The organism is Alterinioella sp. (assembly GCF_058343375.1).
The window spans coordinates 1-44,835 of the sequence record NZ_JBTUJH010000056.1; the positions used below are offsets into that span (position 1 = coordinate 1).

34 protein-coding genes and 1 pseudogene are annotated in these 44,835 nt (G+C 62.7%); 16 read left to right on the forward strand and 19 right to left on the reverse strand.

Going from position 1 to position 44,835, the window contains the following annotated elements:
* A pseudogene (locus ACW8PS_RS08630) lies at positions 1 to 261 on the forward strand (carboxypeptidase M32); the annotation flags it as partial.
* Between the two features lie 136 nt (positions 262 to 397).
* On the opposite strand, the gene ACW8PS_RS08635 reads toward ACW8PS_RS08630, so the two are convergent.
* On the reverse strand, positions 398 to 1,192 hold the full coding sequence (locus ACW8PS_RS08635; RefSeq protein ID WP_491526959.1) for an enoyl-CoA hydratase: 795 nt from the start codon (positions 1,190 to 1,192) through the stop codon (positions 398 to 400).
* A 98-nt stretch (positions 1,193 to 1,290) separates the two neighbouring features.
* On the opposite strand from ACW8PS_RS08635, the gene ACW8PS_RS08640 reads away from it, so the two are divergent.
* The 4 genes from ACW8PS_RS08640 to ACW8PS_RS08655 all read left to right on the forward strand — a co-directional run bounded on the left by ACW8PS_RS08640 (position 1,291) and on the right by ACW8PS_RS08655 (position 6,638).
* The gene (locus tag ACW8PS_RS08640) at positions 1,291 to 1,713 is read left to right on the forward strand and encodes a PaaI family thioesterase (protein ID WP_491526960.1); all 423 of its coding nucleotides are present in this window, start codon (positions 1,291 to 1,293) and stop codon (positions 1,711 to 1,713) included.
* 192 nt (positions 1,714 to 1,905) lie between these two features.
* The gene (locus ACW8PS_RS08645) at positions 1,906 to 4,497 is read left to right on the forward strand and encodes a penicillin-binding protein 1A (protein ID WP_491526961.1); all 2,592 of its coding nucleotides are present in this window, start codon (positions 1,906 to 1,908) and stop codon (positions 4,495 to 4,497) included.
* 69 nt (positions 4,498 to 4,566) lie between these two features.
* Positions 4,567 to 5,694 carry a peptide chain release factor 2 gene (gene prfB / locus ACW8PS_RS08650; RefSeq protein WP_491526962.1) on the forward strand — a complete coding sequence of 376 codons (1,128 nt, stop codon included), beginning with the start codon at positions 4,567 to 4,569 and terminating at the stop codon, positions 5,692 to 5,694.
* Positions 5,695 to 5,852: 158 nt separating this feature from the next.
* On the forward strand, positions 5,853 to 6,638 hold the full coding sequence (locus ACW8PS_RS08655; protein ID WP_491526963.1) for a DUF2189 domain-containing protein: 786 nt from the start codon (positions 5,853 to 5,855) through the stop codon (positions 6,636 to 6,638).
* A 60-nt stretch (positions 6,639 to 6,698) separates the two neighbouring features.
* Here the strand turns inward: ACW8PS_RS08655 and ACW8PS_RS08660 are convergent, their stop codons facing one another.
* The 4 genes from ACW8PS_RS08660 to ACW8PS_RS08675 all read right to left on the reverse strand — a co-directional run bounded on the left by ACW8PS_RS08660 (position 6,699) and on the right by ACW8PS_RS08675 (position 10,048).
* Positions 6,699 to 7,265: a bactofilin family protein gene (locus ACW8PS_RS08660; RefSeq protein ID WP_491526964.1), complete on the reverse strand. Its 567-nt coding sequence runs from the start codon at positions 7,263 to 7,265 to the stop codon at positions 6,699 to 6,701.
* On the reverse strand, positions 7,255 to 8,577 hold the full coding sequence (locus ACW8PS_RS08665; RefSeq protein ID WP_491526965.1) for a DUF5930 domain-containing protein: 1,323 nt from the start codon (positions 8,575 to 8,577) through the stop codon (positions 7,255 to 7,257). The genes ACW8PS_RS08660 and ACW8PS_RS08665 overlap by 11 nt, the downstream gene beginning before the upstream one ends.
* A 182-nt stretch (positions 8,578 to 8,759) precedes the next feature.
* Positions 8,760 to 9,572 (reverse strand): ferritin-like domain-containing protein, encoded by an 813-nt coding sequence (locus ACW8PS_RS08670; RefSeq protein ID WP_491526993.1) that lies wholly within the window; start codon positions 9,570 to 9,572, stop codon positions 8,760 to 8,762.
* A gap of 14 nt (positions 9,573 to 9,586) precedes the next feature.
* A complete protein-coding gene (locus tag ACW8PS_RS08675) occupies positions 9,587 to 10,048 on the reverse strand; it encodes a peroxiredoxin (protein WP_491526966.1) in 462 nt (153 codons plus the stop codon).
* A 126-nt stretch (positions 10,049 to 10,174) separates the two neighbouring features.
* Between ACW8PS_RS08675 and ACW8PS_RS08680 the strand changes: the two genes are divergently transcribed.
* The 5 genes from ACW8PS_RS08680 (at position 10,175) to lpdA (ending at position 18,015) form a co-directional block, all read left to right on the forward strand.
* A complete protein-coding gene (locus ACW8PS_RS08680) occupies positions 10,175 to 13,432 on the forward strand; it encodes a hypothetical protein (protein ID WP_491526968.1) in 3,258 nt (1,085 codons plus the stop codon).
* Entirely contained in the window at positions 13,432 to 14,496 is a 1,065-nt protein-coding gene (queA, locus tag ACW8PS_RS08685; RefSeq protein WP_491526969.1) for a tRNA preQ1(34) S-adenosylmethionine ribosyltransferase-isomerase QueA, read from the forward strand. The genes ACW8PS_RS08680 and queA overlap by 1 nt, the downstream gene beginning before the upstream one ends.
* Before the next feature lie 87 nt (positions 14,497 to 14,583).
* Positions 14,584 to 15,885: an MFS transporter gene (locus tag ACW8PS_RS08690; RefSeq protein WP_491526970.1), complete on the forward strand. Its 1,302-nt coding sequence runs from the start codon at positions 14,584 to 14,586 to the stop codon at positions 15,883 to 15,885.
* A 43-nt stretch (positions 15,886 to 15,928) separates the two neighbouring features.
* Positions 15,929 to 16,510, forward strand: coding sequence for a DUF924 family protein (locus tag ACW8PS_RS08695; protein WP_491526971.1), 582 nt, complete (start codon positions 15,929 to 15,931; stop codon positions 16,508 to 16,510).
* A 110-nt stretch (positions 16,511 to 16,620) separates the two neighbouring features.
* The gene (lpdA, locus tag ACW8PS_RS08700) at positions 16,621 to 18,015 is read left to right on the forward strand and encodes a dihydrolipoyl dehydrogenase (protein ID WP_491526972.1); all 1,395 of its coding nucleotides are present in this window, start codon (positions 16,621 to 16,623) and stop codon (positions 18,013 to 18,015) included.
* 74 nt (positions 18,016 to 18,089) lie between these two features.
* Here lpdA and ACW8PS_RS08705 read toward each other — a convergent pair whose 3' ends face one another.
* Positions 18,090 to 21,104, reverse strand: a complete 3,015-nt coding sequence (locus ACW8PS_RS08705) for a vWA domain-containing protein (protein ID WP_491526973.1) — start codon at positions 21,102 to 21,104, stop codon at positions 18,090 to 18,092.
* A 223-nt stretch (positions 21,105 to 21,327) separates the two neighbouring features.
* On the opposite strand from ACW8PS_RS08705, the gene uvrA reads away from it, so the two are divergent.
* On the forward strand, positions 21,328 to 24,207 hold the full coding sequence (gene uvrA / locus ACW8PS_RS08710) for an excinuclease ABC subunit UvrA (RefSeq protein ID WP_491526974.1): 2,880 nt from the start codon (positions 21,328 to 21,330) through the stop codon (positions 24,205 to 24,207).
* Positions 24,208 to 24,362: 155 nt separating this feature from the next.
* Here uvrA and ACW8PS_RS08715 read toward each other — a convergent pair whose 3' ends face one another.
* Positions 24,363 to 25,526: a cytochrome P450 gene (locus ACW8PS_RS08715; protein WP_491526975.1), complete on the reverse strand. Its 1,164-nt coding sequence runs from the start codon at positions 25,524 to 25,526 to the stop codon at positions 24,363 to 24,365.
* A gap of 156 nt (positions 25,527 to 25,682) precedes the next feature.
* On the opposite strand from ACW8PS_RS08715, the gene ACW8PS_RS08720 reads away from it, so the two are divergent.
* A complete protein-coding gene (locus ACW8PS_RS08720) occupies positions 25,683 to 26,903 on the forward strand; it encodes a DVUA0089 family protein (RefSeq protein ID WP_491526976.1) in 1,221 nt (406 codons plus the stop codon).
* 60 nt (positions 26,904 to 26,963) lie between these two features.
* Here ACW8PS_RS08720 and ACW8PS_RS08725 read toward each other — a convergent pair whose 3' ends face one another.
* The 5 genes from ACW8PS_RS08725 to ACW8PS_RS08745 all read right to left on the reverse strand — a co-directional run bounded on the left by ACW8PS_RS08725 (position 26,964) and on the right by ACW8PS_RS08745 (position 32,642).
* Positions 26,964 to 29,432, reverse strand: coding sequence for a penicillin acylase family protein (locus tag ACW8PS_RS08725; RefSeq protein WP_491526977.1), 2,469 nt, complete (start codon positions 29,430 to 29,432; stop codon positions 26,964 to 26,966).
* Between the two features lie 124 nt (positions 29,433 to 29,556).
* Positions 29,557 to 30,114: a lipid-binding SYLF domain-containing protein gene (locus tag ACW8PS_RS08730; protein WP_491526978.1), complete on the reverse strand. Its 558-nt coding sequence runs from the start codon at positions 30,112 to 30,114 to the stop codon at positions 29,557 to 29,559.
* Between the two features lie 125 nt (positions 30,115 to 30,239).
* Entirely contained in the window at positions 30,240 to 31,178 is a 939-nt protein-coding gene (locus ACW8PS_RS08735; protein WP_491526979.1) for a lysophospholipid acyltransferase family protein, read from the reverse strand.
* Between the two features lie 66 nt (positions 31,179 to 31,244).
* Complete coding sequence (locus ACW8PS_RS08740; RefSeq protein WP_491526980.1) at positions 31,245 to 31,676, reverse strand: protein tyrosine phosphatase family protein; 432 nt, start codon at positions 31,674 to 31,676, stop codon at positions 31,245 to 31,247.
* A 102-nt stretch (positions 31,677 to 31,778) separates the two neighbouring features.
* Positions 31,779 to 32,642, reverse strand: a complete 864-nt coding sequence (locus tag ACW8PS_RS08745; RefSeq protein WP_491526981.1) for an MBL fold metallo-hydrolase — start codon at positions 32,640 to 32,642, stop codon at positions 31,779 to 31,781.
* A gap of 135 nt (positions 32,643 to 32,777) precedes the next feature.
* Between ACW8PS_RS08745 and ACW8PS_RS08750 the strand changes: the two genes are divergently transcribed.
* The gene (locus ACW8PS_RS08750) at positions 32,778 to 33,095 is read left to right on the forward strand and encodes a TraR/DksA family transcriptional regulator (RefSeq protein WP_491526982.1); all 318 of its coding nucleotides are present in this window, start codon (positions 32,778 to 32,780) and stop codon (positions 33,093 to 33,095) included.
* A 140-nt stretch (positions 33,096 to 33,235) separates the two neighbouring features.
* Positions 33,236 to 33,388 (forward strand): hypothetical protein, encoded by a 153-nt coding sequence (locus tag ACW8PS_RS08755; RefSeq protein ID WP_491526983.1) that lies wholly within the window; start codon positions 33,236 to 33,238, stop codon positions 33,386 to 33,388.
* Between the two features lie 3 nt (positions 33,389 to 33,391).
* On the opposite strand, the gene hemB is transcribed toward ACW8PS_RS08755, so the two are convergent.
* Entirely contained in the window at positions 33,392 to 34,390 is a 999-nt protein-coding gene (gene hemB, locus ACW8PS_RS08760; protein WP_491526984.1) for a porphobilinogen synthase, read from the reverse strand.
* 134 nt (positions 34,391 to 34,524) lie between these two features.
* Between hemB and ACW8PS_RS08765 the strand changes: the two genes are divergently transcribed.
* Both ACW8PS_RS08765 and mfd read left to right on the forward strand, forming a co-directional pair.
* On the forward strand, positions 34,525 to 35,046 hold the full coding sequence (locus ACW8PS_RS08765) for a component of SufBCD complex (RefSeq protein WP_491526985.1): 522 nt from the start codon (positions 34,525 to 34,527) through the stop codon (positions 35,044 to 35,046).
* Between the two features lie 20 nt (positions 35,047 to 35,066).
* Positions 35,067 to 38,507, forward strand: coding sequence for a transcription-repair coupling factor (gene mfd, locus ACW8PS_RS08770; RefSeq protein WP_491526986.1), 3,441 nt, complete (start codon positions 35,067 to 35,069; stop codon positions 38,505 to 38,507).
* Positions 38,508 to 38,609: 102 nt separating this feature from the next.
* Here the strand turns inward: mfd and ACW8PS_RS08775 are convergent, their stop codons facing one another.
* From ACW8PS_RS08775 to ACW8PS_RS08800, 6 genes are all read right to left on the reverse strand, one after another.
* Positions 38,610 to 39,830 carry a multidrug effflux MFS transporter gene (locus tag ACW8PS_RS08775; RefSeq protein ID WP_491526987.1) on the reverse strand — a complete coding sequence of 407 codons (1,221 nt, stop codon included), beginning with the start codon at positions 39,828 to 39,830 and terminating at the stop codon, positions 38,610 to 38,612.
* A complete protein-coding gene (locus ACW8PS_RS08780; protein ID WP_491526988.1) occupies positions 39,827 to 40,471 on the reverse strand; it encodes a DsbA family oxidoreductase in 645 nt (214 codons plus the stop codon). The genes ACW8PS_RS08775 and ACW8PS_RS08780 overlap by 4 nt, the downstream gene beginning before the upstream one ends.
* Positions 40,468 to 41,937 carry a class I adenylate-forming enzyme family protein gene (locus ACW8PS_RS08785; protein WP_491526989.1) on the reverse strand — a complete coding sequence of 490 codons (1,470 nt, stop codon included), beginning with the start codon at positions 41,935 to 41,937 and terminating at the stop codon, positions 40,468 to 40,470. The genes ACW8PS_RS08780 and ACW8PS_RS08785 overlap by 4 nt, the downstream gene beginning before the upstream one ends.
* 121 nt (positions 41,938 to 42,058) lie before the next feature.
* Positions 42,059 to 42,559: an arsenate reductase ArsC gene (locus tag ACW8PS_RS08790; RefSeq protein WP_491526990.1), complete on the reverse strand. Its 501-nt coding sequence runs from the start codon at positions 42,557 to 42,559 to the stop codon at positions 42,059 to 42,061.
* A gap of 73 nt (positions 42,560 to 42,632) precedes the next feature.
* Positions 42,633 to 43,664 carry a patatin-like phospholipase family protein gene (locus ACW8PS_RS08795; protein WP_491526991.1) on the reverse strand — a complete coding sequence of 344 codons (1,032 nt, stop codon included), beginning with the start codon at positions 43,662 to 43,664 and terminating at the stop codon, positions 42,633 to 42,635.
* A gap of 203 nt (positions 43,665 to 43,867) precedes the next feature.
* Entirely contained in the window at positions 43,868 to 44,653 is a 786-nt protein-coding gene (locus ACW8PS_RS08800) for a 3-hydroxybutyrate dehydrogenase (RefSeq protein ID WP_491526992.1), read from the reverse strand.
* Positions 44,654 to 44,835: the final 182 nt, after the last annotated feature.

Consider the following 44,835-nt stretch of genomic DNA (forward strand, 5'->3'; position numbering starts at 1 on the left):
TATTTCCCGACCTATACGCTTGGCAATGTCTATGCCGGGTGCCTGTTTCAGACCCTGCGTCAGGATATCCCCGATCTGGACGCGCATCTGGCAGTGGGCGATCCCTCGCCTGCGACGGGTTGGATGGCGGCGAAGCTGCAAACCCATGGCGGGCTCCGCGCGCCCCGCGATACTGTCGAACACGCGGCCCGGATGGCGGTCAGCGAGGCCCCGCTGCTGGATTATCTCGACGCCAAATTCGGCACCATCTACGGGGTCTGAGCCATGGCCACGCAGGCCAAATCGGTGGCGCAATTGCGCGCGCGCCGTAGCGGCCCGCGCGGGCATGTCCGGGGGGGCGGTCGCTGTCGCCTTGCTGTCGCTTTGGTGCTGACGCGCGTGACGCCCGGCCTTGCATTCAGTCTTGCGACCAGTTCGGCGGGCGTTTTTCAAGGAAGGCGACAATGCCCTCGGCGGTGTCATCAATCAGCATGTTTTCGACCATCACCGCGCCGGTATAGTGATAGGCCTGATCCAGGGTCATGTGCAGCTGCTCATAAAAGGCGCGTTTGCCGATACGCACCGCCGCCCCCAGTTTTTCCGCAATGGATTGCGCCAGCTCCATGGTCTCTACCTCCAGCCGGTCGGTATGCACCGCGCGGTTGATCAAGCCCAGTTCCACGGCCCGGGCCGCCAGAACAAAGCGCCCCGTGGTCAGCATCTCAAAGGCCTGCTTGGGCCCGATATTGCGGCTCAGCGCCACCATCGGCGTTGAACAGAACAGCCCGATATTGACGCCATTGACGCCAAAGCGCGTCTCATCGGCGGCAACGGCCAGATCGCAGGAGGCGACCAGCTGGCACCCCGCCGCCGTGGCAATGCCATGGACCTGCGCAATGACCGGCTGCGGCAGGCGGCGGATCATCTGCATGACCTCGGAGCAGCGGCCAAAGAGATCACGCAGCGCCACCGTGCCCCTGTCATCGGACTGGCGCATTCGGGCGATTTCCTTCAGGTCGTGGCCGGCACAGAACGCCTTGCCCGCGCCGCGCAGGATTATCACCCGTTGGCCGGTATCCTCCATCAAGGCGCCAAATTCGGCCCGCAGCCGCGCCAGCATCGCATCCGACAGCGCATTCAGGCTGGCGGGGGCATTCAGGGTCAGCCGCGTGATGGCGCCCAGATCCTCGCGGATCAGAATATCCTCAGTCATGGCCCATTCCTTCTCTTGTCACCTGCCTCTTGTCACCGGCCTCTTGTCATTGGCACGGGTTTCGCGCAAAGCCTATGGTGAATGACGGGGGCAGGGCAATGGCAGTTGTAATGGATAAACCGGCGCTTGAGGCGTTTCTGGCCCGCGAATTTCCGCAGGTTGGCGGCGATTTCATCATCGAGGACGTGTCCGAGATGGCGATCAGGGTGCGCCTTGTCGTGCGCGAAATACATCTGCGCCCCGGCGGCACGGTGTCTGGCCCCGCGATATTCGCGCTGGCCGATATCGGGGTCTATCTGTCGGTCTTGGCGATGATCGGGCCGGTCGCATTGGCGGTGACCACGAATATCTCGTTGGATTTCATGCACAGACCGGCGGCGGGGGCCGATCTGATCTGTAATACGCGGCTGTTGAAACTGGGGCGGCGGCTGGCGGTGGGCGATTGCCTGATCTATTCGCAAGGCAGGCCCGACCCGGTGGCGCGGGCCTCGATGACCTACGCAATTCCGCCCGACAGGTAGCCGCGACAGGTGCCGCCTCGGGCTGCCCGGATCTGCCCATGGGCGGCGCTGGCGCGACCCAGTCTGACCCCGCCGCAACCGGTTTGGCGGATTTATCCCGCGAAAAGCCGCCACCCGTGCATTCAGGCTTTTGACCCCCCCGATCGGGGCCCCTATAAGGGCTGTCATCAACCCCCCGGGAGTCGCGCGCGCATGATCCGTTTCATCCTCTCCGTTTTCGGAGCGATTTTCAGTCTCATCACCAATGGTCTGGTGATGGGTGCGCTGATCGTTGGCGGTGTCATCTTCACCTATGCCCGCGATCTGCCCGATTATGATATGCTGGCGCAATACGCGCCCGCCACCATCAGCCGGATTTATTCGGGTGAAGGCCAGATCATGGATGAATTTGCCGCAGAGCGTCGGATCTACGCATCCTATGACGAGATTCCGCCGCTGGTCGTCAATGCCTTTGTCAGCGCCGAGGACCGGAATTTCTTTATTCATCCGGGCTATGATCCGCGCGCCATTGCGGCGGCGCTGATCGATGCCATCCGATCGCGCGGCACTGAAATGCGCGGGGCCTCGACCATCACGCAGCAAGTGGTCAAGAACTTCCTTCTGGATGGGTCACGCCGGGTTGAACGCAAGATCCGCGAGATCATTCTGGCCGCGCGCATCGAACAGACGCTCAGCAAAGAGCGGATCATGGAGCTTTACCTCAACGAGATTGAACTGGGCCAGCGCAGTTTTGGCGTCGCCGCCGCGGCGCAGACCTATTTCAACGCCGATCTGAGCGAATTGCGCCCCGAACAGGCCGCCTATCTGGCCGCCTTGCCGCAATCGGGCGGCACCGCGCTGCATCCGGTGCGCAACTATGAGGGCGCGGTCAGCCGGCGCAATTACGTGCTGCGCGAGATGTTTCAAAACGGCTATCTGACCCGTGACGAGATGGAGACCGCCCAGGCCGCCCCGTTGGAGACCGTGCAGGGCGGGCATATCGAACCTTTCCGCGCGCAATTGCCCTCGCGCAGCTATTTCACCGATGAAATCCGCCGCCAGCTGAGCCGCAATTTCGGTCAGGACGAATTTTTCACCGGTGGCTATGCGGTGCGCGCCACCATGGATGAAAGCCTGCAACGGGCCGCTGAGGTCGCCCTGCGCCGGGCGCTGGAAACCTATGACCGCAATCAGGGCCAGTGGCGCGAACCGCTGGTCACGATCGACCCGGGCGATCTGGAAGGCGGCGAAGCGGTCTGGCGCGACGCGCTGGCCGATGTGGAGTTTCCGCGCGATGTTGATGGCTGGTATGCCGCCGTCGTGCTGGAGATTGGCGACACCCGGGCCCGGATCGGCATCGAAGGGGTTGAGGATGACGAAGATGGCCAATGGATTCTGTCCGAGGACGTGACCTGGGCGCGGCCGATTGATGGCGATGGCAATGTCGGCAACCGCGCCAGAACCCCCGGCGATCTGCTGGAGGTGGGCGACGTCATCCATGTGCGCGCCATGACATCGGACAGCGATGGCAGCTTTATCCGCTGGAGCCTGCGCCAGATCCCCGAAGTGCAGGGCGGATTCATGGCGATGGATGTGAATTCGGGCCGCGTGCTGGCGATGCAGGGCGGCTTTTCCTACCAGTATTCCGGGTTCAACCGGGCCACGCAGGCCACCCGCCAGCCGGGATCGAGCTTCAAGCCCTTCGTCTATGCCTCGGCCCTGGATTCGGGCTACAGCCCGAACACCATCGTGATCGACGCGCCGATCGAGGTCGATACCGGCGAAGGCATCTGGCGGCCCACCAACGCCTCGAACCAGTTCTACGGCCCGGCTCCGCTGCGCACCGGCATCGTTCGGTCGCGCAATCTGATGACGGTCCGGCTGGCGCAGGATGTGGGTATGGAAACGGTGGCCAGATATGCCGAACGGTTCGGCGTCTATGATGACATGGACCCCTATCTGGCCAATGCGCTCGGATCACAGGAAACCACATTGTTTCGCATGGTCGCAGCCTATTCGATGTTCGCCAATGGCGGCGAGCGGGTGGAACCGACGCTGGTCGACCGGGTTCAGGACCGGTTCGGCAGGACCGTCTATCGCCATGACCAGCGAATTTGCCGCGATTGCCTGCGGGACTCGCTCGAACCCGGCCGGGCACCGGTCATCGTGTCGAACCGCGAACGGGTGATCGATGCCATCACCGCCTATCAGCTGACCTCGATGATGCGCGGCGTCGTCGAACGTGGCACCGCGGCGGGCCGGATCAATCTGGGCGTGCCGACGGCGGGCAAGACCGGCACCACCAATGATTCGCGCGACGTCTGGTTCGTTGGTTTCACCTCGACCATCGCGGCCGGTTGCTACATCGGCTATGACAACCCACGCAGCCTGCGCGGCGCGTCGGGCGGCGGCACCTGCGGACCTGTTTTCAACGAATTCATGCAGCAGGCCGTCGCCGAATATGGCGGCGGGCCGTTCCGGGTGCCACCGGGTGGGCAATTCTACAATATCGACCGCTTTTCGGGTCAGCGTCTGCCCGACAGTGCCAGCGGCCCCGATGTGGTGGCGGAATATTTCCGCATCGGTGAGGAGCCGTTCTTTGGCATGCTGTCGATCGTCGATGGCGGGTTTGGCATGGGAACCAACCTGCCGATCATCGCCCGCGGCGCATCCGATAACGCAGCGCTGGTCGAGGGTGGCCCGGTCGATCAGAGCGGGGCCACCGTGACCACGTCAACCGGCGAAACCGCGCGGGTGCCAACCGGAACAGGGTTTGGCGAACTGACGTCAGGCGGGCTATACTAGGGGTATCTTGCAGCCACCCCGAGGCTCGTCTACATCCCTTGAAACTCCGATCCCAGTCAGGTGAGCATCATGCGGGCCGAAACCCAAAGCCATATCGAAAAGATCCGGAAATCGCTGGAGCTTCTGGGCCAGCGCATGGATATCGAGACAGCGCAGCACCGGCTGGAGGAATTCGACGCAAGGGTCGAGGATCCCGATCTGTGGAACGATCCCGCCCGGGCGCAGAAACTGATGCGCGACCGACAGGCGCTGGTCGATAAACTGGGCTCTCACAAGGCCATCTCAAGCGGTCTGAACGACAATATCGAGCTGATCGAACTGGGTGAGATGGAGGGTGACACGGAGATCGTCGCGGAGGCCGAAGCCGCGCTGGCCGCGCTGGCAAAAAGCGCCGCCGCGAAAGAGCTTGAGGCGCTTCTGGATGGCGAGGCCGATGGCAATGACACCTTCCTCGAGATCAATTCAGGTGCCGGCGGCACCGAAAGCTGCGATTGGGCCGCGATGCTGGCGCGGATGTATGTCAGGTGGGCCGAGAAAAAGGGCTATGAGGTGGAATTGCAGGCCGAAAGCGCCGGCGAGGAGACCGGGATAAAATCGGCCACCTACAAGATATCGGGGCCAAATGCCTATGGCTGGATGAAATCGGAATCGGGTGTGCACCGGCTGGTCCGGATCTCGCCATTTGACAGCGCCGCCAAGCGGCATACCTCATTCACCTCGGTCAAGGTCTATCCGGTGGTCGATGACAATATCGAAATCGAGATCAACCCATCCGATATCCGCATCGACACCTACCGGTCATCGGGGGCCGGCGGGCAGCATGTCAACACTACCGATTCCGCCGTGCGCATCACCCATGCGCCGACCGGGATCGTGGTGACAAGTTCCGAGAAATCGCAGCACCAGAACCGTGATATTGCCATGAAAGCATTGAAATCGCGGCTCTATCAGATGGAATTGGACAAGCGCAGCGCGCTGGTCAACGAGGCCCATGAAAGCGCCGGCGATGCCGGGTGGGGCAATCAGATCCGGTCTTATGTGTTGCAGCCTTATCAGATGGTGAAAGACCTGCGCACGGGCTTTGAAACCTCCGATACATCCGGCGTTCTGGATGGCGATCTGGATGGGTTGATGGCCGCGACTCTGGCCATGAATGTGGCGGGCAAAAGCCGCGCCGAGGCGCAATCGGACGACTGACGCGCCACGAAATTTCTTTCGAAAGAAATTTGAAAACTTTTGCAGGAAAAGTTTTCCCCCCGCCCGGTGGCGATGTTTCCGTGTTCCGGCGGCTGGTTTTATCTTGGCAAGGATAAGCCTCTTCCCGTAGCATTTTGCCGACAGGGGAGTTGAGCGAGATGAGCGATACAGGCACCATGCCGGCGGCCTCGAAAGTGCCGCAGATCCAGACCATGCAGATGGGCGACCTCACATTCGCCCTTGCCGCGGGATGGCGTGATTTTCGGCGGGCACCGATGATGGGGCTGTTCTTTTCGGGGCTCTGTGTGCTTGGCGGATGGGCGATCTATTACTTCCTTTTCGTCACCGAACAGATCTGGTGGGCCATTCCGATGACCGTTGGCTTTCCGCTATTGGCCCCTTTTCTGGCGGTCGGGTTTTATGAGGTTTCGCACCGGTTGGAGCAGGGCAAGGATTGCAGCCTCAGCGATATATTGAGCGTGGTGTGGCACCAGCGCCTGCGCCAACTGCCCCTGATGTCCTGGGTGATCATCGTTTATTTCCTGTTCTGGTCGTTTTTTGCCCATATGCTGTTTGCGCTGTTTCTGGGGCCATCGGCGTTGATGAATGTCTCATCCTCCTACGCCTATCTGTTTCAGCCCGAGGGCTTGTTGATGCTGCTGGTCGGAACGGTGTTCGGTGCCGGATTCGCGCTGGTGCTGTTTTGTCTGACGGTGATTTCGCTGCCGCTCCTGCTGGACAAGGAACTGGATTTCGTCACCGCGATGCTGACCAGCCTCGGCACTGTGCGCCGCAATGCCAAGGTGATGCTGGCCTGGGGGCTGGTGATTGCGGTGCTGACCTTTGCCGCCATGCTGCCCGCGCTGTTGGGGCTGCTTGTGGCGCTGCCGGTTCTTGGCCATGCCAGTTGGCATATCTATCGCCGGGCGCTGCGCGACGCATGAAAAAGCCCCCCGCATGCGACATGCGGAGGGCTGTTTGACGTGTCAGCGGAAAACCCTGTTTCAGGCCTCGGCATCGGCAGGTTTGGGTTTGCGCGGCGGCACTGCAGGCTTGGCTGCGCCTGCTCCGGCACCAGCGCCAAGACGGGCAGGGGCGGCACCGCTGCCCGAGGCAAGCGGATCTTCCTGACGCTGCACCGAGCCCTCGAAATGGGCCCCGCTTTCGATCGCAATGGTCTTGTGAACGATGTCGCCTTCGACCTTCGCGGTGGCCGTCAGGCGCACTTTCAAGCCGCGCACACGACCGATCACCCGGCCTGTGACCACAATGTCATCGGCCACGATCTCGCCTTCGATGGTGGCCCCTTCGCCAACCGTCAGAAGATGGGCCCGAATATCGCCCTGAACGTGACCTTCAACCATGATGTCGCCGGTCGTGCGCAGATTGCCGACAATGGTCAGATCCGTGCTGAGCGTCGATGCGGGGGGTTTTGGCTTGTTGCTGGTCAAGGGCATAGACGTCCGTTCGCTCGAGGATTTGTCGGAAGATGCAGACGCCGCTTGCGACTGATCGGAGGAAGATCCGGCTTGTTTGGGTCCGGGCTCATTGATCTTGGATTTAGAAAACATCTCTACCTGCTGTAATGTAGCTCATGGGGTTGAGCGGTGTGCCATTGCGCCGGATCTCATAATGAACATGAGACCCTGTTGACCGTCCGGTGTTCCCCATATCACCGATCCTGTCCCCGCGCGAGACCCTTTGGCCGGCGGTTACGTTGAGGCGCGACATATGGGCGAATCTTGTCTCATATCCCAGGTCATGCTGGATCCTGACGATCAGGCCATAGCCGTTCTGACGCTCGGCGGTCGTGACGACACCATCGGCGGTTGCATAAAGCGGTGTGCCGGTCGGGGCCGCCAGATCGACGCCGTTATGCATGCGCCCGTTGCGCATTCCAAAGGGCGATGAAAACCGGGTGCGTTGATAGACCGGTTCGGAAAAAGGCAATCGTTCGGCAGCGATACGGCGCATGTTTATGGCATCCAGCTGACCTAGAATTTCATTTGCCCTGAGCGATAGCGGATCGGGGGCTTCGCCGCGCGAGGACATGGTGATGGGCATCAGCGGCCCGCCCTGACCCTGATAGCGTGTCTGCAGCCGATCGATGATATCGTCGGTCGAAAGCCCGGCCGCGCTGAACATCCGGTCCAGCGGCTCCATCGAGACCAGAACCGCCTCTTCCAACTGCGCGAAAATCCGCTCGTTGCGTTCATCGGCGAGGGCTGCGGTGAATTCCAGCTCATCGACCTCGTCGCGGGCGGCGACGGCAACCTGATAGGCATCGTCGCGCTCATCGGCGGTGCGCTCCAGCGCGGTCGCCATGTAATCCAGCGTCAGTTCCAGATCGCGCAACCGGCCGGCGACGGTCTGTGTTGACCCGGTTTCGGCCTCCAGCTCGGCCAGAAGCTGCGTCGTCTGCCTGCGCGCTTCATCGCGTTCGCTCATCACCCGGCGCAGGGTGGTCTGGATCACCTCAACGGCGGTTTCCAACTCGCGGCGGCGCTCCTCGGAGCCCAGAAGCCGGGATTGCATATCCGACACTTCCGCCATCGCCACCCCGAACCGGGTCTGGCTGGCCTGCGCCTCGGCGGCGCGGGTGTCGCGTTCCTCGGAGAGCTGGTTCAGCCGCTCCTGATAGGCCAGCTGCGCCCGCTCGCTTTGTTCGCGCACGCCCCCGGCGCTGATCGCATCAATCAGAAAGATCGCGGTCACAATCACGGTCCAGCCGACAAAAAGCGATGACCCGGTGATCATGATGGCCTGTGTCACCGGCTTCAGCCGGACATAGCGCATGCCCCTGTCGGATTTCAGAAACAGCCGTTGTTCCGGCAACCAGCTTTCCAAAGCCGCATTCATGCGGTTGGCCAAATTGAATTTCACGTTTTCTGCCCCATTTCCCTCGTCTATGCCGGGTCCCCCTGTCCCCACAAGAAGGCCCGACCAGTCCGGGTTAAGCCAAAAGACGTGCCCGCCTCAAACCTTTTTTTGTCACAGACACCGGAAAACCCAAATTTGTCCACAATTTGGCAAGTTTCCGCCCAAATCAGTCGGTGATTCGCTGCTCAAGTGACTGATCCGCTGTCAGAAAGGGGCCAGTAGAAGTCGGGGGGGATGCCCGCCTCGGCGCGTTTTTCCTCATTGAAGGGGGGTTTCAGGGGGCCGTGGAAATAGCGTTTTACGAGGTGGTGAAAGGCCTGTTTGGGGTCGATATCCTGCCGCCCGCATAAAAAGTGGAACCATTTCGATCCATAGGCGACATGGTGAACTTCCTCGGCATAGATCACCTCCAGCGCCGCCACGGCCTGCTTTGCCGCGGGGTCGGGGGCGTTGCGAAAGACCTCGATCATGCCGGGTGTCACATCCAGACCGCGCGCCTCCAGAACCATGGGCACAACGGCAAGGCGCCCCATCAGATCGGCGCGGGTGTCTTCGGCCGCGCGCCACATGCCCAGATGCGCGGGCAGATCGCCGTAAAAGCTGCCCATCTCAAACAGGCAATCCTCGATCAGTTGAAAATGCTTCGATTCCTCATCGGCCGATTTCACCCAATCATCGTAAAACCCCATCGGCATCGGGATATGGCCAAAGCGCGCGATGATGTCCCAATGCAGATCGACGGCATTCAGCTCGATATGGCCGACCGCATGCAGCAGCGCCTTGCGCCCGGCCTCGGTCCCCGGTTTGCGGCGCGCCACATCGCGCGGGCTCAACAATTCCGGGCGCTCGGGCCGGGCCGGAATATCGGGCGGCACCGCGATGCCCACTTCAATCGGCGCGGTGGTGCCCTGGCGCGCGGCAAACCACTGCGCGGCCAGTTCGCGGCTGAGCCGGGTCTTTTCGCGTGCATCGGCCGTGTTCAGCACCGCACAGGCCATTTCGCTCAGCGTGGTCACAGGCTGCGCGCCGCCGCCAGCACCGCTTCGGCATGGCCCGCGACCTTTACCTTGGGCCAGACCTGCGCCACCACGCCATCGCCGGCAATCAGAAACGTGGCGCGCTGAATGCCCATGGATTTGCGGCCATAGAGGGTTTTTTCAACCCAGGTGCCATAGGCCGCGCAGACCGCGCCATCGGTATCGGACAGCAACCCGATGCCGAGATCATGTTTGGCAATGAATTTGCAATGTTTGGCGACGCTATCGCGCGAGATGCCCAGAACAGTCACGCCAGCCGCTTCGAATTCAGGCTTCAGCGCCGTGAAATCCAGCGCCTCCGTGGTGCAGCCGGGCGTATCGTCGCGCGGGTAGAAATACAGCACCACCGCGCCGGGGCGCAGGTGGGACAGTGTCAGATCACTGCCATTTTCGCGTGGCAGGGTGAAATCGGGGGCGATGTCCTTGACTGCAATCATCGAGAGGGTCCTTTCTTCGGCGGGTCTTTGCCATGTCGGGGCCATATCGGGTTTGCAAGCCAGGGGAAATACCGCAAGAATAAGGCCTGAATATAACAGGCATCCCTCATCAATCCGGCGCACCCGATGGCAGACCCCACCCCCGACCCGCAGCCGCGACGGCGCAGGCGCGTTATGCGCTGGTGTCTGTGGGGGCTGTCGATCTTCGTGCTGTTGCTTGCGGCGGGGCTGCTGGCGCTGGCCTTTCCGCCCGGCGGGCGTGAGATTGCGCTGCCTGATTGGGCCCGCGCCCGGATCGAGGCCCGCATCGACGCCGCCATGCCGGGGGGCGATGTCACGCTTGGCGGTGTCGGCATGCGGCTGTCGCGCGATGCCATGTTGCCACAGATGCTGTTTTCCGATGTCGCGATGTCGGTCGATGGCCAGCCGCGCATGGTGCTGCCGCAGCTTGCCGTGTCGATCGACCCCGGTTCGGCTCTGACGGGCACGCTCCGACCGCGCCGGGTGCAGTTGGCGGGGGCCGGGCTCAGGCTGGTCCGGGCCGAGGATGGCAGCCTCGATCTGGCTTTTGCCGGCGGTGCCGCAGGCCAGGCCCGCGATCTGGCACAGACGCTGGCGGGCATTGACCGGATGTTTGCCCAACCGGTGTTTGACTATCTCGAAAGCGTCACCGCTGCAGGCGTCGATCTGGTGATCGAAAACGCAGGCACCGATGACCGGCTTGAGGTCGCGGATGCCACCTTGTCATTGGTGCCCGTCGATGGTGCGCTGACGCTGACTGTGGGGGGCGATATTGCCGGGGCCGAGGCGGGGCGGCTCGACCTCAGCTTTACAAGGCGCGCGGCGCAGGGCGAGACCGATATTGTCGCCGCTTTCGAGAACCTGCGCGCCCGCGATGTGGCTGGCATCAGCGATGCGTTGACCTGGCTGTCGCTGATCGAGGCCCCGATGAGCGGCCAGTTGACAACCGTGATCCGCGATGATGCCTCGCTTGGCCATCTGACCGGGCAATTGCGCGTCGCCGCGGGCCAGATCCATCCCGGTGCGGGCGTCGATCCGATTGCGCTGGACCGGCTTGACCTGACCTTTGACTATGACGCCGCCGCGCGCCGGTTGCAGGTGCAGGATCTGACCATCGTCGCGCCGAACCTGTCGACCAGCATCAGCGGCTATGCCGACCTGCTGGAGGGGCCGGTCTATGTCGCGCAGCTCCGGATGGGCGAGATCACCGCCGACATGCCGGGCATTCTGGAAAACCCGGTGCAGTTTCAAGGCGGCGCGCTGGACATGCGGTTGCAGATCTTCCCGGATCTGCGGATCGATCTGGGGCAGTTGGTGCTCTATGATGAGGGCCTGCATCTGCGCGCCCGCGGGCGCGCCGCGGTCGGCGATGGCGGGCTCAGCCTCAGCATTGATGCGACCAGCGCCGAGATTGACGCAGGCCGGGTGCTGCCGCTCTGGCCGCTGGCCTCGATCACCAATACAAGAAACTGGCTGGCCGCGAACCTTCTGGGCGGCACCATCCGCAACCTCAATGCGGGCCTGCGCCTGCGCCCGGGCACCGCGCCGCAATTCGGCCTGACATTCGATTTCGAGGAGGCCCGGGTGCGCGCCCTGCAACGCATGGCCCCGATCGAGGGCGGGCGCGGCTATCTGACCATTGCCGACAACACCCTGACATTGGCGCTGGATGGCGGCCAGATCACTGCCCCCAATGGCGGCCAGCTTCAGCTTGCCGGGTCCACCATGCGCATTTCCGATATCCGCCTGCGCCGCCCCGAGACGCGATTTGATCTGGCGATTGCCGGCGATGTGCCCGCGGCCCTGACGCTGATTGCGGCCGAGCCGCTGCATCTGCTGGATCAGTTCCCGTTTGATCCCGCCACGGTGGCCACCGGCAGTGTCGATCTCGATGTGCGGCTTGATCTGATCCTGCGCCGGGGGCTGACGCCGCAAGACGTTGATTTCCGCATTGGCGGCAGATTGGCGCAGGTCCGCTCCGATACGCTGGTCGCGGGCCGTGCGCTGCGCGCCGATGCGCTGGCGATCGACGCCGATAATTCGCGAATTGAAATCGGCGGCGCGGCCCGGCTCGATGCGCTTCTGGCCGATGCCAGCTGGTCGCGGGCCATCGGCCCGGGATCATCGCCCGACAGCCAGATCGCAGGCACCGCAACGCTGACGCCCGAAGCTCTGGCAGATTTCGGCGTGGTCCTGCCCGATGGCATGTTGCAGGGGCAGGGCTATGGTGATTTCACGCTTGATCTGTCACCGGGGCGGGCCGCCGAACTGACGCTGCGATCCGATCTGGCGGGCATCGCCCTGGCCATTCCGGCACTTGGCTGGCGGCTGACCGGCCCGCAGACCGGTGTCTTGCTGGCAGAAGTGACGCTTGGCGAAACCCCGTCGGTGCCGCGGCTGGAAATCAACGGTGCCGGGCTGGATCTGACCGGCTCGGTCGCGCTTGACGGCACCCGTTTTTCACAACTGGCCATTGATCATTTTGCCATTGGCGACTGGATCGACGTCACCGGCGGGCTGATTGCTCAAGACGGCGGGCCGCCGATGGTGCGCATTACCGGCGGCAGGGTCGATCTGCGCGGCTTGCCGCAAAGCTCGGATACCGGCGCGGCGGCCTCCGGCAGCCTGCCGATGCAGATCCTGCTGGATCGTCTGACGGTGACCGATAGCATCTATCTGACCAATCTCAGCGCCCGGATCGGTGGCAGCCCGATCAGCGGCGATTTCCGCGGGCTGGTCGGCGGGCGCGCCAGTGTCACCGGCTCCATCCTGGGCGAAGCCGATGGCATGTCGCTCAGGATGCAGTCCGATGATGGCGGCGCGGTGCTCAGGGCCAGTGGCATCTATGACAATGCCTATGGCGGTGCCTTCGACCTGATCCTGCGGCCGCATCCGGGGCAGGGCAATTATGCCGGGCTTCTGACCATCGATAACCCGCGCCTCAGGGATGCGCCCGCCTTTGCGGAATTGCTGAGCCTGGTCTCGGTCGTGGGGCTGATCGAGCAGATGGCAACGGGTGAGGGCGTTACACTTGGGGCGGTGCGGGCCGATTTTCGCATCAGCCCGCGCGCCATCACCATCGTGGAGGGCACAGCCCTTGGCCCGGCGATGGGCCTGTCATTGGACGGGGTCTATGACACCCAGGCCGAGGTGGTCGATTTTCAGGGGGTGGTGTCGCCGCTCTATCTGGTCAACGGGTTGATGGGCGCGCTGTTTTCGCCACGCCGCGAGGGGCTGTTCGGTTTCACCTATCGGATGCGGGGGCCACCTGATAACAGCACTGTCACCGTAAATCCGCTATCGGTCCTGACCCCCGGTATCTTCCGCGAGATTTTCCGCAGCCCGCCGCCCGAGATCCAGTGATGAACCTGAGTGATTTTGATTTTGACCTGCCCGCAGACCTGATTGCGACGCGGCCCGCCAGGCCACGATCCTCCGCGCGGCTGCTGCTGGCGCGTGGCGACAGGCTCAGCGATGCCCATGTCCACGATCTGCCCGATATCCTGCGCCCCGGCGACCGGCTGGTGCTGAACGACACCCGGGTCATTCCGGCCCGGCTGACCGGGCAGCGCTGGCGCAATTCTGCGCAAGGCCGGGTTTCGGCAAGGATCGAGGTCACATTGCTGGAACCACAACCCGATGGAAGCTGGAGCGCATTGGCCAAACCGCTGCGCAAGCTGGCGCTTGGCGAAGTGGTGGAATTCGGGGCCGGGCTGTCGGCTGAGGTTGCGGGGCTTGAGGGCGGGCTGCGGCTGCGCTTCAACCTGGAGGGCGACGCATTCGATAGCGCCCTCGAGGCCGCCGGTGCCATGCCGCTGCCACCCTATATTGCCGCGCGCAGACCGGCCGATGATCGCGACCGCGAGGATTATCAGACCGTGTGGGCGCGCAACCCCGGGGCGGTGGCGGCCCCCACCGCGTCGCTGCATTTCGACCAGCCGCTGCTGGCGGCGCTGCTGGCGCGTGGGGTCACGTTTACCCATGTCACGCTGCATGTCGGGGCGGGCACGTTTCTGCCGGTCACGGTTGCCGATGTGACCACCCATAAGATGCATGCCGAATGGGGCGAAATCAGCGCCACCGCCGCGACCGAAATCGCCGCCACCAAAGCCGCCGGCGGGCGGATCATTCCGGTCGGCACCACGGCGCTGAGATTGCTGGAAACGGCAGCCCGCCGCCACGGCCATGTCACCGCCTGGTCGGGCCAGACCGATATCTTCATCTATCCCGGGTTCCGCTTTCGGGCCGCCGATGCGCTGATGACCAATTTCCATCTGCCCAAATCAACCCTGATGATGCTGGTCTCGGCCCTGATGGGCCAAGACAGGATTCGCAAAGCCTATGCCCATGCCGTGGCGCAAGGCTATCGGTTCTTTTCCTATGGCGATGCCTCGTTGCTTTTCCCCGATTCTGACGCAAATGAGTGAGAACGAGCCGATTTCACGTCGTTTTATGGTAGGTTTCCAGATATTTGGCTGTCACTATGGGGGCGACCATAAGGGCGGATAAACGCCATGAAACAGGTATTGGCCAGCGCGTGGGCCATTCTATTGGGCCTGATGCTGTTGCAGGTGGGCAATTCGCTGCAAGGCTCTTTGATGGGCATTCGCGGTGGCATCGAAGGGTTTTCAACCTTTCAGCTGTCGCTGATTGCCTCGGCCTATTTCGTGGGATTTCTGGGTGGCTCGCAACTGGCCCCCGGCATGATCCGGCGGGTCGGCCATGTCCGGGTATTCGCGGCGCTCGGCTCCTTCATCTCGGCGGTTCTGATCCTCTATCCGGTGCTGCCCAATGCCTATGCCTGGATGGCGCTGCGCGTCATCATCGGGTTTTCGCTGTCGGGGGTCTATGTCACCACTGAAAGCTGGCTGAACAACGCCGCCTCGAACGCCAATCGCGGCCAGGCGCTGTCGGCCTATATGCTGTTCCAGATGGCCGGGCTCATTCTGGGCCAGGCGATGCTCGGGTTTGGCGATCCCGGCGGTTATATCCTCTTTATCATCCCATCGGTGCTGGTTTCGCTGTCTTTCGCGCCCATTTTGCTATCCGCCGCCCCGACACCATCCTTTGATACCGCCAAACCGATGAGCCTGATCCAGCTCTACCGCAATTCACCCTTCGGCTGTGTCGGCATGTTCCTGATGGGATTCGTGTTTTCGGCGCAGTTCGGCATGACGGCGGTTTACGGCACTCAGGTGGGGCTCAGCGTGACCCAGATCGCAATGCTGGTCTCGGCCTTTTTCGTTGGTGGCCTGGTGTTCCAATATCCGATCGGCTGGATGTCGGACCGGATGGACCGGCGCGTGCTGATCACGGGGGTTGCGGCGGCGGGCGCGCTCTCGGCGGCGGTCGGGTTTCTGAGCGGTGCCAGTTTTGCCGCGCTGCTGGTGGCGGGCGTATTGACCGGCGGGCTGGCGCAGCCGCTTTATGCGCTGATCATCGCCTATACCAATGACTATCTCGAAACCGATGAAATGGCCGCCGCCTCGGGCGGGCTGGTCTTTGTCAACGGGCTTGGCGCAATCATGGGGCCGCCGATGGTGGGCTGGCTGATGGGCGTTTTCGGGCCAGGCGGGTTCTGGGTGTTTTTGGCCCTCGCGCTGGCCGTGATGGCCATTTACGGCGGCTGGCGGATGACGCAGCGCCAATCGGCCTATGCCTCCGAGGCCGAGGATTACGACGCCGTTCCCTACAGCGCCATGATGCCAAACTCATCGGCCTATGCGGTCGAGGCGGCGCAGGAGCTTTATGTCGAGGCCGCCGAAGAAATGGCGGACAGCAACGAAACGACCACCCCGGAAACACCGTCGGGCTGAACCCGGCAGCAGAGGCAGGAGACAGAGAAGGAGGATATGGCCAATGTCACATAAATCAGAAGAAGTGCTGGAATTCTGGATCACCGAAAGCGGGCCGGAAAAATGGTATACGGGCGGCGCGGAATTTGATGCCGAGATCCGCGAAAGATACCTGACGCTCTGGCAGGACGGGCGCGACGGGCGGCTGGTCGATTGGGCGGGTCACCCGCGAAAATCGCTGGCGCTGATCATCGTGCTGGACCAGTTCCCGCGCAATATCTTCCGCAACGACCCACGTGCCTTCGCCACCGATCAGCGGGCGAAATCGGTGGCCTGTTCGGCTTTGAAACACGGCTGGGACATGCGGTTTCCGGAAGCCGAGCGGCAGTTCTTCTACCTGCCATTCATGCATTCGGAATCCCTGCCCGACCAGGACCATTCCGTGCGCCTGATGTGCGAGCGAATGCCCGAAAGCCGCGAAAGCAACCTGCTGCATGCGCGGGCCCACCGTCAGATCATCCGGCAATTTGGCCGCTTTCCCTATCGCAATGAGGCGCTTGGCCGCAAAAGCTCGGTCGCGGAAAAGGCCTTTCTGTCGGATGGGGGATATGGCAAGATGCTGGAACAGCTGAAACCTGCGGCTTGAAAATATATGGTTCAATCATTAAACCACACCCCTGAAACGCCGCGATCCGACAGCTTGCGGCGCGAAAATGGGTCGGGCTCGGACCAATTCTTCGGAGAGGATCATAACGGATGGCTGCACAATCCTTTGACACGATCGTAATCGGGGCCGGCCCCGGCGGTTATGTGGCCGCGATCCGGGCCGCGCAACTTGGCCAGAAGGTCTGCATCGTTGAACGTGAACATCTGGGCGGCATCTGTCTGAACTGGGGCTGCATCCCGACCAAGGCGCTGTTGCGCAGCGCCGAGGTGTTTCACCTGATGCACCGGGCCCGCGAATTCGGCCTGAAAGCCGACAATATCGGCTATGATCTGGATGCGGTGGTGAAACGCTCGCGCGGGGTGGCCAAACAGCTGTCTTCGGGCATTGGCCATCTGATGAAAAAGAACAAGATCACGGTGGTGATGGGGTCGGCCACGATTCCCGCCAAGGGCCGCGTCACGGTTGAAACCGACAAGGGCACCGAAGATCTTTCCGCCAAGGACATCATCATCGCCACCGGGGCGCGTGCCCGCGAATTGCCGGGGCTCGAGGCCGATGGCAAACGCGTCTGGACCTATAAGGCCGCGTTGCAGCCGCCGCATATGCCAAAAAAGCTGCTGGTCATCGGATCGGGGGCCATCGGCATCGAATTTGCCAGCTTCTATAACACGCTCGGGGCCGATACGACCGTGGTCGAGGTGATGGACCGGGTGCTGCCGGTCGAGGATGACGAGATCAGCGCCTTTGCCAAAAAGAGCTTCGAGAAGCAGGGCATGAAGATCCTGCAAAAGGCGATGGTCAAACAGCTGGACCGCGCCGCAGACAAGGTCACCGCCCATATCGAGACCGGCGGCAAGGTTGAGAAACATGAGTTCGATACGGTGATTTCGGCCGTCGGCATTGTCGGCAATACCGAGGGCCTGGGGCTGGAGGCGCTTGGCGTCACGCTGGACCGCACCCATATCGTGACCGATCAATATTGCCGCACCGGGGTCGAAGGCGTCTATGCCATCGGCGACATCGCGGGCGCGCCCTGGCTGGCCCATAAGGCAAGCCATGAGGGTGTGATGGTGGCGGAACTGATCACCGGCGGCCAGCCACATCCAATCAATCCCAATTCCATCGCCGGCTGCACCTATTGCCATCCGCAGGTGGCCAGCGTCGGTCTGACCGAGGCCAAGGCGAAAGAGGCGGGCCATGACATCAAGGTCGGCCGCTTCCCCTTTATCGGCAATGGCAAGGCGATTGCTCTGGGCGAATCCGAGGGCATGATCAAGACCGTGTTCGATGCCAAAACCGGAGAGCTTCTGGGGGCCCATATGATCGGTGCCGAAGTGACCGAACTGATCCAGGGCTATATCGTCGGGCGCCAGCTTGAAACCACCGAAGAAGATCTGATGAACACCGTTTTCCCGCACCCCACATTGTCAGAAATGATGCACGAGGCGGTGCTGGATGCCTATGGGCGTGTCATCCACATGTAAGCCCGGGACCCGGGCACCAAAATGCAAAAGGCCGGGCCGCAGACAGCGCCCGGCCTTTTGCATTGATCTACGCCCTAAGGGGCCATCACCGTGATCATCCGGCGCGCCACAATGCGATTGTCGGGCTGCATGTAATAGCGCAGCTCATAATCGCCGGGCGCATCCGGCACCCGCATCGTCAGCGGCAGGCCATCGCGGGTATAGCTGTAGCCGTCATAGCGCCGGTCATCGCCCACCACCCCGAAACCGACGAAATCGCCGCGATAATCGGGGCCTGAATGGGTGATCTGAATGGTGCCGCCGGCGGTGGCGGTGGCCGGCCCATCCAGCGTGACGGCGGGCAGATCGGCCACCGTAATGGCCACCCGCGCGGCGATGCGGCGATCCTGATTGAGGTAATAGCGCAGCTCGTAACTGCCCGGCTGGCTCGGCATCTGGATCAAGGCCGGGCTGCCTTCGCGGGTATAGGCATAGGCCTCATAGCGCGTGGGTTCATCCATCCGGCCCACCGCCACGAAATCATTGCGGTAATCCGGCCCGTCCCAGACCACCTGCACGGTTTCGCCCACCAAGGCCTGTGGCGGGGCCTGCAGGGTCACGAAAATCTCCGTCACCTCGATCGGCTGGCGGGCAATGATCGAGCGGTCCTGATTGACGTAATAGCGGATCTCATATTGCCCCGGCTCGGTCGGCATCTCAACCGAGGCCGGGCTGCCATTGCGGGTATAGGCGTAATTCTCATAGCCCGAGGGGTCATCTGCCGGTGACACAGCGATGAAATCGCTCTGATAATCCGGGCCCGCCCAGGCAACCTGCACAGTTGATCCGGCGGGGGCCGATGCGGGCGCGTCCAGCGTGGCCGCCACCGCCGTTACCGTGATGCGGCTGCGTGCGATGATGGACCGGTCCTGGTTGACGAAATACCGGATCTCATATTCGCCGGGTTCGGTCGGCATGGTCAGGCTCAACGGCGTGCCGTCGCGCGTATAGGCGTAGTTTTCATAGCCCGACGGATCACCCACCGGTGACACAGCGATGAAATCGCTCTGATAATCCGGGCCTTCCCAGGTGATCTGAATGTCGGAACCGGCCACCGCGCTGGCAGGTGCGTCCAGCCTCGCCGCCACCGCCGTCACCTCGATCATGCGCCGCCCGATGATGGAGCGGTCCTGATTGACATAATAGCGGATCTCATACTGGCCCGGTTCGGTCGGCATGGTCAGGCTCAATGGGGTGCCGTCGCGCGTATAGGCGTAGTTTTCATAGCCCGACGGATCACCCACCGGTGACACAGCGATGAAATCGCTCTGGTAATCCGGGCCGTCCCAGGCAACCTGAACCGTCGATCCGGCCACCGCGCTGGCGGGGGCGTCCAGCGTGGCACCGATCTCGGTCACCGTGATCGGCCGGGTGGCGATCACCTCCCGATCCTGCTGCATGACATAGCGCAATTCATAGCTGCCGGGCTCAGATGGCATGACAATGCTGGCCGGGCTGCCGTCGCGCGCCAGGACATAGTTGATCACGGTCGCGCTGCCCGGCACCGATACGGCAATCAGATCGGGCCGGTAGCCGGGGCCGGTCCAGGCCACCGCGATCGTGTCGCCGGCCAGGGCGGTGTCGGGGGCGTCCAGCGTGGCCATGGCAGGCGTCACTTCCAGCATCCGGCGCGCCAGCACTTCGCGCCCCTGACCCAGGATATAGCGCAGCTCATAGCTGCCGGGTTGCGAGGGCACGCGCAGGCCTGCCGGGTTGCCATCTCGGGTCAGCGCATAGGTGGCATAGGCCGCGCGCCCCGGAATGCCTGCGGCAATGAAATCGCCCTCGGTCTCGGGCCCGCTATAGGTGATCAGAATCGTCGATCCGGCGACGGCGGTTTGTGGCGCATCAATGCTGGCCGGGATCGGTGTGACCGCAATCGGTTCTTCGGCCAGAACCCGCCGCAGATCGCGGTTGTAATATTGCAAGATGTAATCGCCGGGGCTGCTCGGCAGGGTGATCATGGCCGGATTGCCGCCCGCGGTGGCCACGCGCGATGCCTCGACGCTGCCATCGGCACGCAGGATCAATATCGCGTCGCCCGCGCCATCGGGCCCGGTCCAGTCAACGGCGATTTCGGCTCCAACAGGGGCTTCATCCTTGGCCGACAGCGTGGCCGTGGGGATGATCTGCGGCAGCACCAGCGTCACCACCTGATCCTGCCCCTCGAGCACGGTAAACATCTCCGCATGGACGGTTTCCTGTGCCATGCGATAGAGCTGCACCCGGTAGCTGCCAGGCTCCAGCACCTGAGTGACCGCCGCCGCCTGCGTCGCGTCCATCACCGCGTTGCCATCGGCGTCGAACAGCTCCCAGAGCAGCGGTGAAACCGGGGCGCTGTCATCGGGTGCCACCACAGCCTGAAGCGTGATCATCGCGGGCGGCGGCGGCGGGGCGACGGCAACCTGCTGCAACGCATCGGCCAGCTCAGTGGCGTTGGAGGCAGACAGATACTGACCGCCGGTGCTCTCCGCAAGACATTGAAGCTGCGCGATATCTTCGGGTTCAGCCACGTCAAAACCGATCACATGCGCGGTGAAATCAATCCCCGATTGTTCCAGTGCCCGCCCCACCTCACAGGTGTTGCGGTTGCAGGTCTCGCGCCCATCCGAGATCAGAATGACCGTGGCCGGGTTTTCGGTATAGCGCAGCGCCTCGGCCGCTTGAATCACCGCATCCGACAATGGCGTGCGGCCGCGCGGATTGACGCTGTTGACGATGCGCGCAATCTCCTCGCGATTGCCGATGCCGGGTTGCACCATGGTTTCGATATCGGAACAATCGCCGCGCCGGTTATGGCCATAGACCGTCAGACCAAGCGCCATGTTTTCCGGGATCCGGGTCAGCAGATCACCGATAACCTCGCGCGCGATGACGATCTTGTTGACCCCGTCGATCTGCCCCCACATGGACCCCGAGGCATCCAGCACCAGGATGGTCGCGGCGGTGTCGTCGGTTTGTGCAGGCAGGGTTTGTGCAGGCAGGGTTTGGGCAGACAGGGGCAGGGCGGTCAGAAATGCAAGGGCGCAGGAGGTCAGTAAGCGGCGCATGGGGTATCCTGAATGAGTATTTGAATCTGAATGCGACCAGTCTAATCCCCATGCCCCATGTTTGGGAAGCCTTACGATTGACGTGGGGGCAGGCGAAAAACCCCTCCAGGGCGCATTACAGACCCGGCCTGTGGATAAATGTTCGGGGAATGTTCTCACTTTATGGTTGGAGACTCGGCCCGGCTCAACTATCTGTTAACAACTGCTGTCCCGGGGGGCTGACATGGCCGAGCTGAAAAATATCGAGGTGCGCGGCGCGCGCGAACATAACCTCAAGAATATCGACGTCGATATCCCGCGCGACCAGCTGGTGGTGATCACCGGGCTGTCCGGCTCGGGCAAGTCCAGCCTGGCCTTCGATACGATCTATGCCGAAGGTCAGCGCCGCTATGTCGAATCGCTCAGCGCCTATGCCAGGCAGTTTCTCAACATGATGGAGAAACCCGATGTCGATCATATCTCGGGCCTCAGCCCGGCGATCAGCATCGAACAGAAGACCACCAGCAAGAACCCGCGCTCCACCGTTGGCACCGTCACCGAAATCTATGATTACATGCGGCTTCTCTTTGCCCGTGTCGGCACGCCCTACAGCCCCGCCACCGGCCTGCCGATCCAGGCGCAGCAGGTGCAGGATATGGTCGACCGGGTGATGGCGATGCCGGCGGGCACGCGCGGCTTTCTGCTGGCCCCGATCGTGCGCGACCGCAAGGGCGAATACCGCAAGGAAATGCTGGATCTGCGCAAACAGGGGTTCCAGCGCGTCAAGGTCGATGGCGAATTCCACGAACTCGATGACCCGCCCAGGCTGGACAAGAAGCTGCGCCATGACATTGATGTGGTGGTGGATCGGATCGTGGTCCGCGACGGGCTGGAACCCCGGCTCGCCGACAGTTTTCGCACCGCGCTCGATCTGGCCGATGGCATTGCCATTCTGGAAACCGCGCCGCGCGCAGGCGACGACGGCACCGACCCGCCCGAGGCACCGCAACGCTTCACCTTCTCGGAAAAATTCGCCTGTCCGGTCTCCGGCTTCACCATCCCCGAGATCGAGCCGCGCCTGTTCTCCTTCAACGCGCCCTTCGGGGCCTGCCCGGATTGCGACGGGTTGGGGGTGGAGCTGTTCTTTGACGAACGTCTGGTGGTGCCCGATGTCACCCTGACGCTGGAAAATGGCGCGCTGGCCCCCTGGCGCAAAGGCAAATCGCCCTATTTCACTCAGACAATCGAGGCCCTTGCCCGCCATTACGGGTTCGACCCCAAAACGCCATGGAAGGCGCTGCCCGAAGACGTGCAACAGGTCTTTCTGCACGGCTCGGGTGATGTGGAACTTCCGTTCCGCTATGATGATGGCGGTCGCGTCTACAAGGTAACGCGCAGCTTCGAGGGCATCATCCCCAACATGATCCGGCGCTACCGCGAAACCGATAGCGCCTGGATCCGCGAAGACTTCGAGCGCTACCAGAACAACCGCCCCTGCGGGGCCTGCGGCGGGTTTCGCCTGCGCCCCGAGGCGCTGGCCGTCAGGATCGCCGATCTGCATGTCGGCCAGGTGGTGCAGATGTCGATCCGCGAGGCCGCCGATTGGTGCGCTTTGGTTCCCGAAAGCCTCAGCGCGCAGAAAAACGAGATCGCCAAGGCCATATTGAAGGAAATCCGCGACCGGCTCGGATTTCTGAACAATGTCGGGCTCCAGTATCTGACCCTCAGCCGTAATGCCGGCACGCTTTCGGGCGGTGAAAGCCAGCGCATCCGGCTGGCTTCCCAGATCGGTTCGGGCCTGACCGGGGTGCTTTACGTGCTCGATGAACCCTCTATCGGCCTGCACCAGCGCGACAATGACCGGCTGCTCACGACGCTGAAAAACCTGCGCGATCAGGGCAATACGGTGATCGTGGTGGAACATGACGAAGAAGCCATCCGCGCGGCCGATTACGTCTTTGATATCGGCCCCGGTGCGGGGGTGCATGGCGGCCGGGTGGTGGCGCAGGGCACGCCCCGCGACATCATCGCCGATCCGGCCTCGATCACCGGCCAATATCTGTCCGGCGCGCGCGAAATCCCGGTTCCCGCCAGCCGCCGTCAAGGCAATGGCAAATCCGTCACCGTGGTCGGGGCCAATGGCAACAATCTGCAAAATGTCACGGTCAGTTTCCCTCTGGGCCAGTTCGTCTGTGTCACCGGCGTCTCGGGGGGCGGCAAATCCACCCTGACCATCGAGACCCTGTTCAAGACCGCCTCGATGAAGCTCAACGGGGCCCGCCAGACGCCGGCCCCCTGCGAGACAATCAAAGGGCTGGAGCATCTCGACAAGGTCATCGACATCGACCAGCGCCCGATCGGGCGCACACCACGCTCGAACCCCGCCACCTATACCGGGGCCTTCACCCCGATCCGCGACTGGTTTGCCGGCCTGCCGGAATCAAAGGCGCGTGGCTACAAATCCGGGCGCTTCAGCTTCAACGTCAAGGGTGGCCGGTGCGAGGCCTGCCATGGCGATGGCGTGATCAAGATTGAAATGCATTTCCTGCCCGATATCTATGTCACCTGCGAAACCTGCAAGGGCGCGCGCTATAATCGCGAAACGCTTGAAATTCGCTTCAAGAACAAAAGCATCGCTGACGTTCTTGACATGACGGTCGAAGAAGCCCGCAGCTTCTTCAAGGCGGTGCCAGGCATTCGCGACAAGATGGAGGCCCTGTCCCGCGTCGGCCTTGATTATATCAAGGTCGGCCAGCAGGCCACAACGCTTTCAGGCGGCGAAGCGCAGCGCGTAAAGCTCTCCAAGGAGCTTGCCAAACGCGCCACCGGGCGCACGCTCTATATTCTGGATGAACCCACCACCGGCCTGCATTTCGAGGATGTCCGCAAGCTGCTTGAGGTGCTGCATGAGCTGGTCGATCAGGGCAATACGGTGGTGGTGATCGAACATAATCTCGACGTCGTCAAAACCGCCGACTGGATCATTGATATCGGCCCCGAAGGCGGCGATGGCGGCGGCCGGATCATCGCCGAAGGAACGCCCGAACACCTGGCCGGGATCGCCGCGTCACATACCGGCCACTACCTGGCCCCGATGCTGAAAAAACAGGTCGCGGCAGAATAATCCGACCCATCGCCGCCCGTTTCAAAAAATGGTGCGGCACGGCGGATCCCCAATCCCCCGACACCCCTTCTTTGCGCTGCAAATATCCCAGGGGGTGCGGGGGACAGCGTCCCCCGCCGTGGTCGGGTTGCCATTCAAACCGATCCCGTCACGCTTCAGCACCGCACCATCAACCGCTCCAGCCCGTGAAAATGATAAATATCGCCATAGCGCGGCACCCCCACCAGGCGCAGCCCCGGGCAGCGCTGAAACAACACTTCCAGCGCCATCGCCATCTCCATCCGGGCCAGCGGCGCACCGACACAGAAATGCAGGCCGGCACCAAACGCCAAATGCGTGGCTGCCGCGCGGCTCGGGTCAAACCTCTCCGGCCGCTCATTCACCGCCCCATCCCGCCCCACCGATCCCAACATCAACCCGACCTCATCGCCGCGCTGAAACCGGTGCCCGAACAGCTCCACCTCGGCGTAAACATGCCGGGTAAACAGGTGCAAAGGCGGATCATGGCGCAGAATTTCCTCGACCACGCCCGCATCACCGCCGCGAACCCCATGTTCCAGCATTGCCTTCACCCCATTGCCCAAAGAATGAACCGTCGCCTCATGGCCCGCATTCAGCAACAGAATGCAGGTGGTGATCAGCTCATCGGTGCTGAGCCGGTCGCCATCCTCTTCCGCCGCGATCAGGCTGGTGATCAGGTCATCGCGCGGCTCCGAGCGGCGCGCCGCGATATGGGCCCGCATGAAATCCACGAATGCATCCGTCGCGGCCACCGCCGCATCTTCATCGGCCCGGGTCCGGCCCGCCATATACATCCCCACCATCGCGTTCGACCAGCGCAGCAGCTCCGGCCCCATTTCCTCCGGCACCCCCAACAGCCGGGCAATGATGGTGACGGGCAGGGGGCGTGCATAGGCATCCAGCAGGTCAAACTCGCCCGCGGGGAACGCATCAACCAGATCGTGGCACAGCACCCCGATGCCGTCCTTCAGCCCCGCGATCCGGCGCGACGTAAAGGCGCGCAGCACCAGCGATCGCAACCGCGAATGGCGCGGCGGTTCCAGCTCCAGCATGGAATGCGCCTCGACGGCATAAAACGGGGCCAGATGCTCGGGGATCGGGCTCCGCAATTCCTCGGGCGCTTCGCGGCCAAAGCGGCGGTCGCGCAGGATCATGTTCACCGCTTCATGCGTGGTGGCACAGGCCATGTTGTAGTCCTGCCACCAGATCAGCGGCCCGGCGGCGCGGGCGCGGGCATAAAACGGATAAGGGTCCTGCACGAATTCAGGGTCGGTCGGCGATTGCGACAGGTGCTGCATTTTCTTGAAACTCGACTTGGGCCATGGGGGTGTTACGGGGGCCAGTTTGTCTGGCCGGGCACCGGCTTGCAATGGCCCCGGGGGGTTAGGGCTGGAAACTGGCGTGCGCATCGCTATCGTTGCAGCAGAGCAATTGCAGACAGAAGGATATTCTCCATGCGACGATTGAAAACTGGGTTTCTGGCCGGGCTGATGGCCACCGGTCTTGCAACCGGGGCCATGGCGCAGGTCGCGCAATGCGGGGCCGGGTTGCCTGCCGGCAACTGGATTGGTGGCGCGGCTGCGACATCAGACATCGCCACGGCACCGGCGGCGTTTGACCAGACCGGCGCGGTTCCGCCCGGCGGCTATTTCGTGTCGGCCTTCACCGTCTCATCCTTGGCCCGGGTCCGGGTCGAGGCGGCCGGACAATCCGGCGGCGACCCGGTGATCGAACTTTACGACGCCGCAGGCACCTTGGTGCTGACCGATGATGATAGCGGCGGCAATTTCGATTCGCGCGGCGAGATTGCCCTGCAACCCGGCACCTATTGCCTGGCCACCCGCAGCTATGGCGGCGGCCCCATCACGGCCGATATCCGCATCGGTCTGCTGGATCATCCGGCGCTGACACAAGGCTCGGGCGGCTCCAATATAGCCGCCTGCATGGCCAATACCCCCGCGACCCCGCTTGGTCGCGGCCCGCTGGACCAACTGCCGGGCCAGCAGGCAATGGCGACCAATTCTGTCACCGGCGCGCCCTATTACCGGTTCACCCTTTCGGCCGCGACGCCGATCACCATCCGCGCCACCAATCCGCGCGCCGATCCCTATATCTATGTCTTTGACGGCGCAGGCACGCTGATCGACGAAAATGACGACTATAACAGCCTGAATGCGCGGATTGATTTCACCGATCCGCTGCCTGCGGGCAGTTACTGCATCGGCATGCGGGCGCTGAACGATCCCAACCTGCCGATCGAGGTCAGCGTCGCGGTTTTCTCGCAATCCGAGATGATGCGCGATCTCTATGCCAGCGGCGAAGCCAGCCCGCCCTCCGATGGCCTGAGCTATCCGGTTGTCGCCCTGGGCCAGCTCGACACCCGCCTGGTGCGCGATGGCACGGTCGGTGCCGATGCGGTCTGGCATTCCTTTACCGTGCCCGAGGCGGGCCTTGTGCTGATCAACGCCGTAGGCATCGGCAATTCCGATCCGGTGATCTACCTGTTTGATGATCTGGGCCGGGCCGTGGCACAAAATGACGATTTCGGCGGCACCCTCGATTCCCAGATCGCCACCCGCGTCGCCCCCGGCACCTATATGTTGGGCGTGACGCAATATCACGGCGAAAACGGTGTGATCCGCCTGGCCATAGAACGCTACGTTCCGGCGCGGTAGCGCCTGTCCTCGCCCAGACAAGGCCGCGCCCGGATTGTGGGCGCGGCCCCACGCTCCACCCTACTGGCGCGGCGTCAGCACCGTCACGCCGATATTGCCGGCCCGCGCCAGTTCATTGTCCAGCGACATCGGAATATATTCGCCGCGCCGCCACAGCTCACCCAGATTGTCGTAATACCGGCTCAGCGGATGGCCCGATTGGCCGGTCGCCGTGACAAAGACCGAACTGTCGGGATCGGCAAAATCATAGACCCCGCGATACCCCGCACCCTGCATGTTCTGAAACGGGTTGGGCAGCGTGCCGGACGTGGTTCCACGATTGAGCGTATTATCCCCGCCCGAGGTCGATTGTTGGATATTGACGGCCCAGCCAAGCAGCCGTGAATTGCCCAGAACCGGATGTTCATGCACCGCTTGATGGGCATCGCCCCATTGCCAGGAGGCAATATTGTCGCCGTAGCGCTCGATCAGAAACTGCAAGGCATCATCCAGCGCCATCCGGGCAATATCGGTGCAGCTTTCCTCGATACTCGATTGCCGGATATCGCACCAGACCGAGGCCCCGTCGATATCGCGATAGACCCGTTCGATGAAGATCGGCTCCAATTGCTGAAAGGCGCTGGCCAGCGGCCCCAGATCATCCTGCACCAGACGCTGCTGCAGCGCCCGCATCCAGGCGGCGTAGATCAAGGGTTCGGGAAGGTGTTCATCCATCTCGCCGTTCCAGGCACCCAGCAGGTCAAGCGCCTGTTGGCGGCGCGCCTCGATGCTGCCGGGCGCGGCCGCCTGCGAGGTGAACCACAGCTCGCGCCCGACCAGCGGCAACAGCGTGCGCGCGGCCGGTGATACCGTGTCCAGCTGCGCCTCGATGAAACTGTCGCGGGTGTGAACCTCGCGCGATTGCATCAGCGATTGCCACCGCACCACGCGCTGCGTATCGCCCCAGTCAAAGCTCATATGCAGCGGAAATTCGCGCTCCACGATGCGGTTGTTGGTATTGCCCAGAATGCCGCCCTCGGGGTCCATGAACCGCGGGTTGGCAAAATACTGCACCATGCCCTGCCAGCGGTTCCCGGCGATCCAGCCCGGCGACGGAATGCGCCCCTGGCTTTGATGTTCGCGAAGCCGCCACGGCATGCGCCCGATCACCTGCATCGCCACCCGGTCGGCACTGGCCAGGGTCAGCACCTGGCTTGGGGCCACGAAATACTGCCCCGCCGCCATCGCCTCTTCGATGGTCTGGGCCTGCATCAGCTCGCGGCCTGTGCGCATGGATGTGTTCTGATCGGTCAGCGCCGTCCAGGCCATCGACATCACATGGCCGGCCGGTGTCACGGTGCCGAAATTCCACTGATCGCCGGGAATGACGGGGCCGTTTTCGGTTGATCTCAGGGTGATCGTGATCGGATCGGCATCGGCAATGTCAATGATCGAGCGGCGGGTTTCAAACTCGGCCCAGCCCTCGGGAGTGCGGTATTGTTCCGGGTTGTCGGGGTTCACCTGTTCCACATAAAGGTCGATATCGTCCATATAGGATGTGGTCAGCCCCCAGCCCAGCATGTCGCTGCGCCCGACCATGATGATCGGCATGCCGGGAATACTGCCGCCGATGACGCCGCCGGTGCTCAATTCCAGCCGCGCCAGATACCAGATCGTGGGGGCGGTCAGCCCCAGATGCGGGTCATTGGCCAGCAGGCTCTGGCCGGTGGCCGATCGGCTGCCATCCGCGGCCCAGGCATTCGAGGCCCCGGCCATCATGGGGGCACCCCCGGGGAACAAAGGGTCGCGCGGCAGGATCTCGGTATTGGCGGCATAGCGCGGCAGATCCGGAAACAGCGCCGCATATTCCGGCAGTTCGGCCACCGCCGCGCCGATCGGGTCGGGCAGGATATCGGCCAGCCGGGCCGGATCATTCAACATCAAGGAGGCGCGCGCACGCAGCACTTCGGCCTCTTGCTGGCCGGTCAGTTGCAACGCCATCAGGTTCATCACGGCAATCGAATCGGCGGGCCGCCACGGCGCGATCTCGGGGGAAAACAGCAACAGCTCGGGCGCGCCCCGGCCCAAAGCTTCTTCCGCGACCAGCTCCAGCCAGGCATTGACCCCGGCGGAATAGGCCTCCAGCATCGCCAGCGTCTCAGGATCCTGGGCCGCGACCGAGCGGTTGGCCAGCCCGTAAAGATCAAGCCGGCGCAGCAATGTATCAATCGCCACCGTGCGTTGCCCGAACAGCTCCGACAGGCGGCCCTGCACGGTGCGCCGCATCATCAGCATCTGCCACAGCCTGTCCTGGGCGTGAACAAAGCCGAGGCCAAAATACACGTCGGCGTCGCTCTCGCCGTAGATATGGGGGATATTCGCGTTCGAGCGCACAATCTCCAGCTGCCCGTCCAGCCCCGACACCGACCATTCGCCGTCATAATCGGGGATCGAGCGCGAAAATATCCAATAGGTCACAAGCACGGCACCAACAGACAGTGCCAGAGCCACGGAAACGATACGGATCATCCAGCGCAGAAAAACGGCCATGTCCTGCCTTCGATAGTGGAGGGTCGCGGGGGAACAGCCGTTACCCTAACGCGCCCGCCGAGCCTTGCAAAGAGAAGAGGCGACCCGCAAGCCGCCGCAATGCAAGATCAGAACCTTTCTGACGTCACGGCAGGATGCGGGTGTAGCGCTGACCTTCCAGCGTTACCCCGGCAATCAGCCCGGCCTGACCGAATACCACCCCGATGACGGGGCTCAGCAGGCTGGTCGATTCGACGCCCAGATTGCCGCCTTGCCGGTTCACGGCATATTCGATATCGGCCCCCACGGCCCAGCCCGAGGAATAGCGGAAATCGCGCAGCGATTCTTCGGTCATGAAAAACAGCGCATGGGCATATTGCTGCGCCCCGATCTGAAACCCGAATGTGGCCGAGGTCGAGGAATAGTAATCCACCGTCGCGCCATTGATGCGCAGCGCACCGCGACCATAGCCGCCGCCAAACCCAAAGCCCGCTTCGGTGATCAAGGGCATGATCAGCACGCCTTCGGCGTCACCGGTCAGTTCGCGGGTGCCTTCGATATTGGCGTGCATGAAGGCGATGGCACTATCGACGCGGGCGTCAATGCGCTGGCCGGCATCGGAGCCGATGCCATTGCCGCAAGCCGCCAACGGGATCATGGCTGCCGAACCGAGAATGAGGTTGCGCCTGCTCAGGGTACTCATGGGGTGGGACCGCCTGTATAATTGCTCACTTGAATGGACGTTATTTCGCCCTTGATGCGCAAGATACGCAGGTTTTGCGGGTCTGTCATCCATGAACCACCGTATCTAGCGGGTTTTCGCCTATTTTACGGATTTGTCAGCCCGTGGCGGCGGCGGTCTTCCTGTCGCGCCGGTTTCCAGCGCCGATGCACCCAGAACCATTGCTCGGGCCGTTCGCGGACCTGTGCGCTCAGGCTGTCCATCAGATCCCGGGTCATCGTGATGGCGTCGGAATGGGCCACGGGCGGTTCAAGCAGCACGTCGAAATCAAGCCCGTTTTCCAACCGGCGGGCATAGATCGGGATAACCAGAGCGTTGAATTTCAGCGCAATTTCACCAACAGACAGGGCCGTGGGGGCAGGTTTCCCCATGAAATCCACAATCGCGCCATCGCCGTAATACTGATCGATCAGCAGCGCCCCGTGGCCGCCCGACCGGACATGGCGCAGGAACCCCGCAAGACCGCGCCGCCCGCGCGAAAAGGCCGGCCCGCCCGCCGCCTCGATGGTGTGCACATAATGATCGTTGAACCAGGCATTGTTCATCGGACGGTAGAGACCGCCAAGCGCGAATCCGCGCACATTCATCGCCACACGCGCCGCCTGATAATTGCCAAAATGTCCCGAAACAAACAAGATGGGCCGGTTCTCAGCCAATGCCGCCTTGGCCGCCGCCAGCCCTTCGCCATGCACATTCCAGTTCTGCGCGCGGGTCTTCTGGTCATTGGTGGCGTAGTTTTCGATCACCGTGCGGCCGACATTGTCCAGCACCCTGGCTGCGATGGCGCGTCGTTGGGCGATTGGCATGTCGGGCCAGATATAGGCCAGATTGGCCCGCGCCCGGCGCGAATAGCCCGTGATCGGCCCGATCACCGCGCGCGCCAGCCAGCCCATCAAAGGCACGCGAACCCGATGCGGAACCAGCAGCAGCAGCCCGATCATGGCCCGCAACAGCCGGTCCACCAGCCAATTGCCTAAACCGCGGCTTTGTTTCTCATGGTGGGCCATGGGCAGGGCAGATACCATCGTCAGGAGCAGGCGCAGGGGCCGTTCTCTCAGCCATAAAGCGCGCCAGGCCCCATCACAACCGCTTCAATCGGCGCGGGCGGCCAGCGCATCGATCCGGCCGCGCATTCCGTCCAGCGAAAACCCCGCCGCATTTCCCGCCGCGATGATGGCATCGGTGTCGATCCGGCCGGCCTGTGAAAAGGCCCACATTACCGCAGACCGCATGCCGGATGCGCAATAGGCAACAATCGGGCCTTCGGCGGCCTCCAGCGCGGCGGCTTGTTCCTCGATATTGTCCATTGTCATCGCGGCCCCAATGACGGGGTTATAGACAAACACGATCCCGGCGGCCTCGGCTGCGGCCTGCATGGCATTGGCCTGCAAATCGGCCGGCACTTCGGCGTCGGGGCGGTTGCAGATCACCAGACGCACACCCTGAGCCGCCAGCGCGCTCATATCGCCAGGGGCCAGTTGCGGCCCGACCATGTAATCTTCGGAAAGCGGGCGGAGATCCATTTGCGTCGGTATCCTGTCTATTGCGATCTGGTCGAAAAACCCTGCATCCGTATTGCAGAAAAGAAAAGAGGAAACCGCTATCCCGGCATCGCTTCGCGGCGGTCAGAGCTTGTCCACCGGCAGTTTCAGATAGGTGGTGCCATTATCCTCGGCCGGGGGCATCTGGCCGGCGCGCATATTCACCTGAAGCGACGGGATGATCAGTTTCGGCATGCCAAGCGTGGCATCGCGCGCCTCGCGCATGGCCACGAAATCCTCCTTGGATGCGCCGCCGCCGATATGGACATTCTTCGCCTTGTGTTCGGCAACCGTTGCCTCCCAGGCAAATTCGTCGCGCCCAGGCGCTTTGTAATCATGGCCCACGAAAATCCGGGTCTGATCGGGCAGCGCCAGGATCTTCTGCACCGAATTGTACAGATCCTCGGCCGATCCGCCGGGGAAATCGCACCGCGCGGTGCCGAAATCGGGCATGAAGACGGTATCGCCCACAAAGGCGGCATCGCCGATGACATAGGTCATGCAGGCGGGCGTGTGGCCGGGCGTGTGCATCACATCGCCGCGCAACTGGCCGATATGGAAAGTGTCGCCATCTTGAAACAACCGGTCGAACTGGCTGCCGTCGCGCTGAAACTCGGTGCCTTCATTGAACACTTTGCCAAACACATCCTGCACCATCGTGATATTGGCACCGATGCCGATCTTGCCGCCAAGCTGCTCCTGAATATAGGGGGCCGCCGACAGGTGGTCGGCATGGACATGCGTTTCCAGAACCCATTGGCAGTCATAGCCGCGCTCGCGCACAAATGCGATGATCGCATCGGCCGAGGCGGTATCGGTCCGCCCCGATGCATGGTCGAAATCCAGCACCGTATCAATGATCGCGCAGGCGCTGCCGGCCGGATCATGCACAACATAGGACACGGTATTCGTCGCGGGGTCGAAAAAGGCGGTCACATCGGGTTGCATGCCGGAAACTCCCATTCAGTTGTCAAAGTCAATCATACCGATGACAGATAAGCCCGGGTTTGATCTCGGTCAAGGCCCGCGTGGGCCCGGGCGCGCTAAGATCGCCATGACGCCAGAAACCGACAGGAGGCCCCGATGGTCGATCTCGAAACCCGCCGCGCCCAACTGACCCGCCGCCTTGTCGCGCTGGACCGCCAGTTGCACGGCATCGAGGATGAGCTTGAAAGCCATAACAATCGCGATTGGGAAGATCTGGCCGTGGAACGCGAGGGCGACGAGGTGCTTGAGGGTCTGGGCAACAAGGGCCAGGCCGAAATCCGCCAGATCAAATCCGCGCTGGCGCGCATGGATGCCGGTGAATACGGGTTCTGTGGCACCTGTGGCGGAAAAATTTCCGAAGACCGGCTTGATGTCCTGCCGTTCACGCCGTTCTGTCGGAAATGCGCTCCCTGACGGGAAAGGGAGGGCAGCCTTTTGCTGGGGCTTTCAAGGCTGCCATTGCAAGTGACCAGAGGCCGGGCGCAACAGAGCGGCCGGCCTCTGGCTCCACCAGGACCGCCCCGATAACCCGGGGCCGCAATCAGGATGAAATGATGCCGAAAACACCCGAGGAACTTCAGCAAGACAAGGCCCGCGCCGAACCCGAGGCACCCAGGGCCGACGCGCCCCGGCCACAGCCGCGCTGGAAGGATGACACCAAGCTCGATGATGATGAGGATGAGCTGTTCAACGACATCCCCGTCTGACGCCTATCCGTTCAGGATCTCGGCCACACGCGGCGCGAAATAGGTCAGCACCCCGTCGCAACCGGCGCGGCGAAAACAGGTCAGGCTTTCCAGCATCACCCTTTCGCCATCGATCCAGCCATTGGCGCTGGCCGCCTGGATCATCGCGTATTCACCGCTGACCTGATAGGCGAAGGTCGGCGCGCCAAAGGCGTCTTTCACCTCGCGGCAGATATCGAGATAGGGCAGCCCCGGCTTGACCATGACCATATCGGCCCCCTCGCTCAGGTCGCGTTCGACACAGCGCAGCGCCTCGCGGCGGTTGGCGGGGTCGATCTGATAGGTTTTCTTGTCGCCCGTCAGCGCGCCCGACGCCCCGACAGCATCGCGAAACGGGCCGTAACAGGCGCTGGCGAATTTGGCGGCATAGCTCAGGATCGCCACATTCTGGTGGCCCTCGGCCTCCAACGCCGCCCGCATCGCGCCGATGCGGCCATCCATCATGTCGCTCGGGCCCAGAATATCAGCGCCCGCGCGCGCCTGCGCCAACGCCATCCTGACCAGCGCGTCCACAGTTTCGTCATTCACGATGATGCCATCGCGCACGATCCCGTCATGGCCATTGGCATTATAGGGGTCCAGCGCGATATCGGTCATCACCGCCAGATCGGGCACCGCCTGTTTGACCGCCGCAATGGCGCGGTTGGCGATATTGTCGGCATCCCAGGCCAGCTCGCAGCTCTCGGTCCGCTCGGACATGCCGGTATAGGGGAAGATGCAGATCGCCGGGATGCCAAGCCCATGGGCATGTTTCGCCGCCGCCACCAGCCGGTCCACCGACAGCCGGTTGACGCCGGGCATCGAGGCCACAGGCTCAATGACATCGTGACCCTCGCGCACGAAAACCGGCCAGATCAGATCATGGACCGACAAGGCGTTTTCGCGCACCAGATCGCGGATCGCCGCGCCCGCGCGGATGCGGCGAAACCGGGTCAGCGGGTAGGGGGCCTGATTTCGACGCATGGCGGGCCAACCTTTCAAAGCAAAAACTGTTGCAAATGGGGTGGCATGTTCGCAGGCTTTTCTCAAGGGCTGGAAACCCGCGGCGCGCGCGACTAATGTGCGAAAAAATCGCTGGCAGCAGGGGCAGAGCGACCTTGAACTTTCTTGAACTCGCAACCGAAGTGATCGACCTCAGGTCGTTTTCGAACCTGTGGTACTGGATCGCGCTGGCCGCGATGTGGTCGACCGCCAGCCACTGGGTTGTCGGCGTGCCGTTTGATATGGTGACGCGGGCCCGGCGCGGGCATGAACGCTCGATCCATGACATGCGGGTGCTGGCCGAGGTCAATGTCAGCCGCATCCTGACAATTATCGAGGTTTCGGGGCTCTGGATCGTGGGTTTCGGGGCGTTTCTCATCACCGGGCTTGGCGTTCTGGGCTGGGGCTACGGCGTCGAGTTTGGCCAGGCCGTGTTCCTGCTGGCCTTTCCGATGTCGCTGGTTGCCATCCTGACCGCCTATACCGCCCATCGCCTGCGCGATACCGGGTTTGAAGATCTCGGCCGCCGCCTGCGAAACCATCGCATGATGGTGCAGGGGATCGGTGTCATCTCGATCTTCATCACCGCCTTCTGGGGCATGTGGACCAATTTGAACTACGGCGCTCTTGGGCTTTAACTTCGCTGGACAAATATCTGATGAATAAAGATAAACACGTCCTGATGGGCGGCGTGCCCGAAGGCTTTGACGCCACCCGTGTGCTGGCTGAACTTGGCAGCGGGTCGCCGGTCATCCACATCGCGCGCGATGATAAACGCATGGCGGCGATGGCCACGGCGCTGTCGGTATTTGACCCTTCCGTGCCGGTGCTGCGCTTTCCCGGATGGGATTGCCTGCCCTATGATCGGGTCTCGCCCAATGCCGATATTTCGGCCGCGCGGATGGCGACCCTGGCCGCTTTGGCGGCGGGGTTGAGCGGGCCGTTCATCGTGCTGACAACGCTGAACGCCGCCACCCAATATGTGCCGCCGCGCGACCTGTTGCGCGGCGCGTCCTTTCTGGCCGAGGTTGATCAGCGCATCGATGAAGCAGGGCTGCGCAGGTTCCTTGTGCGCATGGGCTATGCGCAATCGCCCACCGTGATGGAACCTGGCGATTACGCCATTCGCGGCGGCATTATCGACGTCTGGCCGCCGGGCGAATCTGCGCCGGTTCGGCTGGATCTTTTTGGCGATATGCTGGATGGCGCGCGCCGGTTTGACCCGGCCACGCAACGCACCACTGAACAGCTTCGCCGGGTGGAGCTGGCCCCGGTGTCCGAGATCATTCTCGATGACGCCGCCATTGCCCGGTTCCGGCAGAATTACCGGGTCGAATTTGGCGCGGGCGGCAGCGATGATCCGCTTTATGAAGCCGTCAGCGCCGGGCGCAAACATCAGGGTGTGGAACATTGGCTGCCGTTTTTTCATGAACGGTTGGAGACGCTGTTCGACTACCTGCCCGAGGCCAGTATCACGCTGGATGATCACAGCCTGCCGCAGCGGCTGGCACGATGGGAAACCATTGAAGATCAGTATGATACGAGACGAACCGCATTAACGCAGAAGGGTCGGCTCGATTCCGTCTACAAGCCGTGCCCGCCGGGGTTGCTCTACCTTGATGAGGCCGCATGGGACGGCGCGATTGCCGGGCACCGGGTGGTTCGGTTTTCCGCCCTGCCGCAGGCCTCCGGCCCCGGCGTGGTGGATGCGGGGGGCCGTATCGGGCGCAGCTTCGCGCCGGAACGTCTGCAGGAAAATATCGGGCTGTTCGAGGCTCTGGCCGACCATATCCGCACCGAGCGGGAGACCCGCGCGGTGGTGATTGCGTCCTGGTCGCAGGGCGCGCGCGAACGGTTGCAGGGTCTGCTGGAAGACCAGAAAGTGACGGATGCGTCACAAATAAATGACATGAGTGTCACTTTTTCGCCGGGCAGCCTCAGCCTGGTGGTCTGGCCGCTGGAGCAGGGCTTTACCGGTGCCGGGCTTACGGTGATCTCGGAACAAGACGTGTTGGGCGACCGTCTGATCCGGCCAAAACGGCGCATGAAGCGGGCTGAAAACTACCTGACCGAGGCCCAAAGCCTCAGCCCCGGTGACCTGATCGTGCATGTCGATCACGGTGTCGGGCGCTACAAGGGGCTTGAAACGCTGACCGCGATGGGCGCGCCGCATGAATGTATTGCACTGGAATATGCCGGTGGCGATCGTCTGTTCCTTCCTGTTGAAAACATTGAACTTCTTAGCCGATATGGCCATGAAGAAGGGCTGCTGGACCGGCTTGGCGGTGGGGCCTGGCAGGCCAGGAAGGCCAAGCTCAAGGAACGCATTCGCCAGATCGCCGACAAGCTGATCCGCATTGCCGCCGAACGCGAATTGCGCCACGCGCCGGTGCTTGAGCCGCCAGGCGACATGTGGGAGGCTTTTGCGGCGCGCTTTCCCTATGAGGAAACCGACGATCAACTGTCGGCAATCGCCGATGTGATGGATGATCTGGCCCGCGGCCGCCCGATGGATCGCCTGATTGTCGGCGATGTCGGATTCGGCAAGACCGAGGTCGCGATGCGCGCCGGTTTTGTCGCCGCCATCGCCGGGATGCAGGTCGCGATCATTGCGCCCACCACATTGCTGGCGCGCCAGCACGCCCAGACATTCGCCGAGAGATTTCGCGGGTTTCCTGTTAATATCAGACAGTTATCGCGCTTTGTTCCAGCAAGACAAGCCAGCGATACCCGCAAAGGTCTGGCCGATGGCAGTGTCGATATCTGTATCGGAACCCATGCGCTTTTGGCCAAGGGCATCCGGTTTGCCAATCTCGGGCTGTTGATCATTGACGAGGAACAGCGCTTTGGCGTGACGCATAAGGAACGGCTGAAGGAGATGCGCTCGGATGTGCATGTTCTGACATTGTCGGCGACGCCGATTCCGCGCACGTTGCAGATGTCGCTGTCGGGGGTGCGCGACCTGTCGATCATCGGCACGCCGCCGGTCGACCGGCTGGCGATCCGGTCCTATGTCAGCGAATTTGACGCCGTCACCATCCGCGAGGCGCTGCTGCGCGAACATTATCGCGGCGGGCAGAGCTTTTACGTCATGCCGCGGATCGAGGATCTGCCCGAGATCGAGGCCTTCATGCGCGATCAGGTGCCGGAGGTTACTTATGTCGTGGCCCATGGCCAGATGGCGGCGGGTGAATTGGACGACCGCATGAACGCCTTTTATGACGGTAAATATGACGTGCTGCTGGCCACCACGATCATTGAGAGCGGCATTGATATTCCGACCGCCAACACGATGGTGATCCACCGCGCCGATATGTATGGGCTGGCGCAGCTTTACCAGATCAGGGGGCGGGTCGGTCGTTCAAAAACAAGGGCTTACGCATATCTGACGACGAAGCCGCGCAAGAAACTGACACCTGCGGCCGAAAAACGTCTGCGGGTTCTGGGCAGTCTCGACAGTCTGGGGGCAGGGTTCACCATCGCCAGCCAGGATCTCGATATTCGCGGGGCCGGAAATATCGTCGGCGAGGAGCAATCGGGCCATGTCCGCGAGGTCGGGTTCGAACTGTATCAATCCATGCTGGAGGAAGCGATTGCCAAGATCCGGTCCGGCGATATGGAGGGGCTGACCGATGATGATGGTGCCTGGGCCCCGCAGATCAATCTGGGCGTGCCGGTGCTGATACCCGCGCCTTATGTGCCTGATCTGGATGTGCGGCTTGGTCTCTATCGTCGCCTCAGCCAACTGGCCACCAAGGTGGAGCTGGAAGGCTTTGCCGCCGAACTGATCGACCGCTTTGGCAAGCTGCCGCGCGAGGTCAATACGCTGCTGCTGGTGGTGCGGATCAAGGCGATGTGCAAACGGGCCGGAATTGCCCGGCTGGATGCGGGTCCGCGCGGCGCGACCATTCAGTTTCACAATGATAAGTTCAGCAATCCCAAAGGCCTGGTCGACTTTGTTCATGCGCAGAACGGGTTGGCCAAACTGCGCGACAACAAGATTATTCTGCGCCGTGACTGGAAATCCGAGGCCGACAAGATCAAGGGGGCCTTTGCCATTGCCCGCGATCTGGCCGAGAAGGTCGTGCGAAAAACCTAGAGCACTTCCCAGATAACCTGCCCCCCCTGACGCTGCCTGAAATCAAAGATTTCAACGCGGTCCAAGCGATGCACCCTGTCCCAGGCTATTCCCAGATGTGTCTTAGCGCCCCTCGCGCGGCAATTTGCGCGCGATCGCATAGGCGATGATGCAGCAGAGGGTGACGGCCCCCACCAGCGGCACCGGCGTGCCGTTGAAGAAAAGCCCGATCACCGCCCCCAGAGAGGCCCCGAAAAGGGTTGAGATCGCGCCCATTACCGAAGATGCCATGCCCGCGATATGGCCCATCGGCTCCAGCGCCAGCGCGTTCAGATTGCCAAGCGTGAAACTGGTGGCGGCAAACATCGCGGCGGTCCAGATCAGGAAGATCCAGAAACTGCTGGCACCGGGCAGGATATCACTGAGAAAGATGATCAGGGCCAGCGCCGACAGGATGAACTGCACCCCCAAAGCGGCGCGGATCAGCGGCCGCATGCCAAGCCGGACCACAAGGCTTGCGTTGATCAAAGGCGGCAGGGCGGAGCTGAGGGCAATGGCGCCAAACCAGAGCGGGAAACTGTCGCCGCGGCCATAGGTGATGTCAAAGACCGGTTGCACCGAGCTGAGCGTGCCGAACAGCATGGCAAAGATCAGCACCTGGATCAGCGTCGACATCAGCAATTGGGGGTGACGTATCGCCTCGATGAAGGCGGCCTTGAGGCTTGCGGTATTCAGCGCGCGACGGGCGGGGGCGGGCAGGGTTTCGGGTTGCCTGAGCGCCAGCCAGCCGATGGAAATAACGGAGAAAATCAGGAAGGCCAGAAAGATCGCGCGCCAGCCAAACGCCGCAATGATGCCCGCGCCGATCAAGGGCGCAATGGCGGGAAAGGCCATGAAGACCAGCATGGCGAATGACACGACACGCGCCATTTGGCGGCCCGCATAGAGATCGCGCACCATGGCCAGCGACACGATGCGCGGCCCGGCCGCGCCCAGGCCTTGCAGCACGCGCGCGGCCAGGATCAGCTCGAGGCTTGGCGCGAAATAGGCCAGGATCGCGCCCAGGACATACAGCCCCGCACCCAGAAAAATGATCCGGCGCCGGCCGAACGCGTCGGATAGTGGCCCGGCCACCAACGTGCCCGCCCCCATGCCAAGGATGAAGGAGGTCAGGATAAGCTGCGCGTTGTTTGGCGCCTCGGGGCTGAGCTCGGCTGCGATCTCGGGCAGGGCGGGCAGCATCGCATCAATCGAAAAGGCGATGGTGGCGAACATCACCCCCATCAGGGCGATGAATTCGCCCTGGCTCAGGCGTTTTGGTGCCGGGGCGGTGGTCTCGGTCATGTCTGCGCCTTATCCTGCCCGGCGATCTCGGCGATTACCTTGGCCCATATGTCGGGCGGTTGCGCACCGGACAGAACATGTTGATCGGCAATGATAAAGCAGGGCACGCCGGTGACACCGCGCGCCCGCGCATGGGCATCGCGGGCGCGGATATCATCGCGGTCGGCATCACTGTCCAGCAGGCGTTCGGTCAGGGCGCGATCCAGGCCCACGGCCTGCGCAATATCGGCCAGCACCTCTGCATCGCCAATATCGCGGCCCTCCTGAAAATAGGCCCGAAACAGCGCTGCAACCATCGGCGTCTGGCAGCCTTCAAGCCCGGCCCAATGGATCAGGCGATGCGCGTCGAGCGTGTTGGGGGTGCGGGTGATGGCTTCGAAATTGATCTTGAGACCGGCGGCTTCGGCAGCTTCAACCACCGGCGCATAGGCGCGCACGGCCCCGTCCCTGCCGCCGAACTTGGCCTCCAGATAGGCGCGCCGGTCCATGCCTTTGGCGGGCATGTCGGGGTTGAGCTGAAACGGGTGCCATTCGACGCTGAAAGGATGGTCGCCGGCCGCCTCGAGCGCGGAATCCAGATGAGCCTTGCCGATGAAACACCAGGGGCAGATCGGATCGGAGAGGATATCGAGCTTGATCATGGCTGGTCTTTCAAAAGGGCGGCAATCGCCTTGCGGTTGAGCTTGCCGTTGGTGCCGCGCGGCAGCGCGTCAAGGCGCGCATAAAGCCTTGGTTGTTTGTAACCTGCAAGGCAGGTTTCTGCGTGCTGGCGCAGGGTGGGTTCTGCAATCGCGCTGCAATGGGCCAGCGCAATGATATGGGTATCGGGGCGGATCTCGAGGGAAATGGCGGCGCACTCGCCGGCAAGGGCGGCAAAGGCGCGCTCGATCTCGGCCGGAGAGACGCGAAAGCCGCCGGCGTTCAGCATGTCGTCATTGCGGCCATGGTAATGCAGCGCGCCCTCTGCATCACGATGCACCTGGTCGCCGGTGGCAAACCAGTCGCCCTGTAGCGGCAGGCGCGGCGTGGTGCCCTCCAGATAGCCAAGCATCAGGCCGGGATCGCTGCGGTGGATGGCCAGCGTTCCGGTCTGACCATCGGGCAGCGGTTGACCGGCCTCATCCAGCACCGCGATGCGGCGCCCGGATTGGGCGAAGCCGATCGTTTCAGGCGGGGCCGGGCGCGCCGGGCTGCCCGAGATGAAGGTGGAACATTCCGACAGGCCCAGGGCCTCATGGATGGTGGTTCCGGTGGCCTCGGCCCAGGCGGCGCGCAAGGGTTCTGGCAGTTTTTCCCCGGCCGAAAGCCCATAGCGCAGCTTGGGCATTTCGGGCAGGCGGGCGCGCAGCATCTGCCGGTAAATGCCCGGGGTGGCGGCGAAAATCGTGGCGTCATGGCATCTGAGAAGATCTGGCAGCGCCGTGGGCGGGGTGCCGGGGGCGGCAATCAGGGCGGTGGCCCCGATGGCCCAGGGATCAAGCAGCCCGGTGCCAAGGGTGAAGCTCCAGTTGAAGGCCCCGGCATGCAGCAAGCGGTCGGTGTCGCGCAGCCCATACCAGCCCGCCCACATCAGCCGCCGCGCCCAGACCGCGCGATGGGCATGGGCCACGGCGCGCGGGTGCCCTGATGTGCCGGAGGTGAAGATGAGATAGGCCAGCCGGTCCGGGTCGCCCATCGCGTAGGGTGCGGGCGGATGGGCGGCCAGAGCGGCGATATCGGTGATCACGTCGCAGGGGCAGGGATCGGGCAGGGCGATGCCATCCTCGGCCAGGACAAGGCGCGGCGCGATCCGGGCCGCCAGCGCGGTGATCTCGGGCGTGGTCAGCGCGGCCGATGTCGGCACCGGCACCAGCCCGACAGCGATGCAAGCCAGATACGCCACCGGAAATGCGGGCCGGTTGCCAAGGCGCAGCACCACGAGGTCGCCGGGTTTTGCGCCAGTGGCCAGCAAACCGCTGGCGGTGCGGCGCACGGTATCCTCAAGGCGGGCATAGCTCCAGCTTTCGACATGCGCGGGTGACAGCACCGCCAGCGCCACCTTGTCAGGCTGTCGGGCGGCGCGCGCCAGCACATATTGCGCCAGGTTGAAAGGGGCAGGGCAGGTCATTTCCGCCATCGCCTATGGCCGCAGCGCGCCGGTGGCAAGACCCCCGGCGCGGTTTGGGAGGAAATGCAGGATGGCGCGGAGCGGATCAACCCGCCCCCCGCTGCGGCATCTGGCTGCTGGATCAGGCGGAGCTTTGAGGGGCAGGCTGGCGGGATCCGATATCGGCGAGGGCACCCTGTAGCTGAGCACGATCATAATGTTCGAATGGCAGGCTCAAAAACGCCTGGGCGCGATCGGCCAGCCTGTCATAGGCCGCCTGAAAAGCGGCTTGCCAATCGGCTTCGGGGGCGGCGGCGGGGTCATCCACCCCCCAATGGGCGCGCACGGGTGCGCCCGGCCAGATTGGGCAGGTTTCACCGGCGGCTGAACCGCAGACGGTGATCACTGCCCCCATCCTCGGGGCGTCGGGCCCGGCAAATTCATCCCAGGATTTGGAACGCGCATTGCTGCTATCGAGGCCCAGATCCCTGAGCAGGCGCAGCGATTGCGGATGCACCTGGCCAATTGGCTGCGAGCCGGCGGACCAGGCCCGGACACGACCATTGCCGCGCGCGTTCAGGATCGCCTCCAGCAGGATAGAGCGGGCAGAGTTTCCGGTACACAGCACGAGAATGTTAAGCATGATTGCACCCCTTTGCGATGGTTTTGGCCAGGCAATAGGCGACAAGGATGAAAGACATGTAACAGAACCGCAATCAGGAGAACAATTCCACCAGATCGACGCTGCCTTCGCGCCCGATCCTGTCGCCATGCTGGCTGAGGAAGCTATCGCAGGCGCGTTCGCCGGCCTTGCGCAACTGATGCAGAACCTGCGGCACCGGCACCGATTTGGTGGCGACCGAAAGCTGCCCCATGAGCGCGTCATCGGAGATCATGTGGACATGGAGTTTTTTCATCGCGTCGGAGGCCACTGCGCCGTCGGCCAGGAGGCGTTGCACAAAGGAAACCGCGCGCAATTCGCGCAGGAGCGAGGCGTTGAAGCTGATCTCGTTGATCCGGTTCTGAATTTCACGGGCCGATTTTGGCAGCTCCTGGCGGTAAAGCGGGTTGATATTGACGATCACGACATCGGCCGGCAGATCGGGGGTGAAAAGCGGGTAAAGCGCCGGGTTGCCGGTATATCCGCCATCCCAATAGGCTTCGCTTTTGCCGGTGTCGGGGTCGTCGATCTCCACCGCCTGAAACAGCGTCGGCAGGCAGGCCGAGGCCAATATTGCCTGCACATTTATATCCGCGCCCTGAAAGACCCGGATCTTGCCGCTGCGCACATTGGTTGCACAGATATGGAAGGTCGGTCCGGCTTCGCCGCAGATGTAATCATAGTGGAACTTCCGCACCACGGATTCCAGCGGGTTGCGATAGAAAGGGCCATAGGCATAGGGGCTTATCGCACGGCTCATGGCATCCGAGACGGCAAAGGGCAGTGAGCCTTCGATCAGACGACTGATCACGGCGGGTGAAGTCGCATCCAGCCACCAGGAAAAACGCTCGTCGCGGATGGCCCCCATCTGTTCCCAGAGCCAGGCGAGGTTTTCAATCGCCAGATCGCGGCTGCCGCGAGCCAGCCCGGCCTTCAGCGCGGCCCCGTTGAGGGCGCCCGCCGAAGTGCCGGAAATCGCGGCTATTTCGATCGTCGGCTCTTTGAGCAACCGGTCGAGCACACCCCAGGTAAAGGCACCATGCGCGCCGCCGCCTTGCAGGGCCAGGTTAATGGGTTTGGAAGTCATGTCAGAGGCCTTGGCTGGTTGATGGGGCAGATGCCTCCGGCGGGGATATTTGGAGCACAAAGAAGCTGAAGGCGCGCGTTAACCTTAACGGCCTTCTTTGCGCCTGAAATATCCCCGCCGGAGGCATCTTTCTTTTTTGGTGCCCGGCTCAGGATTGTCGGACGGTGCAGGTTGTGAGCTGACAGCGCCTGGCTCTGGTGTGGTCACAAAGCCGTCCAGCCTCCATCGACGCTGATCGTGGTGCCGGTGATCTGGGCGGCGGCGTCCGAGCACAGGAACACCGCCGTTCCGCCCATCTGTTCGACGGTAGCAAATTCCTTCGATGGCTGGCGGGTCAGCATGACATTGCGGATCACCTCTTCGCGGCCCATGTCATATTCCCTCATCGTGTCGGGTATCTGCGCCTCGACCAGCGGGGTCAGCACATAGCCGGGACAGATCGCGTTGCAGGTTATGGGTTCTTCGGCCGTTTCCAGTGCGGTGGTCTTGCTGAGCCCGACAATACCATGTTTGGCCGCGATATAGGCCGATTTATAGGGCGAGGCGGTCAGCCCATGGGCTGAGGCGATGTTGATGATGCGGCCCCAACCGGCGGCCCGCATCAGGGGCAGGGCGGCGGCGGTGGTGTGAAAGGCCGAGCTGAGGTTGATGGCAATGATCGCATCCCATTTTTCGACCGGAAAGGCGTCGATCGGCGCGACATGCTGGATGCCGGCATTGTTGATCAGGATATCGCAGATCCCGGCCTGGGCGATCAGATCCCGGCATTCTTCGCCTTTGGACATGTCGGCCTTGATATAGCGCGCAGTGATCCCGAATTCATCGGCGATCCCGGCGGCCAGCGCGTGATCTTCGGTTCGGTCGGAAAAGGAGTTCAGCACGATATCGGCACCGGCGCGCGCCAATTCGCGCGCGATGCCAAGCCCGATGCCGGAATTGGACCCGGTGATGACGGCGGTTTTTCCGGCAAGAGAGGTCGTGATGGCCATGGCTGTCTGCTCCTGGGTGATGCGATTGCCAACAGCATATATGCTGCGCTCAGGCGATGCGCGAGGGGGGGGCGGTGCCGTAAGGGGAGGGAATGTCGCGCACCCCCCGATGATTCGCGCAATCGGGTCGGGCGCGGGTGCCGATCAGAGATTCGATTCGCGCGCCGGAGGAGGGCAACTGA

What these genes read in the sequence shown, in the direction of transcription:
- ACW8PS_RS08730 (WP_491526978.1), bottom strand. Translation starts at nt 30,114, where the DNA reads ATGAGTACCCTGAGCAGGCGCAACCTCATTCTCGGTTCGGCAGCCATG.
- ACW8PS_RS08655 (WP_491526963.1), top strand. Translation starts at nt 5,853, where the DNA reads ATGAGCGATACAGGCACCATGCCGGCGGCCTCGAAAGTGCCGCAGATC.
- ACW8PS_RS08790 (WP_491526990.1), bottom strand. Translation starts at nt 42,559, where the DNA reads ATGCTTAACATTCTCGTGCTGTGTACCGGAAACTCTGCCCGCTCTATC.
- ACW8PS_RS08745 (WP_491526981.1), bottom strand. Translation starts at nt 32,642, where the DNA reads ATGCAACCCGATGTGACCGCCTTTTTCGACCCCGCGACGAATACCGTG.
- ACW8PS_RS08740 (WP_491526980.1), bottom strand. Translation starts at nt 31,676, where the DNA reads ATGGATCTCCGCCCGCTTTCCGAAGATTACATGGTCGGGCCGCAACTG.
- uvrA (WP_491526974.1), top strand. Translation starts at nt 21,328, where the DNA reads ATGGCCGAGCTGAAAAATATCGAGGTGCGCGGCGCGCGCGAACATAAC.
- mfd (WP_491526986.1), top strand. Translation starts at nt 35,067, where the DNA reads ATGAATAAAGATAAACACGTCCTGATGGGCGGCGTGCCCGAAGGCTTT.
- hemB (WP_491526984.1), bottom strand. Translation starts at nt 34,390, where the DNA reads ATGCGTCGAAATCAGGCCCCCTACCCGCTGACCCGGTTTCGCCGCATC.
- ACW8PS_RS08680 (WP_491526968.1), top strand. Translation starts at nt 10,175, where the DNA reads ATGGCAGACCCCACCCCCGACCCGCAGCCGCGACGGCGCAGGCGCGTT.
- lpdA (WP_491526972.1), top strand. Translation starts at nt 16,621, where the DNA reads ATGGCTGCACAATCCTTTGACACGATCGTAATCGGGGCCGGCCCCGGC.
- ACW8PS_RS08670 (WP_491526993.1), bottom strand. Translation starts at nt 9,572, where the DNA reads ATGGCCTGTGCGGTGCTGAACACGGCCGATGCACGCGAAAAGACCCGG.
- ACW8PS_RS08795 (WP_491526991.1), bottom strand. Translation starts at nt 43,664, where the DNA reads ATGACTTCCAAACCCATTAACCTGGCCCTGCAAGGCGGCGGCGCGCAT.
- ACW8PS_RS08690 (WP_491526970.1), top strand. Translation starts at nt 14,584, where the DNA reads ATGAAACAGGTATTGGCCAGCGCGTGGGCCATTCTATTGGGCCTGATG.
- ACW8PS_RS08800 (WP_491526992.1), bottom strand. Translation starts at nt 44,653, where the DNA reads ATGGCCATCACGACCTCTCTTGCCGGAAAAACCGCCGTCATCACCGGG.
- queA (WP_491526969.1), top strand. Translation starts at nt 13,432, where the DNA reads ATGAACCTGAGTGATTTTGATTTTGACCTGCCCGCAGACCTGATTGCG.
- ACW8PS_RS08780 (WP_491526988.1), bottom strand. Translation starts at nt 40,471, where the DNA reads ATGATCAAGCTCGATATCCTCTCCGATCCGATCTGCCCCTGGTGTTTC.
- ACW8PS_RS08705 (WP_491526973.1), bottom strand. Translation starts at nt 21,104, where the DNA reads ATGCGCCGCTTACTGACCTCCTGCGCCCTTGCATTTCTGACCGCCCTG.
- ACW8PS_RS08735 (WP_491526979.1), bottom strand. Translation starts at nt 31,178, where the DNA reads ATGGTATCTGCCCTGCCCATGGCCCACCATGAGAAACAAAGCCGCGGT.
- ACW8PS_RS08695 (WP_491526971.1), top strand. Translation starts at nt 15,929, where the DNA reads ATGTCACATAAATCAGAAGAAGTGCTGGAATTCTGGATCACCGAAAGC.
- ACW8PS_RS08715 (WP_491526975.1), bottom strand. Translation starts at nt 25,526, where the DNA reads ATGCAGCACCTGTCGCAATCGCCGACCGACCCTGAATTCGTGCAGGAC.
- ACW8PS_RS08640 (WP_491526960.1), top strand. Translation starts at nt 1,291, where the DNA reads ATGGCAGTTGTAATGGATAAACCGGCGCTTGAGGCGTTTCTGGCCCGC.
- prfB (WP_491526962.1), top strand. Translation starts at nt 4,567, where the DNA reads ATGCGGGCCGAAACCCAAAGCCATATCGAAAAGATCCGGAAATCGCTG.
- ACW8PS_RS08775 (WP_491526987.1), bottom strand. Translation starts at nt 39,830, where the DNA reads ATGACCGAGACCACCGCCCCGGCACCAAAACGCCTGAGCCAGGGCGAA.
- ACW8PS_RS08755 (WP_491526983.1), top strand. Translation starts at nt 33,236, where the DNA reads ATGCCGAAAACACCCGAGGAACTTCAGCAAGACAAGGCCCGCGCCGAA.
- ACW8PS_RS08720 (WP_491526976.1), top strand. Translation starts at nt 25,683, where the DNA reads ATGCGACGATTGAAAACTGGGTTTCTGGCCGGGCTGATGGCCACCGGT.
- ACW8PS_RS08660 (WP_491526964.1), bottom strand. Translation starts at nt 7,265, where the DNA reads ATGTTTTCTAAATCCAAGATCAATGAGCCCGGACCCAAACAAGCCGGA.
- ACW8PS_RS08785 (WP_491526989.1), bottom strand. Translation starts at nt 41,937, where the DNA reads ATGACCTGCCCTGCCCCTTTCAACCTGGCGCAATATGTGCTGGCGCGC.
- ACW8PS_RS08675 (WP_491526966.1), bottom strand. Translation starts at nt 10,048, where the DNA reads ATGATTGCAGTCAAGGACATCGCCCCCGATTTCACCCTGCCACGCGAA.
- ACW8PS_RS08750 (WP_491526982.1), top strand. Translation starts at nt 32,778, where the DNA reads ATGGTCGATCTCGAAACCCGCCGCGCCCAACTGACCCGCCGCCTTGTC.
- ACW8PS_RS08645 (WP_491526961.1), top strand. Translation starts at nt 1,906, where the DNA reads ATGATCCGTTTCATCCTCTCCGTTTTCGGAGCGATTTTCAGTCTCATC.
- ACW8PS_RS08725 (WP_491526977.1), bottom strand. Translation starts at nt 29,432, where the DNA reads ATGGCCGTTTTTCTGCGCTGGATGATCCGTATCGTTTCCGTGGCTCTG.
- ACW8PS_RS08635 (WP_491526959.1), bottom strand. Translation starts at nt 1,192, where the DNA reads ATGACTGAGGATATTCTGATCCGCGAGGATCTGGGCGCCATCACGCGG.